This is a genomic window from Limnohabitans sp., assembly GCF_036804465.1.
Classification (GTDB): Bacteria; Pseudomonadota; Gammaproteobacteria; order Burkholderiales; family Burkholderiaceae_C; genus Limnohabitans.
Map to the genome: position 1 here is coordinate 1 of NZ_DAIRSK010000022.1, position 44107 is coordinate 44107.

Annotated in this window: 44 protein-coding genes and 1 pseudogene; 14 read left to right on the top strand and 31 right to left on the bottom strand. The window is 51.5% G+C overall.

The genetic code is table 11. The features are described from left to right. Window positions 1-127 precede the first annotated feature (127 nt). Entirely contained in the window at window positions 128-295 is a 168-nt protein-coding gene (locus tag V7Q41_RS11665; RefSeq protein WP_333846034.1) for a hypothetical protein, read from the top strand. A 13-nt stretch (window positions 296-308) separates the two neighbouring features. Here V7Q41_RS11665 and V7Q41_RS11670 read toward each other — a convergent pair whose 3' ends face one another. The 7 genes from V7Q41_RS11670 to V7Q41_RS11700 all read right to left on the bottom strand — a co-directional run bounded on the left by V7Q41_RS11670 (window position 309) and on the right by V7Q41_RS11700 (window position 8696). Next, window positions 309-2486: a choice-of-anchor I family protein gene (locus V7Q41_RS11670; RefSeq protein WP_333846036.1), complete on the bottom strand. Its 2178-nt coding sequence runs from the start codon at window positions 2484-2486 to the stop codon at window positions 309-311. Window positions 2487-3919: 1433 nt separating this feature from the next. Next, window positions 3920-4372, bottom strand: a complete 453-nt coding sequence (locus tag V7Q41_RS11675; RefSeq protein ID WP_333846037.1) for a CBS domain-containing protein — start codon at window positions 4370-4372, stop codon at window positions 3920-3922. Between the two features lie 94 nt (window positions 4373-4466). Next, a complete protein-coding gene (locus V7Q41_RS11680) occupies window positions 4467-4826 on the bottom strand; it encodes a phosphate-starvation-inducible PsiE family protein (RefSeq protein ID WP_333846038.1) in 360 nt (119 codons plus the stop codon). 118 nt (window positions 4827-4944) lie between these two features. Next, on the bottom strand, window positions 4945-6273 hold the full coding sequence (locus tag V7Q41_RS11685; RefSeq protein WP_333846039.1) for a TRAP transporter large permease: 1329 nt from the start codon (window positions 6271-6273) through the stop codon (window positions 4945-4947). Next, complete coding sequence (locus tag V7Q41_RS11690) at window positions 6270-6827, bottom strand: TRAP transporter small permease subunit (protein WP_333846040.1); 558 nt, start codon at window positions 6825-6827, stop codon at window positions 6270-6272. The genes V7Q41_RS11685 and V7Q41_RS11690 overlap by 4 nt, the downstream gene beginning before the upstream one ends. A gap of 70 nt (window positions 6828-6897) precedes the next feature. Continuing rightward, window positions 6898-7965 (bottom strand): C4-dicarboxylate TRAP transporter substrate-binding protein, encoded by a 1068-nt coding sequence (locus V7Q41_RS11695; RefSeq protein WP_333846041.1) that lies wholly within the window; start codon window positions 7963-7965, stop codon window positions 6898-6900. Continuing rightward, window positions 7962-8696, bottom strand: a complete 735-nt coding sequence (locus tag V7Q41_RS11700; RefSeq protein WP_333846042.1) for a TetR/AcrR family transcriptional regulator — start codon at window positions 8694-8696, stop codon at window positions 7962-7964. The genes V7Q41_RS11695 and V7Q41_RS11700 overlap by 4 nt, the downstream gene beginning before the upstream one ends. Before the next feature lie 145 nt (window positions 8697-8841). On the opposite strand from V7Q41_RS11700, the gene V7Q41_RS11705 reads away from it, so the two are divergent. From V7Q41_RS11705 to V7Q41_RS11745, 9 genes are all read left to right on the top strand, one after another. Then, complete coding sequence (locus V7Q41_RS11705) at window positions 8842-9477, top strand: CoxG family protein (RefSeq protein ID WP_333846043.1); 636 nt, start codon at window positions 8842-8844, stop codon at window positions 9475-9477. A gap of 28 nt (window positions 9478-9505) precedes the next feature. Next, on the top strand, window positions 9506-10363 hold the full coding sequence (locus V7Q41_RS11710) for an FAD binding domain-containing protein (RefSeq protein WP_333846044.1): 858 nt from the start codon (window positions 9506-9508) through the stop codon (window positions 10361-10363). Between the two features lie 18 nt (window positions 10364-10381). Continuing rightward, on the top strand, window positions 10382-10867 hold the full coding sequence (locus tag V7Q41_RS11715; RefSeq protein ID WP_333846045.1) for a (2Fe-2S)-binding protein: 486 nt from the start codon (window positions 10382-10384) through the stop codon (window positions 10865-10867). Next, a complete protein-coding gene (locus V7Q41_RS11720; protein WP_333846046.1) occupies window positions 10864-13281 on the top strand; it encodes a xanthine dehydrogenase family protein molybdopterin-binding subunit in 2418 nt (805 codons plus the stop codon). Before V7Q41_RS11715 ends, V7Q41_RS11720 begins: the two co-directional genes overlap by 4 nt. A gap of 64 nt (window positions 13282-13345) precedes the next feature. Then, window positions 13346-14257, top strand: coding sequence for a dioxygenase family protein (locus tag V7Q41_RS11725; RefSeq protein ID WP_333846047.1), 912 nt, complete (start codon window positions 13346-13348; stop codon window positions 14255-14257). Window positions 14258-14288: 31 nt separating this feature from the next. Next, the gene (locus V7Q41_RS11730; protein ID WP_333846048.1) at window positions 14289-15056 is read left to right on the top strand and encodes an SDR family NAD(P)-dependent oxidoreductase; all 768 of its coding nucleotides are present in this window, start codon (window positions 14289-14291) and stop codon (window positions 15054-15056) included. Between the two features lie 14 nt (window positions 15057-15070). Then, window positions 15071-15955, top strand: coding sequence for a 3-keto-5-aminohexanoate cleavage protein (locus V7Q41_RS11735; RefSeq protein WP_333846049.1), 885 nt, complete (start codon window positions 15071-15073; stop codon window positions 15953-15955). A gap of 21 nt (window positions 15956-15976) precedes the next feature. Continuing rightward, on the top strand, window positions 15977-16972 hold the full coding sequence (locus tag V7Q41_RS11740) for a quinone oxidoreductase family protein (RefSeq protein WP_333846050.1): 996 nt from the start codon (window positions 15977-15979) through the stop codon (window positions 16970-16972). A gap of 15 nt (window positions 16973-16987) precedes the next feature. Then, a complete protein-coding gene (locus tag V7Q41_RS11745; protein ID WP_333846051.1) occupies window positions 16988-17347 on the top strand; it encodes a cupin domain-containing protein in 360 nt (119 codons plus the stop codon). 118 nt (window positions 17348-17465) lie between these two features. Here the strand turns inward: V7Q41_RS11745 and V7Q41_RS11750 are convergent, their stop codons facing one another. The 10 genes from V7Q41_RS11750 to V7Q41_RS11795 form a co-directional block, all read right to left on the bottom strand. Further along, window positions 17466-18356, bottom strand: coding sequence for an ABC transporter substrate-binding protein (locus V7Q41_RS11750; RefSeq protein WP_333846052.1), 891 nt, complete (start codon window positions 18354-18356; stop codon window positions 17466-17468). Window positions 18357-18359: 3 nt separating this feature from the next. Next, window positions 18360-19343: a Bug family tripartite tricarboxylate transporter substrate binding protein gene (locus V7Q41_RS11755; RefSeq protein WP_333846053.1), complete on the bottom strand. Its 984-nt coding sequence runs from the start codon at window positions 19341-19343 to the stop codon at window positions 18360-18362. A gap of 451 nt (window positions 19344-19794) precedes the next feature. Further along, window positions 19795-21831 (bottom strand): 4-oxalomesaconate tautomerase, encoded by a 2037-nt coding sequence (locus V7Q41_RS11760; RefSeq protein ID WP_333846055.1) that lies wholly within the window; start codon window positions 21829-21831, stop codon window positions 19795-19797. A 6-nt stretch (window positions 21832-21837) separates the two neighbouring features. After that, complete coding sequence (locus V7Q41_RS11765; protein ID WP_442918859.1) at window positions 21838-22809, bottom strand: Bug family tripartite tricarboxylate transporter substrate binding protein; 972 nt, start codon at window positions 22807-22809, stop codon at window positions 21838-21840. 140 nt (window positions 22810-22949) lie between these two features. Beyond that, window positions 22950-23870, bottom strand: a complete 921-nt coding sequence (locus tag V7Q41_RS11770) for a LysR family transcriptional regulator (protein WP_333846056.1) — start codon at window positions 23868-23870, stop codon at window positions 22950-22952. 152 nt (window positions 23871-24022) lie between these two features. Beyond that, window positions 24023-25000, bottom strand: a complete 978-nt coding sequence (locus V7Q41_RS11775) for a Bug family tripartite tricarboxylate transporter substrate binding protein (RefSeq protein ID WP_333846057.1) — start codon at window positions 24998-25000, stop codon at window positions 24023-24025. 31 nt (window positions 25001-25031) lie between these two features. After that, a complete protein-coding gene (locus tag V7Q41_RS11780) occupies window positions 25032-26579 on the bottom strand; it encodes a bifunctional 3-(3-hydroxy-phenyl)propionate/3-hydroxycinnamic acid hydroxylase (RefSeq protein WP_333846058.1) in 1548 nt (515 codons plus the stop codon). A 2-nt stretch (window positions 26580-26581) separates the two neighbouring features. Then, the gene (locus V7Q41_RS11785; protein WP_333846059.1) at window positions 26582-27445 is read right to left on the bottom strand and encodes a fumarylacetoacetate hydrolase family protein; all 864 of its coding nucleotides are present in this window, start codon (window positions 27443-27445) and stop codon (window positions 26582-26584) included. A 23-nt stretch (window positions 27446-27468) separates the two neighbouring features. Further along, the gene (locus tag V7Q41_RS11790) at window positions 27469-28371 is read right to left on the bottom strand and encodes a VOC family protein (protein ID WP_333846060.1); all 903 of its coding nucleotides are present in this window, start codon (window positions 28369-28371) and stop codon (window positions 27469-27471) included. A gap of 3 nt (window positions 28372-28374) precedes the next feature. Then, window positions 28375-29427 carry an amidohydrolase family protein gene (locus tag V7Q41_RS11795; RefSeq protein ID WP_333846061.1) on the bottom strand — a complete coding sequence of 351 codons (1053 nt, stop codon included), beginning with the start codon at window positions 29425-29427 and terminating at the stop codon, window positions 28375-28377. Between the two features lie 119 nt (window positions 29428-29546). On the opposite strand from V7Q41_RS11795, the gene V7Q41_RS11800 reads away from it, so the two are divergent. Then, window positions 29547-30500, top strand: coding sequence for a LysR family transcriptional regulator (locus V7Q41_RS11800; RefSeq protein ID WP_333846062.1), 954 nt, complete (start codon window positions 29547-29549; stop codon window positions 30498-30500). A 37-nt stretch (window positions 30501-30537) separates the two neighbouring features. Here V7Q41_RS11800 and V7Q41_RS11805 read toward each other — a convergent pair whose 3' ends face one another. The 5 genes from V7Q41_RS11805 to V7Q41_RS11825 all read right to left on the bottom strand — a co-directional run bounded on the left by V7Q41_RS11805 (window position 30538) and on the right by V7Q41_RS11825 (window position 34981). Next, window positions 30538-31008, bottom strand: a complete 471-nt coding sequence (locus tag V7Q41_RS11805; RefSeq protein ID WP_333846063.1) for a CopD family protein — start codon at window positions 31006-31008, stop codon at window positions 30538-30540. A gap of 72 nt (window positions 31009-31080) precedes the next feature. After that, complete coding sequence (gene sorU / locus V7Q41_RS11810; RefSeq protein WP_333846064.1) at window positions 31081-31428, bottom strand: SorU family sulfite dehydrogenase c-type cytochrome subunit; 348 nt, start codon at window positions 31426-31428, stop codon at window positions 31081-31083. After that, a complete protein-coding gene (gene sorT, locus V7Q41_RS11815) occupies window positions 31425-32639 on the bottom strand; it encodes a SorT family sulfite dehydrogenase catalytic subunit (protein WP_333846065.1) in 1215 nt (404 codons plus the stop codon). Before sorT ends, sorU begins: the two co-directional genes overlap by 4 nt. A 210-nt stretch (window positions 32640-32849) precedes the next feature. After that, the gene (locus V7Q41_RS11820) at window positions 32850-33554 is read right to left on the bottom strand and encodes a cupin domain-containing protein (RefSeq protein ID WP_442918860.1); all 705 of its coding nucleotides are present in this window, start codon (window positions 33552-33554) and stop codon (window positions 32850-32852) included. Window positions 33555-33640: 86 nt separating this feature from the next. Next, entirely contained in the window at window positions 33641-34981 is a 1341-nt protein-coding gene (locus V7Q41_RS11825; RefSeq protein ID WP_333846066.1) for a DASH family cryptochrome, read from the bottom strand. A gap of 722 nt (window positions 34982-35703) precedes the next feature. Between V7Q41_RS11825 and V7Q41_RS11830 the strand changes: the two are divergent. Both V7Q41_RS11830 and V7Q41_RS11835 read left to right on the top strand, forming a co-directional pair. Beyond that, window positions 35704-36195 (top strand): annotated as a pseudogene (locus V7Q41_RS11830) (3'-5' exonuclease); the annotation flags it as partial. Between the two features lie 186 nt (window positions 36196-36381). Further along, window positions 36382-37125 (top strand): hypothetical protein, encoded by a 744-nt coding sequence (locus tag V7Q41_RS11835; protein WP_333846082.1) that lies wholly within the window; start codon window positions 36382-36384, stop codon window positions 37123-37125. Between the two features lie 68 nt (window positions 37126-37193). On the opposite strand, the gene V7Q41_RS11840 is transcribed toward V7Q41_RS11835, so the two are convergent. The 8 genes from V7Q41_RS11840 to msrA all read right to left on the bottom strand — a co-directional run bounded on the left by V7Q41_RS11840 (window position 37194) and on the right by msrA (window position 42268). After that, window positions 37194-38336, bottom strand: a complete 1143-nt coding sequence (locus V7Q41_RS11840) for a PQQ-dependent sugar dehydrogenase (protein WP_333846067.1) — start codon at window positions 38334-38336, stop codon at window positions 37194-37196. 33 nt (window positions 38337-38369) lie between these two features. Continuing rightward, window positions 38370-39098 (bottom strand): class I SAM-dependent methyltransferase, encoded by a 729-nt coding sequence (locus V7Q41_RS11845; RefSeq protein ID WP_333846068.1) that lies wholly within the window; start codon window positions 39096-39098, stop codon window positions 38370-38372. A 38-nt stretch (window positions 39099-39136) separates the two neighbouring features. Further along, entirely contained in the window at window positions 39137-39460 is a 324-nt protein-coding gene (locus tag V7Q41_RS11850; RefSeq protein ID WP_333846069.1) for a hypothetical protein, read from the bottom strand. Window positions 39461-39553: 93 nt separating this feature from the next. Then, on the bottom strand, window positions 39554-40033 hold the full coding sequence (locus tag V7Q41_RS11855) for a DoxX family membrane protein (RefSeq protein ID WP_333846070.1): 480 nt from the start codon (window positions 40031-40033) through the stop codon (window positions 39554-39556). A 58-nt stretch (window positions 40034-40091) separates the two neighbouring features. Beyond that, a complete protein-coding gene (locus V7Q41_RS11860) occupies window positions 40092-40469 on the bottom strand; it encodes a thiol-disulfide oxidoreductase DCC family protein (RefSeq protein WP_333846072.1) in 378 nt (125 codons plus the stop codon). Beyond that, complete coding sequence (locus tag V7Q41_RS11865) at window positions 40470-41084, bottom strand: GbsR/MarR family transcriptional regulator (RefSeq protein WP_333846074.1); 615 nt, start codon at window positions 41082-41084, stop codon at window positions 40470-40472. A gap of 93 nt (window positions 41085-41177) precedes the next feature. Next, entirely contained in the window at window positions 41178-41750 is a 573-nt protein-coding gene (locus tag V7Q41_RS11870; RefSeq protein ID WP_333846075.1) for a demethoxyubiquinone hydroxylase family protein, read from the bottom strand. Between the two features lie 23 nt (window positions 41751-41773). Then, a complete protein-coding gene (gene msrA, locus V7Q41_RS11875) occupies window positions 41774-42268 on the bottom strand; it encodes a peptide-methionine (S)-S-oxide reductase MsrA (RefSeq protein ID WP_333846076.1) in 495 nt (164 codons plus the stop codon). A 199-nt stretch (window positions 42269-42467) separates the two neighbouring features. Here msrA and V7Q41_RS11880 point away from each other — a divergent pair, with 199 nt between their 5' ends. After that, window positions 42468-43031 (top strand): pyridoxamine 5'-phosphate oxidase family protein, encoded by a 564-nt coding sequence (locus V7Q41_RS11880; RefSeq protein WP_333846077.1) that lies wholly within the window; start codon window positions 42468-42470, stop codon window positions 43029-43031. A 458-nt stretch (window positions 43032-43489) separates the two neighbouring features. On the opposite strand, the gene V7Q41_RS11885 is transcribed toward V7Q41_RS11880, so the two are convergent. Next, window positions 43490-43900 (bottom strand): DUF4149 domain-containing protein, encoded by a 411-nt coding sequence (locus V7Q41_RS11885; protein ID WP_333846078.1) that lies wholly within the window; start codon window positions 43898-43900, stop codon window positions 43490-43492. Between the last annotated feature and the right edge of the window lie 207 nt (window positions 43901-44107).

Consider the following 44107-nt stretch of genomic DNA (forward strand, 5'->3'; position numbering starts at 1 on the left):
ATTTTGCATCCACAACCACCGCCGTGCGAGAGAGAAGTCAACCGAGGTTCAGAGACATTCATGGTCATTTTTGGATGCGATAAAAAGGGATGTGCAGGAGTGAAAAAACAAAAATGACCATGCTGATATGGCATTTGCAGTCATTGTAAGCAAGCGAGTGCATCCTGCCGCATCTGCTGAGCAACCCGAATCAACCGCAGAAAATGTGCAAAAGTGTGCGGACGAAAAAAAAGCAACTTCCATGAAGCAGTTGCTTTATTTCGATGAAGGCGCGACCTGCCAACAATCTTTGTGAAGTGTTTAAGTCATCACTTGATTTGATAGACCGCCACCGACCCGGACACTTCATGACCCACTGCCAACAAAGCCACGCCAGTTGGGCTTTGAGACGCGGGTATAAATTTCATACCTTCAGGAGAGATGTCGCCGTCCAAAAGATTGGTGGTATTTCGGATGTATTGAACCAGCTTCGGCTTGGTGGGATCGGTAATCTTGTACATCATGACCGCGCTTGCACGCTCCAAAGCCACAAATGCATAGGTTTCAGCACCCACTTGTCCAACCACCACTGACTCAGGCTCTGGTCCTTTGTTGTCAAGCCTTCCTAGCAATTGATCTGCTTTGAGTAAAGCCAAGGCATTGGCAGAGTCATCGGAAGCATTGCTATACGCCGCACGTTCAATATCTTCGCCAGAGTCAAAGGCCTGAGTGCCAGTGCTTGCGTCCCAAATCGAAAACGAGCGGCCACCAAGAACATAGAGACGGTCATAGTCGCCATCACCGTCTGTGTCGCCGTAATTTCCACCAGCGTGTTTGGTCAGCAATGTAAGACGGCCTAATTCCTGATCTGTTTTGATGGAGTTAACAACATCGGCTGGGAAGGCTGTGGGGTCTAGGTTTGCGACGATGCTGCTAAAACGAGCTATGTCTGTGACTGTAGAAGTGCCACTTGCGCCTTTTAGGAAATCGTCTCGATCATCTCCTTCGTTCGCAGTCAGAAAGTAAGTCTTACCATTGACCGTGTAAGTGGCAATGCCATCTGGCAAATACACACCATAGAGGTTGTTGTAGTTTTTGAGGGTCGCTGGAACTGTCGGATTTTCGTAAGCTGTTTTGGTGGTGCTCGCATAACGATCAGAGGCGGCAATTTTGTATTTGCTGCCGTAGTCTTTGAAGCCCAGCGCAAAAATCTTGCTAATCCTGCCTGAAGCCAAGTCCACCTCAGCCACTGCATTGTTTTCTTGCAGAGTGACGTAAGCCGTTTTGCTGTCGGCTGAGATCGACACATATTCAGGCTCTAAGTCTTGAGCAACGGTTGCACCCGGGCGCCCAATGCGAACGGTGGATGGCAGTTCACTGGCGCGAGTACCGCCAACGTTGAAGTCGGTGAATTTAACTTGTACCGCTGTGTCTGCGGGTAATCCATTGCTGATGTTGATGATAGAAATTGACCCTTCAGGGTCTATACCGTCCGTCATAAAGGTAGCGCTCAACTCGCCTTCATTGGCCACCACCAAGTACTTGCCATCCGGGGAGAATGCAACGCCATCCGGCAGTGAACCCACTGTGACCTTCTTCAAAAAGGTGGGCATACCCGTGGATGACAAGCTGTAAAACGCGATGACACCCGCATCAGTTTTACGAGTGGCTTGCACAGCAATGGCCAAGAGATTGCCCGTGACGTCCAGGCTCTGTACACCGCCAGCGGTGAAAGAACTGTCATTGACATCTGTTGTGACGTTGTAGCGGGCAGAAGCTTGAAGGTTATTGGCAGTGGTGGGGTTGCTCAATGCGGTTGTGCCCAAAACTGATAGATCAACGCGTTTGAATGATGATGGCTCACTGGGCGTGTCAACAGTGATGAACAAAGATTTACTGTTGGCGTGATAGGCAACTATTTCAGCGACCAACGATGGCGCCGTTCCTCCAGAGGCATAACGACCCACCAAACTCATTTGAGGATCTTTGTTGACCCCAGCCAGTTGGCTTGATAAGTGCGAGCGCGCCAGAGATTCGGATCGCAACCCAGAAGCACCATCGGTGAGCATGGCTGCAAGTTGAACGCCGCTGACTTGAGACCAATCGGCAGGTTGCGTGATGGTGCTGGCAATTTTGGCGCGATTGACGGTAATGCCGTTGTCGGGGTTGCCATCGCTGTCGACACTTTGCAACAAGCGTGCAATCGCTAAGGCACCAGGATGGTTAGCTGAGGAAGCGCCAGTCAACTCCAATGGGCTGATTAAATCACCCGCAACAACCGATGGAAACTTAACGCTCCCCAATGAAAAAGTCACACTGTCGCCAGCCACATAATTAAAAACGCCAGCAGCATTGGTGGTGCCCGTCAAACCCGATGTGGTGACGTAGCTCAAACCCTCAACTGGTGCGTCAACGAACACCCCCTGCCTGATTGGTACATCAGAGTTGCCACAAGCAGTGAGCAGGGATACGGTTACAAGCAAAGAAAGATTGAGCAGTTTTTTCATAAGAGCAGCTTTAATGAATGAATTCCATCAAATGCTAGAAAAACTATGTTGCAGCAATATGTCAGGTCGTCATAAGCAAATGGGCAAACAGACCTCACCAATCACGTTGCGTCAATGCCTAGATTTACCCATGTCAATTCATCATTTACGTCATTATTTTGAACCGGTAATCAAACGTGTCTAAAAGTTAGACCAAGCAACGAGTTGAAGTAGAGGCCGGCTGAATCAAGAACGTCCGTAAAGATCCTCAAATCTCACAATAGATGCAGCCTTGCTGGCAAGAATTCTTTCAGCGTTTTAGTTGAAACCAACACATAGATGCCCAGGTAAAGACTTATGGAAGCCATTTGGCCGCTGCATCCAGCAAGGCTTGGCGAACCATGGACTTTCTAGAAGCGTCCGTGTCTCCACATGCGAGTCGGCACATCCAGTCAGTTGGCGCCTCAAAGTCGCAGTGTGTTGCTCCTGCAATCAGCTCATCACGCCAAAGGGCTTTGAATTCCAAACTCCATGATGCTGCCACTGCCTGCGCATTGCAACTTGATGCAGGGGCCCTCAAGATCAACACCTCTTTGGCAAGGCGCCTAGCTGCAACGATTCCTAAACGCTCTGGTTGGTTTGGCAGCAAGTGGTCGTACGCATCCAATCCAACAAACCCCACGACACCGGGTGTGTCCGCAGCGAGAAGGCTTGACAGTCCGCCAGCTGAAAACCCAACCAACATGACTCGTTGGGTGCTGGCCCCAAAAGTAGGGGTGCTGCGAAGCAAATTGACCAACTGAACAATTGCACGTGCGTTGCACCGATGATCAAACGTACACGGCATGTTAGGCGCAAGCGTCAACACGCCACGTTCCGCAAGTGCTCGTGAATGCTCTGCCATTGTTTTGCTGTTTCGAAAACCGCCGTGGGTCAAGATTGCTGCGCCGGTGTGAGGGCCTATTGGCTTGTAAACGTCAACATCAACAGTTTTGCCACCGATGTTGAGCGCAAGCGTTTGGGTACTTACTTTGAAAAAAGACTCAACTGCGAAAACTTGGCAGTGAATGAGCATAAAAAATACTGTTGCCAACCAAATTTTTCTTTTTTGCATATTGACTACTCTCTACCAGCAGGACCATGCAACCTCTTGCAACTTCCCCCTGGATCAGAATAAGTGACCAAAGAGGAAACAGCCCTGCCACATCTGCTGAGCAACCCAAACCAACCGCAGAAATTGTGCAAAAGTGTACGGACGAAAAAAAGCAACTACCCTGATCAAGAACGTCCATCAAGATTATGAAATCTCACTATTTCGTTCTCGCCTAGGTGTGAACCGGAGATGAAATACTCAGGCGGGAGCCATTTTTTTAATCTGCATCAGCCTGAGAAGGCAGCACCCAGTTTTGCCTGACATCACGTCGGATGATGACCTAGATATTTTTAAAAACCCATCAGGAGAAGTCGGCGCTGTGGCCCTTGATATAAGTCTCTAAAAATCCGATTTGCTGGCCCATTTGGCGAATGTTGTCCTTGACAACATCACCAATCGAAATCACGCCAACGACTCTTCCAGCATCTACGACCGGCAAATGCCGAAAGTTTCGAGATGCCATTAAGCCAGTGCATGCCTCAATGGGATCATCAAGCTTGACCGAAAGCGGATCTGAGGTCATCACTTCCTTGACCAGCACATGTTTAGCATCCAGCCCAGGTAAGAGCACTTTGATGGCGCAGTCACCCTGAGTAAGAATGCCCACCAACTTGTCGTCGTTGATGACAAGGGTTGCCCTCACTCGGTTGTCACGCATGAGTTGCAAAGCGGCAACTACTTTGTCATCAGGTTTAACGCTGACAATAACCACGGGTTGTGGCTTTTGCTCCAAGCATTTTTTTACGGTGCTCATAACAATCCCTACTTAGAAGTTTTGTGAATTTTTGAGATTTTTACACACGTTTTGAAATATGCACATGCAGATGCACACATCTATGGGCGAGAAATCAATCGCGGTCTTGTAAATGACTGATGACCCAGCAAGCAATGGCAATCAACAAAATAGAGCCGCTCTCATATAAAAGTATGGCGGGGTCTCCGTCCTTGCCTTGAAGAATGATCAAACGGCTTAACGCCGTCATGGCAATGATCAAAGGTATTCTGATTGGAATTCGGTGGCTGCTATAAAACGCCCCTAGCATGCCCAAAACTTCTGCATAGATGAACATCAGCAGCAAGTCCTCCAACTCAACCTTACGCTGCTCAATCAGCGCCATAACCTCTTGCACCATCGCCCCGACTGTAAAAAAAGCGATGATGACCAAAAAAGATTTTTCAGTTAGATCAATAATCCCTTTTATTGACATCGAAATCTCCTGCCTTGTTGGATGGATTGAATATAAGCCTTATTTCTCTACGATGTTCAAGAAAGATGCTTGTCGCCCCTGCACGCACGTTCAGGGGCTTTTTGTTTTCTCAAACCAATCAGATCAGTGCCAAAGACATGGACGGAAAAATGGCAATCAGCAAAAGCACCGCCAGCATCACGCCCACATATGGCATAGAGCCCGCAAAAATGCTTTCAACAGACACGTTCGGATCGTTTAGAGTGGATTTGACTGTAAAGACCGAGATGCCGAACGGCGGCGTAAGCAGTCCAACTTCGACGGCAATCACAGTAATGATGCCGAAGTGGATCAAATCGAAATTCAAAGCCATGGCAATGGGTACGGCGACAGGCGTCATGATCAACAAAATCGAACTTGAGTCCAGGATCATGCCCAACAGCAGCAAGATGCCCACGTAGAGCAACAAAAACCCATAGGGCCCCAGCCCCGCATCTTTGACCAAGTCGCTGATGGCCGCCGGCACGCCGGCCACTGAAAGCATTCTGCTGTAAAAGCCTGCAGCAACTAGCAAAATCAAAATACCCACGGATACCGCACCCGTTTCAGTCAGCACGCGCCACAAATTGCCACCGCCCAACCTGCCACGCAGTATGGCGATAACAAAGGCGCCAAATGCCCCAACGCCGCCCGCTTCAGTGGGCGTGAAGAAGCCCGAGTAAAGGCCACCAAGAACCAAGGCCACCAAGGTAGCGATCGGCACAAGTTTGGCGAACATCTCAGCGGTGGAAAGTAGACGAGCGTTCGTGCGTTGCACTGCCAACTCGGCATGGCGTTTGAGATCAAACACCAACTCAGGCTTGAAGCGTGCCAGCAACATGATCATCACTGCGAAAGCAATGGCCATCAGAAAGCCAGGGATGACGCCCGCGATGAAAAGCTTGCCGATGGATTGCTCGGCAAGCACGCCGTAAATGATGAGCAGTAAGCTGGGTGGGATCATCATGCCCAGCACAGAACTGCCTGCAACAGTGCCTGCAGCAAAGCTTGCGCGATAGCCATGAGCAACCATCTCTGGCACCGCGACACGGGTAAAAACCGCAGCCGAAGCGATGGATACGCCCGTCACAGCAGCAAACACGGTATTGGCAGCCACCGTGGCGACACCAAGACCGCCTTTGAGGCGCCTCAATAAAGTTTCGGCCACATCAAAAGTATCTTTGCCAACGTTTGAAATAGAAACCAAAAGCCCCATGAGAACAAAGAGGGGAATAGTGGCAAAAATGTAGTCGGCCACGCCGTTATAGGCTGATAGATACAACAGCCGCATGGCCATGTCGATGTTCTCTCGAATCAGCCAAATGCCAGCAAAGCCAACAGCCGTTAAAGCAACTGCAATGTGCAGCCCCATTAAAACTAAAAATACCAAAGCTCCAATGAGCAGACCACCCAGTGTTAAATCGCTCATGCTTGCGCTCCTGTGAACGGGGGCTGCCTCAGCAGCGAAGGGATACAAGTGAGGTACGACACAGCAGCAACGAGAGAACCCAGCACCAAAAGTGCGCGAAATGGCCATTCTGGAACAGTGACAACGCCTTGTACCCCAAAGTATTCTTTAGTGTTAATCGATTCGATGAGTGCTGGCCATGCAATCAGGGCAAGTGCGAAAAACAAAAGTGCGCCCACAACCACGTTGAAAACTTCAAGCGCCTTGAAGGCCCATGGCGAACGTTTGCCAATGATGCGCAAGAGAAAGTCGCTGCGAGTCATTCGCCCAGAGCAGACGGCTGCCGCCAGTTGCAGGAAAACGATGGAAGCCACAGATCGGGCGGCAAACTCGGCCACACCTGTGATGGGTGCGTCGAAGAAATTTCGGCCCAAGACATCAGCCATGATCAGCAACATCATCAGAAAAATCCAAATCGTCCCGACTGCTGCAAGTACGTTTGCAATGCCTTGCAAGGGATTATGGAGACCAACTACAGCGGGGACTTCGCTGGCGAAATCAGGCTCATGACTCATGGGTAACCTTTACGGACAACCACTCGGTGAAAAGTTTCACCGGGTGGTTAATTAAAAAACTAGGATTCGATCAACGGTTCTGCAAATCCCAGTCACGCAGAGGCTTCACACCGCGGGCGCGGAGCTCGTCAAAATAAGCTTTGAGGACTTGTTTGCCGCTGTCGCCAGTGGTCTGCAGCCAAGGTGCAACGATATTGGGAAGACCATTGACCCACTTGGCTTTTTCGGCGGCAGGCAGATCAGTGATTTGAAGACCCGCAGCCTTCATGGTGTCGAGGGCTGAATTGGCTGTCTTGGTGACATGCTTGCCATGCGCAACAGAAGTTGCCTTGCCCGCCTTGAGCATGGCTTCTTGCACTTCCTTTGGCAGACCATCAAAGACCTTCTTGTTGACTGCAACGCTGCCAAAGTACATGGCACCCACATCCACGCGCGTGAGGTTCTTGGCTACTTCATACACACGGGCCGGGCCAATGCCGCTGGCAAATGACAAGGCTCCATCTGTCACGCCGGTCTGGATGTTGGTGTAATAAGTGGTCAGCGCGCCGTCCACTGGCGTGGCACCTGTATCGCGCATCCAGTTCGCTGAGGTACCGGGCGCGTTAATGCGCTTGTTCTTCAGGCTGGCCATATCCTTCACAGGAAAGGTTGCGTAGATATCGTAGCTATCGGTAATTAGAGAGGACAGCGGCACCATATTCTGCGCAGCCCAGCTGTCGCGCAGGGCTGGAACAGTGGCGTTGAGCTTGTCAAAAATCTCAATCAGTTGCTCGTGGTTCGTGGTCGCGAAAGGAGTGAAGTAGGTGACGTTTTGCAGCGGCATTGCAGAGTTTTCCCAAACGGTGCCGACCATCCCCACATCCACGATGTTGTCACGCACTGCAGCGCGCGTGTCTGTGAATTTGTAAAGCGTGCCACCGTAATTTTCGCGCCAGCGCACCTCGTACTTAGCTCCGCCTTCCTTCAATAGGCGATCCACTTCAGGCTGGAACACCTCCTTCATGGCGTAAGCCCAGATGTTGGTTGTTGGATGACTTGAACCGATGTTGACCGTGATGCGTTGTTGCGCAACCGCAGTTCCAACGTTAAGGGCGCTGATCGCGACAAGGGATGCCATCGCTAGATTCTTGAACTTCATGTTGTCTCCTCAGTGGTGGTTGTGGCTAAGGTTTTAGCCGGGCTTGCAGGGCACTGGCGCTTTCGCACCAGTTCTTTCAAAGGGGTTTTAAGCGCGAACAATTCACGGCTTGCTAAAAGGTAAGCGTGGACACGGTCGCGTACGAGGTGCTCGCTGTAGACATCAAGGGAGCTTTCACTGTAAACATCTTGGGTGTAGATCCATCGACGCATGCTGATGTAGAAAAATCCACCGTGCAAACCCATCAGCAGCTCCGTCTCGCGCTTGCTCGCCTTTGCACGACTCATCACGCCTCGAAAGCGCCGTGTTTCACGAATCAAACGGGGAAACAACCGGGCGCGTAGCATGGAAAAAAATCGGTCAGTGATTGCATGGTCTGTCAAACCTGAGAAAACCAAGATTCGAACGAATTCTTTGGACAACGTGATGTTCACGTACTCGAGGTAAAAAGCCACTAACTTGTCTTCAATGTCTAACTGCGTGTCGTCAAGCAGTGCATCCCACTCTGCACGCCAGCGACCTTCGAATACTTCTAAGTAAACGCGGTCAAGCAAATCTTGTTTGGTGGGAAAGTAGTGGTACAGCAAAGCATGCGTCACGCCAATGCTCTTGGCCAAGTCGCGCAACTGCCCCCCAAAGCCCTGCACAGCAAAGAACTCGATCGCGCCGTCAAGGATTTGGCGCTCACGCTCGACCAAGCCCATCCGTCGGCGTGGTGTTGCGTTGGGCACATGGATTGGCGCTTGCTGGGTTACTTTTTTTGCCTTGTCAGGGTTTGTCTGAATGCGCACTCTATTTACCAGGTGGTCAATGATTAGTAAGATTATTGACAGAGTTGTAAACAAACAAACCCGTAAAAACCCGAGGATTCACGGCATGGAATTAAGTGGAGACATTCTGATCAATGCGCCGCGAGAAAAGGTGTGGGCTGGACTTAATGACCCCGCTGTCTTGACGCTTTGCATCCCAGGTTGTGAGGGCATGGAGGCCACCAGCCCGACGGAGCGGACGGCACGCGTAGCCGTCAAAGTTGGGCCCGTTCGTGCTCGCTTTGTGGGTCATGTGCGTATGGAAGACATTCGTCCCAATCAAGGCTGCGTTTTGCGCTTCCAAGGCTCAGGGGGTGCAGCGGGCATGGCCAAGGGTCATTCCAATGTTGAACTGACCGACGAGCCAGGCGGCACGCGTTTGCGCTACACCGCTCAGGCTGCAATTGGCGGAAAGCTGGGTCTGGTGGGTGGCCGCATGATCGATGCCGCTGCCAAACAAATGGCCGATCAATTTTTCAAGGCTTTCAACGAGCAAATGGTGGGCGTTGCAGCCCCAGAGTTGGTTAGTACAAGCCAAGCGGGCCCCAAGACCGAAGCAGCTTCTGCTGCCACCAACTTTCCAGCACCTGCTGCTGCCAGCTCATCGGCGTCTGGCACGGAGGCCACACGCGTTCTGTGGTTTGTTTTAGGTGCCTTATCTACAGGTTTCGGCGTTTGGCTGGGCACCTTACTTGGTTCCTGACTTATTGACTTCTTGAAAGCGCACCACGATGAAAGCAGCTTCTTTTGACTACATCAAGCCCCAAACAATCAGTCAGGTCATTGATTTGCTTCAACAACATGGCGATGACGCCCGCCTGCTCGCCGGCGGCCAAACGCTCATGGCCACCCTGAACATGCGCTTGTCTGAGCCACAGTGGGTGATTGACATCACCGGTATTGAATCACTGAGAGGGATTCGTGTTCATGGCGATGCACTGCGCATAGGCGCCTTAGCCACGCACACCGAGATTGAGTTCAGCGAATTGGTCGCGCAACACGCCCCGCTTTTGAAGGCTGCAGCGCCCCACATTGCACACCGCGCCATTCGCAACAGCGGAACTTGGGGTGGCTCCATCGCCTATGCCGACCCAGCCGCTGAATGGCCCACCTGCTTTCTGGCTTTGGGCGGTAACGTGATCGCACAAGGCCCTCAAGGCGAACGCCGAATTGCTGCTGACGATTTCTTCACTGGCCTCTACAGCACTGCCCTGCAGCCCGACGAACTGCTGATCGCTTGCGAACTCCCGTTGGCGCAGAAAGACCACTGGTTTGGCTTTAGCGAGTTGGCGCGCCGCCACGGCGATTACGCCATTGTTGGCATGGCCGCTTCAGCGCGGCGAGAAGGGGCTGCGTTACGCGGCTTACGAATTGCGCTGCTGGGTTTGGACGCTACGCCACTACGTGCAAGACAAACAGAGGCGCTGCTTGAAGGCCGCGCTCTGGACGTCAAACTGGTAGCGGATGCCGTGGCATGCCTGCGGCAGGAAGTTGATCCCTTGCCCGACCTGACCAACGCACCAGACACCAAACGTCACCTGATCGGTGTGTTGTTGCAGCGCATGCTGCCCCATTCCACTCACCTATAAGCCGACAAGGAAATAAACATGGCTGACCTCTACCCTATCAAAGTCACTGTCAATGGCAAGGCTCACCAATGCAGTGTGCAGCCGCGTACCCATCTGGTGGACTTCTTACGAGAAGACCTCGGACTCAAAGGTAGCCACTTGGGCTGCGAACACGGGGTTTGCGGCGCCTGCACGGTCGAGCTCGACGGCAAGATTGTGCGTGGTTGCCTGACTCTTGCCGTTCAAGCCGACGGCGCGCAGGTGCAAACCATTGAGGGTTTGAGTGCAACGGGGGTCATCCGCGATTTGCAAGAAGCTTTTGTCCGTCGCAACGCGTTGCAATGCGGCTTTTGTACATCGGGCATGCTGATGGCAGCCAAAGAGCTGTTGGAGACCATCCCCAACGCCACGCGCGCCGAAGTGCGTGATTGGATTTCAGGCAACTACTGCCGCTGTACCGGCTATCAAGCCATCGTAGACGCCATCTGCGACGTACTGCAGCAACGTCAGGAGGCACTGGCATGAAGCGCGATACCGTCAACCTTGAGCCCGGCGTGAACCACAATTCACCGCTCTCCCCTGTCAGTGATGACCAGCGCTACATCGGTACCTCAGTTCCCCGAGGCGGCATTGAGCGGCTGACGCAAGGCATGGGCCAGTACCTGGATGACATTGAGTTGCCGCGAATGGGGCATGTGGTGTTCTGGCGAAGCCCAGTCGCTCACATGCTGATCAAGTCTGTCAACTCTGAGTTTGCGCGTGCCATGCCCGGGGTTCTTCTGGTGGCAGATGGACAAGACTTGGCCAAGGTCTGCCAACCTTGGGTAGCAACGCTGGGCCACTTGGCCGGCATGAAGTCGGCACCACAATATCCCTTGGCGTTAGAACGCGCTTGCTGGCAAGGCGAGCCGGTGGTCGCGGTGGTGGCCGAATCCCGAGCCCAAGCCGAGGACGCTTTGGCATATGTGCAAGTCGACTGGGAAGAACTCCCGGCTGCCACAGACATGCAGCGCGCCTTGGACCCTTCTACGCCATTGATCCATCCAGAGCTTGGCGATAACCTTTGTTTCACGCGCTCGCTGGATGTAGGTCAGGTCGATGAGACATTTGCCAAGGCTGACGTCGTCGCAGCAATTGATTTTGAGTTTGGGCGCCACACGGGTGTGACGCTAGAGCCTCGCGCACAAATCGCACATTGGAGTCCAGCGGAACAGCGTTTGACGGTGTACCACTCTTGCCAAGCCCCGCACATGATGCAAGACCTCTACGGCCGTCAGTTCAATTTGCCAGCCAGCGCCATTCGCGTCGTGTGCAAGGATGTTGGCGGCTCCTTTGGCATCAAGGTACATGCTTATCCAGACGATTTTGCGACTGTGGCGCTTTCCATCATTTTGGGCCGCCCAGTCAAATTTGTAGCCGATCGCCTGGAAAGCTTTACCAGCGATATCCATGCAAGACACCACTTCATCAAGGCCCGCATTGCGGTCAACCGCGACGGTGAGATTTTGGGCTTTGACATGGCAGACCTCACAGGCATTGGGCCTTACTCCATGTTCCCGCGCACCAGCGCCATTGAAGGCAATCAAGTGGTAAATTTGGTGGGGGGACCATACAAGCACAAGCACTACCGAGCCAAGCTCGATGTCGTATTCCAAAACAAAACGCCCACCTGCCAGTACCGCGGCGTGGGGCACCCTATCGCCTGCGCGGTGACCGAGGCGCTGGTGGACTTAGCAGCTCAGAAAATCGGCATGGACCCCTTGCGGATTCGTGAACTCAATGTGATTCCTGACGATGCCTACCCAACTGCCGGCATCTCGGGTATCAAGCTAGAAATTCTTTCGCATGAGGCCAGTCTTCAAAAGCTCCGTGAGCTCATGAACTATGACGCGCTTCGGGTAGAGCAGGCCGCATTGCGCAAGCAAGGCGTGTTTAGAGGCATTGGCTTTGCCACGGTCATTGAGCTGACCAACCCGAGCGCAGCTTTTTACGGCGTGGGCGGTGCGCGCATTGCATCCCAAGACGGCGCAACGATACGCCTAGACCCAGAGGGTCACATCACAGTTCTGATTGGTGTGGGCGAGCAAGGTCAAGGCACTGAGGGCATTTATCAGCAAATCGCTGCCGACGCCGTCGGGGTCGATATCAGCAAAGTGCGCGTGGTCACGGGCGATACGGACGCCACGCCTTACGGCGGTGGGACTTGGGCCTCCCGCGGAGCTGGTGTTGGAGGCGAAGCTGTATTGCTAGCGGGGCAAGCGCTCAGAGAAAACATTGTCAAAGTGGCTGCCGTCATCCTCAAGCGCGACGGCAATACTTTGGCGGTGCGACGCGACAGGGTTGTTGACGCAAGCAGTGGACAAGATCTACTGCCCTTGGCTGAGTTGGGACGTATCGCCTATTTTCGATCCGACACCCTCCCAGCTGACTTCACACCAGAGCTCATGGTCACGCGGCATTACGCACAGCGCGACTTTCCTTTCATCTTCACGAACGGCGTGCAGGCTTCTTATGTTGAAGTGGACGTCGAGACAGGCTTTGTCAAGTTGCTCAAGCACTGGGCCGTCGAGGACTGCGGGCGCGTGCTGAACCCGATGCTGGTCGATGAACAAATGCGAGGCGCTATCGTGCAAGGCATAGGCGGCGCACTGCTCGAGGAATGTCTTTACGATGACAGCGGCTTGATGGTCAACGCCAGCATGGCGGACTATTTGGTGCCCATGTCTGCCGAGATGCCCGACATTGAGGTGGCACACATTCAGACCCCGACTGCCACATCCAAGCTAGGTGCCAAGGGCGCCGGTGAAGCGGGTACCGCTGGCGCGCCTGCGGCAGTGATGAATGCCATCAACGATGCAATGTCGCCCTTCGACGCCCATGTGTTCTCTCAGCCCATCACACCGCAAAAGGTACTGCGCGCTTTGGGTAAGCTAGGCTGAAATACATCGACGGAGATGGACGCTGGCAAACAGATCCAATTTTTTCACTGCCTAAAAATTCACCATGTCGCACGCATCCATCCCCCTGCCCACCACGCCCGAATCTGTCTTGCCTTTGGTCATTCAAGCCATGTCGCGCACACCCGATGCGCGCTTGCGCGAGCTCATGGCATCCCTCACCACCCACTTGCACGCCTTCATTTTGGAGACGCAAGTGACTGAGGAAGAGTTTGAGCGTGCCGTGAAGTTCATCATCGACATTGGGCAAGCCACGGGGCCCAAAACCAACGAGGTGATCTTGGCCGCCGATTTGCTGGGTGTGTCGTCTTTGGTGGCGGTACTCAACAACCCAGGCCGCCACAACGACCCACACGCCCAAGACGAAGCGGTTTCACATGCCGCCTTGCTCGGGCCCTTTTGGCGTGCCAATGCCCCCATCTGCCAAGCGAGCGACAACATTGCCCGCGGTAACACCCAAGGCGTGCCGCTTGAGGTGCGTGGCGTGGTGTATGACAAACACGGCAAACCGCTGGCCCATGCCATGGTCGATGTGTGGCAGGCATCGCCGATCGGCTTGTACGAAAACCAAGACGACACGCAAGACAACATGAACCTGCGCGGGCGCTTTCAAACCGATGCGCACGGCGTGTATTGCTTTCACACCGTGCGCCCTGCGGGCTACCCTGTGCCCACTGGGGGTCCGTGCGGCGATTTGTTGCGCGCGCAACTGCGTCACCCCAACCGCCCGGCGCATTTGCACTTCATGGTGTCCTCGCCGGACCACAAAGTGCTGATCACCCAAGTATTTGCCGATGGCGATGACAACCTCACCAGTGACCCCGTGTTTGGCGTCACCGCCCCTTTGGTGGGCGACTTCAAAGAGCACTTGGTGAACGGCCAACCACATGCCACGCTCACCCATGACTTTCATCTTTCCGAAGGTGAAATGACTTTTCCACACCCACCGATTCCTTGATTGATTTCGCTTCACCTAAGCCTCACCACGCATGACTTCCAGTTTTCACCCTACAGATTCATTGACAGGCCGCGTTGCGGTGATCACCGGCGGCACAGGCGCCATTGGCCTAGCATCCGCCAAGCGCTTGGCCCAACTCGGCGCGCGCTGTGTGCTGATTTACAACTCCGAAGCCCCTGACACAGCAGCCGCCAAAGCCGCCGCCTTGCCTGGCGCAGGCCACCTAACGTTCAAAGCACAAGTCACCGACAGCGCCTCACTTCAAGCCGTGGCCGACCAAGTGGCTGCGCAGTGCGGCGTGGTGCACATCCTCGTCAACAGCGCGGGCTTTACCAAGGCTGTGCCAGCCAACGACTTAAACGCGTTGACAGACGACCTGATTGACGACATCTTGAAAGTCAACTTTCGCGGTGTGATCGCCACCATTCGTGCCTTCATGCCTTTGCTTCAAAAGTCAGAAGATGGCTTGATCGTCAACATCTCCTCCATCGCCGGCTTCACCGGCACGGGCAGCAACTTGGCCTATGTGGCTGCCAAAGCCAGCATCGATGTGGTGGGCGACGCACTGGCCAAAGCTTTTGCGCCACACGTGCGCGTCATCTCCGTGTCGCCGGGCTTGGTGGACTCCAGCTTTGTGCCAGGTCGCGGTGCGGACTTCAACGACAAAATGGCCCACACCATTCCGCTGCGCCGCATTGGCACGGTCGACGACGTGGCTGCCGTGGTGCAAGCCTGTGCTACCACCATGCGCTACGTCACCGGCACACGCATCGTGGTGGACGGCGGTCGACACCTTTGAATTGAATGACACGAATGAGCCAAAAAACTTTTCTCACCTGCGCGGTCACTGGCAACATCACTACGCCAGACCAAACCCCGCACCTGCCCGTCACCCCCACGCAAATTGCCAACGCGTGTTTGGCAGCCGCCGAAGCGGGTGCAGCGGCGGTGCACATCCATGTGCGCGACCCCAAGACAGGCAAGCCATCCATGGAACTAGAGCTTTACCGCGAGGTGTTTGACCAAGTGCGTCGCGCCAACCCAGAGCTGATCATCAACCTCACCACCGGCCCAGGCGGGCGCTTTATTCCCAGCGTGGACGACCCTCGCATAGCCGCGCCTGGCTCGACCTTGGTGCAACCCGAACTCCGCGTCGAGCATGTGCGTGTGCTCAAGCCCGATGTGTGCTCACTCGACCTCAACACCATGAACTCAGGTGCTGACGTGGTCATCAACACACCGCGCAACGTGCGCATCATGGCCAAGATCATGCGAGAAGCGGGTGTCAAGCCTGAGCTTGAAATTTTTGACTCAGGTGACATGCATTTGGCGCGTGACCTGATTGCCGATGGCACGCTGGATGGCCCTGGCATGTGGACCTTTGTGACGGGCGTGAAGTATGGTTTTTCATCCTCTCCCGAAACCCTGTTGTACGCACGCAGCCTCTTGCCTGCAGGCGCTATTTGGTCGGCCTTTGGCATTGGCCGCTTTGAATTCCCCATCGTGGCACAAGCCTGGCTGGCAGGCGGCCACGTGCGCGTGGGCATGGAAGACAACATCTATTTAGAAAAAGGCGTGTTGGCCAAAAGCAATGCCGAATTGGTCACCAAAGCCAAACGCCTGATTCACGACCTAGGCGGCGAGCTGGCCAATCCGCGCGAAGCCCGCGCCATGCTCAACTTACCCAGCCGCGCTTGAGATACAAAGGAAAAACAACGCATGTCGATTCACCAAGATGATTTGCGCGCCGTGCGCGTGAATGCCAAAGCCGCCTCGCCAAAAGAACTGGCGCCCTCCGTCGAAAAACAATCGCCGCCTGCCTTGCATGCGGGTGAAGCCTTGATCCGCGTGCGCAGCGCAGGCGTGAACCCCAGCGACGTGAAAGCCGCTTTAGGCATGATGCCGCAAGCGGTGTTTCCACGTACCCCAGGCCGTGACTTTGCAGGCGTAGTGGTAGAGGGCCCCAGCGCTTGGGTAGGCAAAGAAGTGTGGGGCTCGGGCGGCGATGTGGGCATCACCCGCGATGGCTCGCATGCAGGTTGGCTGGTCTTGCCAGAAGCCGCCTTGCGCGAAAAACCAAAGAATCTGAGCTTTGAAGAAGCGGGCTCGGTGGGTGTGCCCTTCATCACCGCATATGAAGGTTTTCGTCGCAGTGGCATGCCACAACGCGGCCAAACTGTGGCCGTGATGGGAGCCAATGGCAAAGTAGGTCAGGCTGCGGTGCAATTCGCTGTACAAGCGGGCGCAAACGTGATCGCGGTGCAACGCGGCAGCGGTGCGTGGGAGGGCCCCTCGCAAGGTGTGCACGTCATAGACGCCAAAACCGAAGATGTGGCAGCACGTATTCGGGAACTCAGTGACGGCAAAGGCGCACACATCATCTTCAACACCGTGGGCAGCCCTTACTTTGAGGCCGCCAATCAAGCCATGGCCAAAGGCGCGACGCAGATTCTCATCTCCACCCTCGAGCGCCCTGTGCCCTTTGACATCTTCACCTTCTTCCGTGGCATGCACACCTATGTGGGCATCGACACCTTGGCGCTGAACTGCATCGACACCAACGAACGCATGGAAGCGATGCGTGCGGGTTTTGAAGCGAGTACCCTGCACCCTTTTGCCGTGAGCCCAGATGCCGTGTTTTCGCTCGACCATGTATTGGCCGTGTACCAAGAGGTCATCGGCGGTGCCAGCCGCCGCATGGTGTTCAACCCCTAACCCTGAAAGCCCTTCATGCATATCACCCGTTTAGACCAAGCGCCTGAATATGTGGCGCCCAACCACAATGACATGCAATGCTTGCGCCTTCAAGGGCGCGAGGCGGGGCCTGCGGTTCAACTGTGGATGGGCATGTTGATTTTGAAACCCGGCGGCCACACCGCACTCGACGGCTCGCCCATCGAAAAACACTATGTGGTATTGCAAGGCGAGCTCACCTTGGTGAGCGAACTTGACGGCATTGAATCGCGTGAGGTGCTGCGCACCTTCGACTCTTGCCGCTATGCCCCTGGCGAAAAACGCCAAATCATCAACCACAGCCAACAAGAAGCGCGAATCTTGCTGGCCATGCCTTTTGAACCACCCGCTGCTTAAACTTCCAACATTACCAGCAGACACGCCATGCACAACGCACCTTTGACCCGTCGCCAAAGTTTGCCATGTGCCGCCAACTTGGCCGCTGGCTCAGCCCTGCCTCGCTGTGCAAAGAGGATTAGGCGATGCGCGTAGGCCAAAAATAGCTGCCTGGTTGAGGCATTGGGTTTTGGCCGACTGATTCATTGCGCCAAACCAAGTCAATGACCTGAGACATGCCTTCTTCAGAAATTTGAGGCATGCCTTGACGTTGCAAGTTTTGCAATGCGTTGAGAGCAGCAGGGGCCTCAGCACCTAAATGTTTGAGCGCAATCTCGATGGCTTGTGCTTGATTGCGAGTGTCCAACAGCCAACGCCATGCGTCAGCCCAAGCGCTTTGAAATCCCTTCGCCAATAGAGGATGCGCTTCAGCCCATTCGCTTCGGGCAGCAACCACGGGGCCGGGGTAACTAGGAAAGGCTTGGCGAGTGGTCGTCAAACGGACAAAGCCATCATTGACCAAGGCTTTATCCAATGGCGGATTGATGAAACTTGCCATCAGTTCACCGCTGCGCAATGCTTGAACGCGTTGCTGACTGTCACCGACTTCCACCAATTGGTAATCGATGGATGTCCATCCCAAAGAGGACAACAACTGAACAAGCAGCAAGGCATAACCACTTCGGGCACCATCAACGGCTATTCGATGGCCTTTGAGTTGTTCAATGTTTTGAATGGCAGGCGAAGCCACAAGCGCCACATCTGGGGGGTGCGACTGAGCAGCCAGCACACAAAGGCTAGTGCCATTCAAGCCTGCACGAACCACATGATCAGGCAGTTGTAACCCAACATCAAATCGTCCCTCGCGCAAGCCTTGCATTTGTGCTGTTGAAGCGCCTGTGTGCGTGATGCTGCATTGCACACCCTGCGCTTCAAAAAAGCCTTGGCTTTCAGCAACAAACAAAGCCCAGACTGGAAAGCCACCAGAAATATAAGCAAGTCTAAGGGCCGAATTGGATGAAGGGTTCATAGCTCAGTCCAATTTAGCCCCACTCGACTTCATGACTTCGCCAAGTGTTGCTGCTTCTTCTTGGATGAATTTATCAAACGCTGCGGGATTCATTTTGAAAGGCAAGGCACCCAGTTTCTCAAATCGCTCACGCACATCAGGCAAGTCCACAATGGCATTGATTTCATCGTTCATTTTGTCCAAGATTGCTTTGGGTGTTTGTGCTGCGGCCAACATGCCAATCCAGAAATTGAATTGACCTTGTGGGTAGCCCTCTTCTGCCATGGTGGGAATATTGGGAAAAGCCACAGCACGTTTTTCCGAGCTTACAGCCAATGGCACCACCTTGCCTTCACGGATCATGGTAACGCTAGAAATAAGTGGTGCAAACACGTAATCGACGTTGTTTCCCGCAATGTCAACCAACATCTGAGGCGTACCTTTATAAGGTACATGGTTGCCTTTGAGTTTCAAACCCACAACAAATTTTTCAGCATTGACATGGGCTGCACTGCCTACACCTGCACTGGCGTAGTTCAATCCATTTGGCGCTGCTCTTACTTTTTCGACCAACTCTTTAACAGTCTTCACGCCCAAGCCTGGCGCTGCCACCAACGCACTGGGCAAGGTACCCAGCGGACTGACACCTGCCAAGTCTTTCAATTGGTAGTTGAGTTTGCTGTACAAAACCGGATTGACCACGTGACCCGTTGAAACCACCACAAACGTATAACCGTCTGGTGTCGACTTGGCAACCGCGGAAGTGCCAATGGTGCCACCTGCACCCACGCGGTTTTCGACCACCACAGTTTGACCAAGACGGGGGCCTAACTTTTCACCGATGACACGCGCCATGATGTCGGTGGCACTGCCTGCTGTAAATGGCACCACAAATGTAATTTGTTTATTTGGCCAAGCTTGCGCTTGAGCGGAAAAAGACGCACTCAAGGCGATCGCGCCGATGAGCGCTGAAACTTTAAAATTAAAGATACTGTTTGATTTTTTCATGATTGTCTCCTTGGAATGGTTGGTAAAAAACTGCTACTCAACTTGTTCATGGTAACTTTCTAACGTCACCAAAAAAGGAAAGCATTGCCACCAGCTGACTCGCTGAATTCAAGCTCTTGCACGTATCACGCCCTTTTAATCAAGATTTAGCCTTGATTCGACCACAAAAACCTCGGATACGAGGCATGTTCGTTTCTATAACCTGAAGCCTTGCTCAACATGTAGGACAGGTAAAGCACAAGACCATGAGTAACAGGAAACAAAAAAGTCCCTTGCTGGGCTAAACGGACTTGCAACGTAGATACATCCAGATTTACCTATATAAATCAATAGGTTACGCGGTTATTTTGGGGCGTGTAATAAAACGTGTAATAGCAATTCTGTTTTTATGAGCACTAAATTGTGGCTAACCGCTTACTTGAATTGTGAAGTGTTCAGAAAGCGCCAAGTCCTAGTCTGCAATCAAATCGGGACGTAACCCCGCCTGAATCACAACACGTTGCCATTTCTCACTCTCATTCATCAGCAAATCATGTAGCTCGCCGGGCGATGAGGTTTGCACGTTTGCGCCATCGGCTTGCATTCTTGCCACGATGTCAGAGTCGTTCAAAACATGATTGAGCGCAGAATTCAGATGTTTCACCACAGACGCTGGTGTTTTGGCTGGTGCAAACAAGGCATACCACTGCGTCAATTCAACACTAGGCACGCCGGCCTCAAGTAGGGTTGGAACGTTTGGCAAAGCATTCAATCGCGCTTTACCCGCCACCGCCAATGCCTTGAGTTTCCCGCTCCTCAAATAAGGTTGCGCCGTGAACAAACTTGGGAACATCACTTGAACCAAGCCGTTGGCTACTTCTCCAATGGCGGGGGAAGCGCCAGAGAAATCGACGCGTTGCATTTGTGTACCGGTTTGTAGCTTAAACAGCTCACCCGCAAAATGCGGCACGGTGCCAACACCCGCTGAAGCGTAGCTAGCACGACCCGCACTCTCTTTCAAATAACGAACCAAGTCTTGGATGCTATTGACAGGAAGCTCTGAAGGTACCACCAAGAGCGTGGGCGAGAAGCCAATCAAACCCACAGGCGAGAAATCGGCCATGGGGTCATAGCGCAGTTTCTGTAAAGCGGGATTAATTCCGTGTGTTGCAATATAGCCAAACATCAAGGTGTGACCATCGGCCTGCGATGCGGCCACATACTCGCAAGCCACAGATCCATTGGCACCCGCTCGGTTATCCACCACCACCGATTGCCCAAGAATCGGGCCTAGCTTGCGTGTGATCGTGCGCGCCATGGTGTCGTTGCCGCCGCCAGTACTCGTCGGCACGATGATCCGCACCTCACGCTGTGGATAAGTGCGAAATCCATGGCCAGAAGGTAGGCTGGAAGCCCCCGCATCTTTCAGCACGGGTGGGAAAACGTAATCAGGCAAATGCAAAATGCCCTGCATAATTTTTCTGGCAGTGCGAACCAACGCTGCACTGGTGAGTACAGCCTCATCACCCTCACCTTCAAGCTCAACCTCAACATCAATCTGCCCGGCGGGATGCAACACTACCAAGCCATGTCGACCTGGTGCCATCGCGTTTCCGCTGGCCACCGTACCCGGCAGAGAAAAAGCGGTTGCTACGCCAATGGCCCCCGTCACAGCATGAGAGGCGTGACACTTGTGCGGCGTGAAGTAACGTGAGGTGATGCTGTTGAAAGTGTCTCCCTCACTGACCAAAACAGGCTTGGGAATCACACTGTTTGATACGTCTCCTAAGCCCATCAACTGACCGGCTTGCAACCTTAATTTTTCGAGGCGATCCAAAAAATCGCGGTTGGCATCTAACTCTGCGGGACGTTCACGACCGGTCAAACCAAAGTCTTTGGCACGCAGCATCATCAACGGCATTGCGGCATCAATGCATGTCAGCTCCATGCCATCGATCACATCAATGCGATTGCCGGTTGGAAAAACCTTACCAGTTACTGCACCCCAAGCATCCAGAAAATTCAATAGCACTGGAGCCGCTGTGCCAGCCACGCCATCAATACGCGCGTCACCCTCGTAGCTCACTTTGCCATCAGGCGTGCAAACTGTGACCTCAATACGGGACTTGGTGTTCACATTGAAAACACGCACTTTGGTGGTTCCGTCTTGCGCAGGAATCAGTCCCTGATCAATTGCAAATGGCGCAACACCAGACAACATGTTTCCACAATTGGGCCGCGTGTCCACGGATTGATGGCCCACGCCCACTTGCGCAAATAAGTAATCGATGTCGCAATCAGCTTGTGTTGACTTGGACACGATGGCCACTTTGCTGTTGAGCGTGCTGCCGCCACCCAGACCATCCAGCTGCAATGGGTCGGATGCCCCGATGGCACCAATCAAAGCTTGATCGCGCGCCTCATCCGACTCGGGCAACCAATCACGCAGAAAAAATGGGCCACGCGAAGTGCCAGCTCTCATCAAAACGCAGGGGAGTGAAATAGTCATAGTGCCTTAATCTGCACTGATCTTGGCCGTGGCAACAACAGAGCGCCAACGCACCAACTCTTTTTGAACCAGTGTCTTGAGTTGCTCAGGTGTTCCCGTTTCAACCTCTGCGCCCTGATCTTCAATTTTTTTCTCATTGGCTTTGTCATTGAGCACAATATTCACTTCTTTATTCAAGCGCTGAATCACCGCTGATGGTGTTTTAGCGGGTGCAAACAAGGCATACCACTGACCTATGTCCACATTGGGAATGCCCTGCTCAGCTAATGTGGGCACATCGGGCAACAAAGGTGAACGCTTTGCACCTGCCAAACCCAAGGCTTTAATTTTCCCGCCTTTAACTTGTGGATATGCGGTAAACAAACTGGGAAACATGACTTGGGTCGTCCCGCCGATCGTGTCAACAATCGCAGGTGCAGACCCTTTGTAAGGCACGTGCTCCATATCTGAACCTGTACTCATTTTGAATAACTCGGCCGCGAAATGGGGAGCGGTTCCTTTGCCAGCAGATGCGTAATTCATGACACCTGGCTTTGACTTTGATAAGGCCACAAACTCGGTCGCATTCTTGACGGGCAATGCATTGTTTGCAACCATCAAGATTGGAGAACTCGCGACCAAGCCAATTGGTTCAAAGTCAGCTATTGGGTCGTATTTGAGTTTTTGCAGGGCTGGGTTCATGCCATGTGTAGCGATATAACCAAATAAAATCGTATGTCCATCTGCAGGCGCTCGTGCGACAAATTCAGAAGCAATCGCGCCATTGGCACCTGCTTTGTTATCCACCACAACTGGTTGACCCAGTCGCACTTGCAAACCTTGCGCAATGATGCGAGCCATCGCATCGTTGGCACCACCCGCAGCCGTGGGCACCACAATCGTGATCGTCTTAGTAGGGAAACTTTGAGCCAAGGCATCTGCGTGGATCAGCCAAGAACCCATCATGAACAACGGCACAGAAAGCGCACGCAAAACCATGCGCTTATCACATTTAAAATTTCTTTTCAAACTTTTATCCGACATTTGTATCTCCTGTTCATTAACGAATGGAGGTATGTTCCGTCTGATCAGCTAGTTTGTAAAATGCAAATTACGGGTTTATTGATGCGATTAACGCATCAAATGATGAGCCGCTTTTTCTTGCTGAGAGATTCGACTGTCACCTTCTTTAAGACATCGCAAAAAGCTGCTGCTGCAGGCGACAAGGTCGCTCCTTTTCTTTGGATCAAAACAACTTTGCGCTTAACGATGGGTTCTATCAAAGGTATACGAATCACACCGGGGCGATCGTTTTCGCCACAAGACGAGGACGGCAAGATGGAACATCCCACCCCTGCCGCCACCAAATTGATGGCCGTTGCATGGTGCTGAACTTCGTAGGCTCCTGTCAGACTGATTCCACGCTTAGCCAACTGATAATCCATGAAAACACGGGTTGCCACAAAGTTACTCACCACAATCAAATTGGCATCGCTCATGTCGGACCAACGCACAGATTTTTTCTTACTCAGCGGATGGTTTTTACGACAAAAAAACATCAACGGATCTTCAAACAACTGCGTTTCCACTAGATTGGGATGTTTTTCACCATGAATTGAAATACCAACTTCTGCTTGGTTGGAAAGCACCGCCTCCCGCACTTGGTAAGACGTAGCGTCCACCAGGCGAATTCTGTTGTTGGGAAATTTTTCTGCGTACAACCTGATGAGGTTGGGCAGAATGTAAGCCGCCATCGTGGGCACACAAGAGAGTGTGAAGTTGCCAGTGGAATACTTGGATTTATCTTTCAGCCGAGTCACAGCCGCCGACATGTCATGCACGATTGATCGCGCCTGCGGTAAAAAATCTTCGCCGACAGAAGTGAGTTTGACAAAACGAGTCGTGCGATCTAACAGCTTTAAATCCAAATAAGCCTCTAGTTTTTGTACTCGGCGCGTCAAAGCCGTTTGGCTGATATTCAAGCGTTCAGCCGCTTTGTGAAAGCCACCAAGCTCTGCAACTGTGACGAAAGCTTGTACGCCATCAAAATCAATTTTCATAAGAGTAATCCCTTGGATTTAGGCTTGGACTATTGATGCAAATAACGCATCAATGATTCAAATTTATACAACAATCTTAATCACAAATTGATTCGTAACTTTGCCACATGCTCAACATAACTAGGTCAACCATAGCTGCATCTCATCATTCGCTATTCGGGTAACACACCAATTTCTTTGGTCACCTCAGTCCAGCGTGCGAGCTCGGCTAATAAGAACTTGCGCACATCCTCTTCAGACATCGTGGCATCCGTCAACGGCCCGATGTTGGCAATACGCCCAGAGAGCTCTTTATCTGCCAACAACACATTTACCTCACGATTGAGCTTGGTGATGGCCTGCGCTGGCGTTCCCCTGGGCGCCACAATTGCAAACCAGCCAACCATGTCAAAGCTGCCGAGTTTTTCAGAGAGTGCGGGAACATTTTCCCACCCAGGCACACGCTTGGCTGCTGTTGTGGCGATGACGCGCAGCTTGCCCTGTTTAGCCAACTGCGCGGTGGAGGCCAAATCAGCCACCAGGGCATCCACATGGCCTCCCATCAAGTTCTGTGAGCCCACGCCCACGTTGGCATAGGGAACCAGATTGGCGGCTGCTTTGGACCGAGCGTTAAATAAGCGCGCGATCATGCCGCTGAAGGTCCGCGGGCCTTCGTTACCGATCGAAAACTGACCGTTGGACGCTTTGGATTTCGCAATTAAATCGTCGATGCTTTGAATGGGTGAATTGGCATCCACCAAAATGGCAAACGGGCTGCGTGCAATGAAAGCAACAGGCACAAAGTCTTTTTGCACATCGTAGGCCAACTGCTTGAAGAGCAAGGTGTTGGTGATCAGGGCGGCAGTTGTTGCAAAATAAAACGTGTAGCCGTCAGGCGCTGATCGGGCTGCAGCTTGGGCCCCAATCACGTTTTGACCGCCTGGCTTGTTGTCAATTACCACGGGCTGCCCCAATGCAGTGCCTAATCGCTCGCCTAGCAAGCGCGCCACATTGTCAGGACCAGAACCGGCGGGCTGCGACAAAATAAACTTGATAGCTTTATCGGGCCATGCGCTGTTCTGCGCCCATGCAGGGGTGCCAACAGAAATACCACCGATTGCAACCATTTCCATAAATTGTCTACGTTCCATGAATATCTCCAGTGATGAGTGATGACTTGCTTTAAACCAATTTCAACGAATCGAGTTGATGCGAAACATCTTGTGGTGTTAGACAAACACCATAGATGTAATGATCTGGACGAACAATGGCTGCCTGGACGCCATGCTTTTCAAACCACAGCTGCAAGACGCCTTCGGCCTCCGTTAAGGAGACTGTCCCCAGTTTCAAGGACAGCAGAGATGGCAAATGATGGTGTTTTGCAGCTTGTGCGAATTCATCGCTTGCAGTAGCGCTGAACACGATCTTCCAGCCCGCATGGTGGATGTCATCCATGCGCACCTTCTCTCCATTACTGAGCATCAGCAACGGTTGCGGAAAGATCGTGCCTCTCGCTGGATGGACCACCGAACCCAACGAGCCAACAGTCAAAGCGGGCTGAACATCTTGGCGTGGCATGGGTTTAACCACGCCTCCAGCATCGGCCAAAAGTTTTTCATCGCGCGCACGGGCTTTCGCCACATCGCGTTCGGTGATGATCTTGCCGATGCCCTTGATGCGTGTGGTCAACTCTGTCACATGGGCTTTGCGTTCTGTGCCGTATGAGTCAAGCAGAGTATCTGCCGCCCCCTCTTGCAACACCGACGTCAAACGCCAGCACAGGTTGACGGCATCACGCACGCCTTGACACATACCTTGCCCGAGAAACGGTGGTTGCTGATGCGCAGCATCACCAGCAACAAAAACGCGCCCTTTGCGCCAACGATCAGCGACCAAGGCATGAAAGCGGTAAGTGGCTTGACGCCAAAGTTCGCCATCCGCGGGTGTCAACCAAGGCGCTAAGAGCTTCCACGTACCTTCTGGCGTGGCCAGCACTTTGGGATCTTCACCTTCATTGATCGAGATCTCCCAGCGCCTGTGGTTTCCAGGGCCAATCACATACGTCGAAGGCCGCTCAGGGTTGCAATACTGCACGCTCGTGGTCGGCAATTTGGCCAGTCCGTGTTCGTTCACACGCACATCCACCACAAGCCAGGGCTCATCAAACCCTAAGTCTTCAAGCTGAATACCCGCCAAAGACCGAACTGCGCTGCTGGCCCCGTCACACCCGATCACGTAACGCGCCTTCACCTGGGAGGGTTGCCCTTGTTCGTTATGAAGGGTCAAGGTAGCCAGGTCCGCGTCTTGCGTCAAGTCGGTAACCGTCATACCCAGTTGGCGGGTAACTGAAGGATGAGAGCCCACGTAGTTGCGCAAAATCGCCTCGACTGGCGGCTGGGTGAACACCACGGATGGTGTATGTGAAAGCGGGTACGGAGCGGCCACCGTAGACATGCGTTTAATCACCTGCCCGTCCACCCCGTAATAAACCGAGTCGGTAAAGGGTTCAAGGAAGGGCTTTATTTTTTTAGCCACCCCCATTTGCTGAAACACACGGGAAATCTCGTGGTCTAAGGCAATCGCACGGGGTTTGTCATAGACCTCATGCGACTTGTCGCACACAAAGGTTCGAATGCCTTGCTTACCCAGCAAGCCTGCGGCGATAGCGCCAGTTGGACCAAATCCAACAATGGCAACGTCGAACAGTTCTGGACTGATCTCTGAACCCATGATCAGATGACCTCAGCCTTGATCTTGTTACGAAGTAGACCAATGTTTTCGATTTCAATTTCGATCGTGTCATCGTGCCTCATCCAAACTGGAGGCGTTCGCGCCTGACCAACACCTGCTGGCGTTCCCATGACGATCACGTCACCAGGTTCAAGCGTGACACATTCAGTCAACAACTTGATTGTTTCAGCGACACCCCAAATCATGTCGCGCGTGTTTGCGCTCTGCATCACCTGACCATTGAGACGAGTTTGAATACTTAAGCCCTCTGCACCCGCGGGCAACTCATCGGCAGTGACCAGCACAGGGCCGAAACCACCGGTCTTATCAAAGTTTTTACCAATCGTCCACTGTGGCGTTTTCTTTTGATAGTCGCGGACTGAAATATCGTTAAAGCAACTGTAGCCAAACACACAGTCCAAAGCGTTTTCAATCGTTGCATGCTTGACGGTCTTACCAATCACAACAGCTAACTCGGCTTCGTAATCCAAACGCTCTGAGACTATCGGAAGAATGGCATCTTCATTAGGTGCAAGCAAGGACGTGGCAGAGCGCAGAAAAAACCATGGATATTCAGGTTTATCACGCCCCCCCTCTTTCGCGTGATCAAAATAATTTAAGCCAAGACAAATGATTTTTCCAGGTTCTGGAATGAGGGCTGAGATATGCAAGCTCGCCATAGGTAAACGTTCAGCATTTGAACTCAGCGCATTTTTTGCAGCAGCTGCCAAATCCACACCTGACTTCAATGCCAAACGAAGATCTGCATCGACTTGAGGCTGTGCTTTGTTGAAGTCGATCACGTGAGCGCCATCGACCAATCCCAGTCGATCTTTTCCTTCTTTGTGAAATGTTGTGAATTTCATACTGAATCCTATAGGAAATATTTTTAAGAAACAAAAACAACTGCTTTTTGCGCATCTTTGAGTCGAGGACTCGGTGGCGCAGAAATGCCCCATTGATCAACGCGACCAGGGGGCCAAGTCCAATCAGTGGGCTGACCTGATTTGTAGCTGTCATCGATCTGCTGAACCTCGGCGGTGTACTCAATGACGACATCAAAGGGGCCAACAAAATAGTTGAAAGCGTTGTCGCCTGGGCCATGACGACCGGGTCCCCACTCAATACCGTAGCCCGCATCACGCATACGCCCCCCGCCTCGCATGACCGAATCCACATCAGGCATCAAAAATGCAATGTGGTTAAGTGCATCGTTGTCTGAATCACCAAGCGCAATGCTGTGATGATCACTGTTACAACGCATAAAGGCCATGATGCGTGTCCGGTCAGACAATGAAAAATCAAGCACTGACTCCATGAAAGCACGGGTGGATTCAACATCATGGCTATTCAGCACAGCATGGGCCAATCGAATGGGCCGGTCCTGCACCTCATGGGCATCTGCATGCATGGCATCCCCGTAGACCAGTTGAAACACGCGACCGTCGGGATCGATCACCGTCACGGATTGCCCTCCCCCAGGCTCAGTGACTTCTGCAATGGGCTTGAGTACTTTGCCTCCAGCAGCAACCGCTGCTTTTGCAACTTTTTCCAAAGCAGACAGATCCCGGGCACGCAAAGTGACGCATCGAATCTTCGCCGGCCCATCCGCTTGATGCAGTTCAAGCAAGTGATGATCGGCCCCTGTACCGCGGAAATAAATGGCCTGCTCGCTCTTGGCCACCACATCCAAATGCCAAATCGATGTGTAGAAATGTTCAGCAGCCACCAAATCAGGAACGGTGAGCGAAACGCTGCGCAAAGCGCTGACAAGAGAAGATGAATGCGTCATGCGTTACTCCAAATTAATTGATTCAATACCAAGAAATCTTTTGGCATTTGTAGAAGTCAATTGCTCGATGACCTGCGCGTCAAATCCAGCTTCTTTGATTCGCTCAACAGGGTGTTTGTCATGAAAGTTAAACGGATAATCGGTCCCGATCATCAACTGCGACGAGCCAAATGTGTGAACCAGATGGCGCAGGGTCTGCAAATCAAAAACCAAGGTGTCGAAATACAACGCCTTGACTTGATCTACTGGCGATAAATGCACACTCTCCCGCAGGGCAGGAAAAACGGACATGGCTTGTTGCAACCGAGGCAATAGCATGGCCAAAGTCCCGCCACCATGACTGAATGCAATTCGCAACTTAGGATAACGATGCATCAAGTTGCCAGTCAAGACAGATGCCGCCGCCAAACCCACATCGGTGGGATACGCCAATACCTGTTGCAAGGGTGCAGGCCCCACCAATCGATCCATACCAACGGGCCTCAAGGCATGCACAAACACCGGCATATCCAGAGCAACGCAAGCTTCAAAAAATGGATCAAGCTTGGGGTCTCCAATCACCACGCCATTGATGTTGCTTCCTACTTCCACACCGCAAAGACCTAAGGTGTGCTTGATGTAGTGCAATTCTTTGATGGCAAGCGTCAAATCTTGTAATGGAACGGCGCCAAGGCCCACGATCTTGCCTCCGGACTCATTGACCATGGAAGCAATTTGTTCATTCAAGAATCTAACCAACTGGGAACCATCGGCGGGAGAAAGCCAATAAGACAGCAACTCAGGCATGGGCGAAATCGCCTGCAGTTGCAAGCCCATTTCTTGAAAATCTGCCAAACGACGCGACGTGCTCCAACACTTATCAGAAACTGTTCTGTAGTTCTTCCCATCAATCATGACGTGACGATGGCAAGCATCTGCCGGAGCCATCGAAGGCCATCCAGGGGGTGTCGCACCCCCTAGGTATTTAGGAAACTCTACTGGAATGACGTGCGCATGAACGTCAACACCACAGCAACAAGGCATCACCGTGCTCTGGCCGCAATACATCTGTTGCATGACTTCGTCTCCGTTGTACTTATCAAGCTCTGAGACACTTGATTTGTTTTGTGTCAGCGAGTCTATGGATCACGCAAACATTCGTCTAGATAATTTTTTAGATACATAATATCCACCGTATGGATATTAGATCTCTGGACTTGAATCTGTTGGTCGTGTTTGACGCAATGCTCAAACACCAGAATGTCACCAAGGCAGCCGAAGCGATTAAGCTGAGTCAGCCCGCGATGAGTGCCGCCATTTCAAGACTCAGGACACTCTTTGACGACCCATTATTTGTTCGCACTGGTGCTGGCATGGCACCCACGCCCAAAGCACAAGCTTTGAGCCCAAGCATTCGAATGGTTGTCCAAACCATCCAAACCGACATCTTGCAACCCAAGAGCTTTGATCCATTCCGCAGCGATCGCACATTCACCTTGGTTACACCAGACATTGCTGAGGTAAATTTTTTGCCTCGATTGCTTTCGACGCTGGCAGAAAAATCTCCTCACATTAGCCTCAAGACCCTTGCCATGCCGAGGGAGGCCGCTGCTAACTCGCTAGAGGCCGGCAGTGCAGAGATGGCAATTGGTTACTTTCCAGATTTACACAAGGCTGGATTCTTTCAACAAAAGCTAATTAGCAGCTCGCACGTTTGTTTGGTTCGAAAAAAGCATCCAGATATCAGAGAAAAACTAACATTGGAACAGTTCGCAAAAGCTTCACATGCAGTTGTCAAGCCAGATGGCAGAGAGCATGTGTTCGAACAATTTTTGCAAAGCAAAAACATCAAAAGACGCGTTGTTGTGGAGCTCTCTCACTTCATGAGCTTATTGCCAATCATCGAAACGTCTAACTTGATCGCAACCGTCCCTAAAGATCTCGCTGATTTCTTTGTTCAACATGGTGAAGTGCGTTATGTCTCAACACCAATGAAATCACCCATCATCGATGTACATCTTTTCTGGCACCAGAGATTTCAAAAAGATTCAGCACATATTTGGCTTCGGCAGGTGATAAATCAACTTTTTAGTCAGGGCAGATTGAATAAAGAATTAAACACATCTCCCAAGCAATCCACGCCTAAATGATGTCGTACAAAGAGGGAAGCTCCACCCTCCCCTTTCATCAGCCTAACAAAGTAACCAGCGCCACAATCAGCACACCCAGACCCAAGTTCACTGCTACCCATTTGCGTATCGAGGCCAAAGCAACAGCTCCAGCCTCCCAGTCCATAGACTCTGCAGCCACACTCAAGCGTTTGAATAACGCAAAGCGGATGTGCGCAAAAATCAACATCATCAATATGCCTAAAGCAGCCATTAAGGTCCAGCTCAAGGGCATAGAAAAGCTAGAGCCGCTTTGAACCAACTGCTTGGCGACACGGCCAATCATCCACAGCCCTGTCACCAATGACACCAGCACAGCGACTGACACCGCATTAAAGAACCTTCGCAAAACCTCATGCATCAGCCGAACCCGTTCGGGCACCTCTAAGCTCATCACGGCCGGACGTAAGAAAAAGTGAGCGAACACCATGCCACCAATCCACACAATAGTGGCCAAGACGTGAGCTAGCTTGAGTAAGGCATAAACCATAATGATTCTTTCAGCAACTAAATTGACCAATCATCCCAGCAAAATACGGTTGAACAGCTAGTACTCAAGCAATTAAGGTGAGCCTCCGCTGGCTTTAGAGACATAGCGAGCCAAGGCCTCTATTTGACTGTCAGAGAGCTTAGCCCCATAGGATGGCATGTTGCCAAGGCCGTTGCGCACCGCTTTAGCCACGCGCTGCGCGTTGGGCTTGATTTCGTCTAGGACGGGCCCCACAGCGCCTTCTGACTGCGCATCATTGAGCGTGTGGCAAATGGAGCAGGCAGGCACCGCCTTAAGAAAAAGCGACTTCCCCGCTATGTAGGCGGGGTCATTGGACTGAGCGTGGGCAAAGCATGCTGCGCCAAGGATGGGGTAAAGCGTTAACTTAAGCGCCACGCGCCAGAACAACCTTAAGCTCATGCCACCGTGACTTTCACTGAATGGTCCATCCAACTGCTGTTGTTGTAACCACTGACGTTTTCGCCTCGTGTTTCGGGTTGTACATTACCAGCGGCATCTGTGGCACGACTTGCAAGCGTGTAGTTGCCAGCAGGTAGTCTTGCCGACAATACAAATTGTCTCCATGCGTATTTGCCCATGTCTGGCCCAACGAGGCGTGCCTCTCTCCAGCTTTTGCCGCCATCGATCGATACCTCGACTTTTTTAACGGCATTCATTCCACCAAAGGCAACGCCTTGGATTTGCATCAAACCAGCTGAAGGGGCATTTCCTTCGCCGTTGGGTGAGTTGATCCAAGACTTAACGCTCATCTCCAGCACAGATGGTTGAGTAGGGTCGGATTTGGCGCCTGGGGGCGTGATTCGGTAGCCATGCGACATGATCCGCGCATCGCTTTCCGCTGCAGTAAAAGCAAGTTGCTTGATGTACTTGATGTTGTTGACGCCGGTGTAACCCGGCACGATCAGGCGAAGAGGCCCGCCGTGCGCCAGAGAAATAGGAGTACCGTTCATTTCCCATGCCAATAAAGCATCGGCCATCGCAGCCACAGGAACCGAGCGCTCAACGATGACGCTTTTAGGGTCGATACCCTCCGGTAGCTTTTCACCACCGGTTCCAGTCATGAAAGGTTTCGCACCATCGAGACCGCCAAGTGCTTCGACCACAGCCCGCACGGGCACACCACTCCAAACAACGCAACCGGCTGCACCCACAGTCCAAGGAGTACCGCTGGGCTTGCTTGGGAAAAAGCCTCGGCCATTACCCGAACACTGAAGCACCATCGCAACTGTTTCCAGACCCATAGACTTGAGCTGACCTACGGTGAGCTTGCGTGGGTTTTTTACACCTTCAATGTTGACTTCCCACGAGTCACGACTAGCAAGGATAGAGGAGTCAGGCGCTGGCAGGTTATTGCGAATGTAAAGCTGCTCGGCTGGAGTTATCACGCTGGTACCAAAGGCGCTACGTTTGGTCTCAAGGGTGCTGCTGCTGTGGACGATGAGGCTAGCAGGATCCTTCCAGTTCACGTAAGTCGGAAGCGGTCTGGGTGCTGCAAGAGGGGCTGTCTGAGCGGAAGCGCCGCGCGTGAATGTTGCGAGGCCTGCCGCCGCAAGAGTACCAAGACTGGCACCCAGCAAGTGTCGACGGGGAAGTGATGTGTCGTGATTCATAGATACTCTCCAATTTTTTGTGATGGGTGTAGGCAAGAAATTCTTGAGGACAACTAAAAACAAAAAGGGTTTTACCACAACCCTAAAACACTTTTCATGGTTAAGCCTGAAACAGCACCGCAGAATCTTCACCAAATTTTTAGAAGTTTTTCAAATTAAGTTACGACGCTAAAGCAGAGCACTACTTAGAAATGGAATGCCATTACTCAGCTAGTCAAGCAGATGTCCGGTTTTAACAAAAATGGTGCAGCCCTCTTTGCTAAAAGGTTGATGCAAGCTCATGTGCGGACTTCTTATCCACGACCCAGTTGGATAACGTCCATGTTCATCTTCAAACACGCCATCCACGACAAAGATTTCCTCACCGCCATAGTGCCTATGCGGATTGAAAAAAGTTTGTGGTGCCCATCTAACCAGAGTAGAACCACTCCCCTGCTGCATCAGAGGCATGACATTCAAACCCGTCACCATACCTTGCAACCAAGGAGCTGATGTCGTGTCAATGACTTCTCGCACCACTTGGTGAGGACCCAGATGGCGCAGTTTTACAAACAAGGTGCAGCCAGATTCACTAAATGGTGCGTGTGAAGAACCTGGGGGATTCATGATGTAAGTTCCAGCAGGATAGTTACCAGTCTCATCACTGAATGTCCCATCCAAAACAAAAATCTCTTCCCCAAGCTCATGGTGATGGGCTTGAAACTTAGAACCTGGCTTGTAGCGAACGATTGAAGTAGCTTTCGCCACTTCATCGCCTTGGCGCTCCAACATACGCCTTTCCACGCCTGAATCGGGGCTAGGGATCCACGGTAAGTCATGATGATTGGTCACGACTCTTTCACTGTAATCAGCATTGATATTCATTTGTATAGAGGCAACTTTTTTAGTGAATATGTGACTTGCCTCGTGGCTCATCCATGGGTTCAGAAAGTCTTCAGCATGCAATCAAAAAAGACCAAGTCGAAATCGTCAGAACTTAATTGCAAAATTTAAAAGAGGTCTCAATTCCAAAGTCTGCGGTAAGCGCCGTCGCCGTCGTAGTCTTGAGCCTGCTTGTCGGGGTTGAAGCGCCTAGACCCTCTGGGGTCCGTACCGCGACCGCTCAGGTAGAGCCAGTTGCCTTGGTTGTTGTACACGTCAAAGTCAATCAGTTGCGATTCAAACCAAGCAGCACCGGCACGCCAGTCGCAGCGCAAATCGTGGATCAAAAAGCTTGCTAGGTTTTGTCGCATGCGGTTGGATGAATAGCCCGTGGCGTTGAGTTCGCGCATGCCCGCATCAATGAATGCTTTGCCAGTGCGGCCTGTGCGCCAGTGCTCAAAGCCACGTGTGTTGTGGGTGAGTGTGGGCAACGGCGCGTCGGACAGACCGCGCTTCCAATACATGCGCTCACCGTACTTGAGGTGGAGCCAACGGAAGTGGTCGCGCCACAGCAATTCGAAGCCTATCCAATAAGTGCTGTCGGTTGCCCCGTATTTCGCCTCGAAGCTGCGGATGGCAGTCCAGGCCTGACGTGCAGACAATGCGCCGGTAGCCAACCAAGGGGACCACTTGGTCGAGTAATTGGCACCCACCAACCCGTTGCGTGTAGCCTTGTAGGTGTGGGGTAAGTCACGGCTGCAGTACTTGACTAAATGCGCGAGGGCTGCACGTTCACCGCCGTGAAACTCGGGCTGTGACCAAGGAAACGCCGAACGTGGGTCGTCTAAGATCACGCATGGGTCTGTCGTGTGTCCAAGGGCATGTTGCAACTCGTGCACTGAACCCAAAGCGGCCTGATTCGGCAATGCAGGCATTGTCGTCACCGTGGCCACGGGTTGGGCAGGCGCAAACGTTTGGCGCTCGACCGCACGTCGGAAACTAGAAAACTCGTCGGGCACATCGTGCGGCTCAAACGGCAATTGGTCGGGCGCCATGAGCGTCGACTGCCAAACGGTTTGGACGTCGATTCCACGTTGTTGCATGGCCTGAATGTTGGCCTCTTCATAGGGAGCAGCAATGTCTTCGCAAACCAAGGTGCTGGCGCTGAAGTGCTCCATCAGCTCAGCCAACACTTCACTGGGATCACCGGTGATTTGCAACAGCTGGCTGCCCAGCTCAACCAATTGCTGCGATACATCTTGCACCGCCATAGCGGTCCACGCCAAGCGGTGAGCGCTGGTGCGCACAAAGCCCCAAGGGCTGGTCAGCTGCAATGCGGTGTCGTGCACATACACCGGCAGCAACCAAGTTTGTTGCTTCTCAGCCAGCTCAATGGCTTGATGCAAGGCGGAGTTGTCGTGCAAGCGCAGGTCGTTTCTGAACCAGTAAACAACGCCAGAGCGGGCTTTTGATAATGTCATTTTTTATGCAGTGTCTTGGAGTCGCGGGATGAGTCCATCTTCCCTTCAATCCGCACCCTCGTCATTAGTCTCGTGATGTCCAAACCTTGTACCTGAGTCAGTTGACTCCTCGCTAGACCTTTGACTTAGCGCATGACGAATAAACTGTTTTTCGTAGTGCCGGTTACGTCGATTTTTTTTAGCCATCGATCGTTGACCCAAGCGTTTGTCAACCACTATGCTGGCAAGCGAACTCAGATCATCTAGCCCTTTGATTGAGTTGGGTGAATTTCTGCGTGTCATATGGTTTGTAAGTAACCCACTGATTTTTCGTTAATGTTGCAAAGTGCTGAGCGCCAAAAATTGTTAGGCTTTTTTTATTCAACCAACACGCAGACAGTGTCGATTCACAAGAATCGATCAAAAGCAATTTTATGAGAGCTCACAACTTGATGCAGGCGCTCTCAAGAGCAACGCCTCTGTGGCAAGACGCCCAGCTGCAACGACTCCTAGACGTTCAGACTGGTTTAGCAGCAAGTGGTCATAAGCATCCAATCCAACAAATCCCACGACATCAGGTGTGTCCGCAGCAAGAAGACTTGCCAGTCCACCTGCTGAAAAACCGACGAGCATGACACGATTGGTGCTGATCCCAAAAGTATTTGTGCTACGAAGGCCTGCTGATCACGGCTCTTGGGTTGTTTATGTAGGATGAAGAAAAGTCCTAGAACCCTAACTTTTCAATGAAACTCAAAGAAACCGAATTCCCTTTCCTTGCCTTTGTCGACATCGAAACCACGGGCGGCAATGCCGATCGTGACCGGATCACCGAAATCGGAATTAAGACACTGGCCCAGGGACAAGAAAGTGCTTGGGAATGCTTGGTGGATCCACAAACCTTCATTCCTCAAAACATTCAGAGATTGACTGGAATCACGCCTGATATGGTGGCTGGCCGCCCTCCATTTGATGAACTCGCACTACAAATAAAGAATGAGCTTGAAGGAAAAATTTTTGTTGCTCACAACGCACGCTTTGACTTTGGCTTTATCAAAGCCTCTTTCAAACGCTTGGGTATGGATTTTCGGCCGAAGGTTCTCTGCACCGTCAAACTCTCGCGGCTACTGTTCCCGCAACAGGCCCGGCACAACTTGGACACCATCGTCGCTGTCCACGGGCTCAAGGTAACTGCACGGCACAGAGCCCTAGGCGATGCCGATTTGCTGGTCCAGTTTTGGCGGGTGTGTGAAAAGACATTTGGCCAAGAGCGCTTGCTTGAGGCGGTTCGCCAGTTGGTGGGCCAAGTCAGCCTGCCACCCAACATCAGCCAATCTGTCATTGACGCAATTCCAGATACGCCAGGTTGCTATATTTTTAATGGCGAACACCACGCGCCTTTGTACATTGGCAAAAGTATTTCCATGCGCACCCGTGTGATGAGTCATTTTCAAAGTGCGCTGACCGTGCGCAAAGAAATGAAGCTGTCTCAACAAGTTCATCACATCGAGTGGATCGAAACAAGCGGTGAATTGAGTGCTTTGGTTTTGGAGGCCAAGCTCATCAAGGAGCGCATGCCGAGCATGAACATCAAGCTTCGTCGTTCGAAGGACTTGTGCGCATGGCAATTGAGCCAAGACACATCAGGCTGTGACAGACCCACTCTCATTACCCACAAGCATTTGCAACCTGGCGTACAAGAGAATCTGTTTGGTCTTTTTTACAATAAAAAAGAAGCGATGGGCTACTTAGCAGCAGTCGCCAAGAAGTACCAATTGTGTGAGGCCTTGCTGGGCTTAGAAAAAGTAGACGAGGGTAAGCCTTGCTTTGGCTACCAAGTCAAACAATGCCACGGCGCATGCATTGGCAAAGTGTCTTTGGCGGCACACAACCTCAAGTTGAGAACAGCGCTTCAGCTTTACAAGGTACCAGTCTGGTCATTTGCCGGGGCGGTGGCAATCAAAGACGGGCACAGCATGCTTGTAATCAACAAATGGTGTTACTTGGGCACAGCCAATGATCACGATGAGTTGGAGGACTTTGCCCAGTCTAAAGATTTGAACTTTGATCTTGACATTTACAAGATCATAAAAAAAGCAATAACTGGTTCTCACAAAGTGAATGTTGTGAACCTGTCCTCAAGCCAAAGAGTTGACCGCTTTTCTTGATGCAACGAAGAGATCTTGATTGATATGACTAAGCCTGTTTGCTCGCGCATCAAAGCTTGCTTAAAGATTTATTTCAGCACTAACCGAATCAACTGGCCACGCGTATTGTCAGTGAGCACGTATAACCAACCATCGGGCCCCTGACGAACATCGCGAATTCGCTGACCTAGTTCCTCAAGAAGCTTATGCTCTTTGATGACTTTGCCGCCAAACGGTTGGCTGAGCTCTATCCGATTGAGGTATCCAAATTTAAGCGAACCCACAAAAAGGTTACCGACCCAAGCGCGACCGTAGCGTTCGCTGCTTAAAAAGGCCATGCCCGATGGCGCAATGGATGGAACCCAGTAATGCAAAGGCTGTTCCATGCCCTTTTGAGAGGTAAGACCCAGACCGATTTTTCCGCCGCCGTAGTTTTCTCCGTAGGTGATCACCGGCCAACCGTAGTTACGTCCGGATAAAACTAGGTTGATCTCATCACCGCCCTGCGGGCCATGTTCGTGAGTCCACAGGCTGCCATCGGGCGAAAAAACTGCACCTTGTACATTGCGGTGACCATAAGACCATATTTCCGGTAACGCACCTGAACGCTTGACGAATGGGTTGTTGTCAGGAACCTTGCCATCTTTGTAAATTCTGACAATCTTGCCTTGATGATTGTCGAGAGATTGCGCGTCGTTCATCTGGCTGTATCGGTCGCCCAAGGTCAGAAAAAGCATGCCGTCAGGTTTGCTGTTGGTCTGGCTTTCAACGATTCGACATCCAAAATGTGCACTGCTCGCCACCTTGGGCTTTTGACTGAAAATAATTTTCAGTTCTTCTAGCCGCAAACGGTCAGAGGATAAGCGGGCCCTTGCAAGCGCGGTGCTGTTGCCACCTTGGCCGGGCTCAGAAAAGCAAAAGTACAAAGTATTGTTGTTGACAAAATCAGTGTCTAGCAGCACATCTAGCAAACCGCCTTGACCTTGCGCCGCCATACTAGGTAGACCAAAAACAGGCGCACCCACATCACCATTTGGCTCAATCACTCGTAATCGCCCGGGTCGCTCGGTCACTAAAAATCGACCCTCAGGTAAAAACGCTACTGCCCAGGGATTTTGTAGATTGGAGGCCACGACTTCAGCGCGAACCGTTTGAGCCTGTGCAAGCGGCGCTGCCAAGGTGAAAATTATTGAAATAAATGCCAGAGTCAGGTGCTTAACAATACAAGCCATCTATTTCTTTCTGAATGTCGGTCTGGTGTCTGATTAGTTCCGCTTACGAAACACCACCACATGCTGCCAAGGCAAGGTTTTTACCGTGCGCTCCCATTCAAGTGCGAAAACAGCCGCCTCGCGCTTTATCTGCACCTCGCTCATCTTGTGCAGCTGTTTGATAGGAACGAGCGGGTCTTCGGCTTTGTACTCAACAAAGACAAGTCGGCCACCGGGCTTTAAGGCCTTGAGCAGGCTGGCCATGACTTCGTAGGGATAGGCTAGCTCGTGATAGACGTCAACCATAACCGCCAGGTCCAGCGATGAAGCGGGTAACTTGACGTCGTCAACTGCACTTAGCTTCACTTCAATTTGACTGAGTCCACTGCGCTTTACTCCCGCTTGAAGAAGGTTAACCATTTCTGGCTGCACATCAACAGCCCAGACCTTGCCCCCTGGCATCACCAAAGGCGCCATGCGTCGAGAAAGATAACCGGTGCCGGCTCCGATATCGGCAACCACGTCACCAGGCTTCAACATCAATGCAGCCAGCAACAGGTCTGTACGCTCTTCGCGTTCGCGCTCCTGGCGCTCAAGCCATGACGCTCCCTGCCACCCCATCACCGCTGAGATTTCGCGCCCCATGTAGCTTTTGCCGATACCGTCTGCACTGGCCGGTAATTGGCTGTAGCGCTCAACATTTGCTAAAGGCTGCGCTTGAACCGCGCTGGTTGCAATCGTGAGTGCTGCGCAGATGCAGCAAAAAAGAGTTGACGGATTCATTTCATTCTTTGAAGGTGGGCCTAATCAAAAATATATTTCTAGGTAGTTATGCCACGGCCTTTTTCTACACAAATGTTTAGCGCCTTAGATTTCAATTGTTTTAACCAATTTGGGGTTGAATTTTTGTTTTTATTAAACTGATCCAACTGATCTGGTGTAGCTTTTTCTAAGATAAATCCTGCCTCACATTTGCAGTAGCCCCTGAAATCATCTGCCTGAAATGAATTACCTTTGACACTTTTATGAGCGGTCAACTGTTCATTGGTACATGTTTTTTGTAGGTCCAAAGAAAGTTCATTTGCAAAAGTTTGCATACAGATAAGCATGAAAGATAAAACTAGTAATTTTTTAATTAAATTCATATTTTTAGCAGCAAATAGGTTCGAACAATGCAGTCCAACAGGCTTTGAAACCTGTTGAACTTACTTATCAATCGGGGCAAGCGCAATTAGATGTCAAGATTTTTTGTCAACGGCAACTGCCCAATTTCCTCTAAGTCCGAAATAGAAACCACCGGTCCAAAGAGAAAAATGCATGTAGTCTGTCAGCATGAATGTCAGTAAGCTCTCTGGCTTGAGAACAGTCCAAATGATGCCAGTGGTGACACAGCACATCACAATTCCGCTAAAGCGGGTGACCATATCTCCTAAGACGGCGAAAAACGCTACGTCTTTTACTTTTGGAATCGTGGCTAATCCACCTAATAAAAGTCCCAACCCAGCCGCGACTTCGCCGTAGCAAACAAACCACCAAACCAGAGCAGGTATGCCCATGCCTTCTCCGACAGCTGGATCAAATGGAAACTTGCTGAGTCCTTGGTTAATGAATAACAAAGAAAGTGGTATCCGTAAAAGGATGTGGCTAAAGCTGATGTCAGGCAGCTGTTGCCAATAATTTTTTAAATTGAAGATAGCAGGTGATCTTTGCAGCGCCATATCTATAGTCTTTCCATGAAGTGAGTTGAAAATTTAAGGGTGGTTGAGAGTGAAAAAATTAAGTAGTTCTTTTTTTAAATAAAGATTGCATCCGTGGTCGAATTTTCAGAAAACTTGTGTAGCCAAATTCCATTGCTTGCAAGGCTCCTGGCAGCCTAGCAACTGCAGCGAGCCGCCTCCAGCCGGGTAATTGCTGCCATACATGCACAAATGCAACTGCACCTGAAATAAATTCTCCGTTAGGCTTGATGACATGGAACCTTTGCATCAATTCCTGTTTGGTCTTTCCTATTGGAACTACAAAGTCATGAGCGGAGACATCTACCCAATCAATCTGACTGGTCGGAGTAATTAGTTTGTACTGATTTATTTCAGCAGTACATATCGGACATGAACCGTCAAACAATACTGTGGAGATGTTTTCTTTGGAAAGCATTTATTGATTTCCTCCAATTTCGATACTGGCATCTTTATTTTTAGCAGCTGTTACATCTTGAGCTTTGCCAGTAAAAACGCCTTTGACACGGTCCTTGATCTCCAAAAACTTTTGGACTTTCGATCCCATTTGCATGAGCTTGGTCAGTGTCGGGGAGTCAATTTTCATAACGTCATCCAGCCAGTTGGTCATCAGATCGATAAATCCATGCATTTGTCGCATACGCTCCTGAGCGTGAATGTCGGCCACAACGCTGGGTTGCTCCATCAATGCGTCACGAAGCATTGAAAGCGTGGGATCAATTTCTCGCTTGCGCCGTTCAGCAGCCAGCGTGCGAAAAATAACCCACATATCTTCAGGTGCCTGGAAGTACTCGCGCCTGTCATTGGGCTGATGAATAAGGCGAACCAAATTCCATGATTGAAGCTCTTTTAAGCCCATGCTGACGTTGGAGCGAGAAAAACCCAAAGCCTCACCGAGTTCATCGGCATTCAGCGGCTTAGAGGAGACATATAGCAAGGCATAGAGTTGCCCAACAGTCCGGTTGATTCCCCAACGGCTGCCCATTTCGCCAAAGTGCATGACGAAACGCTGAGTAAGTGGTGGTAAATTCATATAAGCTTCATTATTGAGATTTCAATAATATCTGAAACTTCAGGAACTCACATAACAGCCCTAGCCGAAAGGGGTATTCAAACCAAATGTCACTCAAATGTGGCGACAGACCACCACGGCATTGCGTGAGCCCCAGGAAACCATTGCGCACCAAATCCGTAAGCAAATTCCTTTATTGAAGGATCCACATGCCGATGCGGCTTCATCACGGTGCGCGACCTCATCTGCCTGGCACTCTTGCAATGTTTGAAGCAAAAGGACAAGTTCTGGGTGCGCTTTCAAATCTTGCATTTGCTCTTCGTAATGGAGGTCGACAAACGTCTCAACAGATTCGATCGTGGCGTACACCGCCCTAGGTCCAAACAATGCCGGCAGCGCGCCCGTCAGAAAACCCGCTAGCTTCCACACAGGCAGTAATCGGCTGAAATGCTCAGGCGGCAACCATTCTTTAACCCGCTTCAGGTGATTCAGTTCAGTGGCTAAATGGTGCTGAGCAAATTCACGCAGTGCCGCATCACGGGCAAACATCAACACACCTTTGTAAATACACACGGCACCAACCTCACCCGCGTGATCTGTTCGCAAATCAGCCACTACCTTTGGCGGAAGTTGCTGACCTGGAACCTTCAAGGAGGTACAAAACTCACTCGTTGCTGTTATCAACATAGTTAGGGCGCAATCTGTTCAGACTAAGTTGGCAGCACCCAGTTTTTCCTGATGAAGTGGCAGGTATAACCGTCAGGATCTTTTTCTAGGTAATCTTGATGCTCTGGCTCAGCCTCCCAAAAATCGCCCACTGGACATAACTCGGTCACAACCTTGCCAGGCCAGAGGCCGCTGGCGTTGACATCGGCAATAGTTTTAATTGCTTCCAAGCGCTGAGATTCGCCAGTGAAATAAATCGCAGAGCGATAGGACATGCCAACATCATTACCTTGGCGTTTAGGTGTCGTTGGATCATGGATTTGAAAGAAAAATTCCAGAATACGACGGTAGCTCAGCACGCTTGGATCAAAGTAAATTTCTATACCTTCTGCATGTGTACCGTGGTTGCGATACGTCGCGTTTTGAACATCACCCCCGGTGTACCCAACGCGAGTACTTTGCACACCGGGTATTTTTCGGATGAGGTCCTGCATGCCCCAAAAACAACCACCCGCCAGAACTGCTCGTTCAGTTTGCATAATAAAGTCCTTCAAATTGGCTCAAATAATCGGAGTAGCCTGAGACTGCAATTCAAACTTTTGCAGAAAAAGCGGTTAGCTTTCTTGGCTCTAACCTTTCAGATATTTTTGCATGCTCTTGATCTACCGGTAAGGTGGCTACAGCAAAGTTGAGTGCAAAGTACTGGCACTCTGGCATTCCCCAAATCATTAGACAAATATGAAAACCACATTAGAAACACCCAACGAAATACGCAGTCAGATCTGGCAAGAACTGAGTCGAGCTGCAAGGGATAGGCATCACGCGTGGCGTACTCCGGTTATCGCAACTGCTTGCAAAGACGGCTCTGTCAATGCGCGAACCGTAGTACTCAGAAACGTTGATAAGAACGCGGGCCTACTTCAAATTTTCACGGATGCTCGCAGCCCTAAGGCGACTGAATTGACGTCACAGCCCAAATCGGTTTTTGTATTTTGGAGCAGCCGACTAGGCTGGCAACTGCGCGTAAGCGTGAACGCCACGTTACTCAGCAAGGGGCCGCTGGTCGAGCGGTTGTGGAGTGAGGTTAAAGAATCGCCAGCCGCCTCGGACTACCTTAGTTCTTTTGCACCTGGAACACCGCTTGCAAAGAGCAACAATAAAACCAAGGATGAAGCTCTGAATACATCACATTTTGCGGTTTTAAATGCGCAAGTGCTTGAAATAGATTGGCTTGAATTGGCAAGAACTGGACATCGTCGTGCAAGGCTGACAGCTAACAATTGGGAATGGCTAGTTCCTTGATACAAAGCGCTTGAAAATAACCATGAAAAACCAATTGGGCTTGAACCTCACACATTTAGATGCACGTTCAAAGACAAATTAAACCTGCCCTTTCAAGCGGCTTCGTCTTGCAGGTGGATTGAATTCACAGGGTTTATCTTTGACCCAATTGATGAATTTAGCCATTTCTGGATGGTCTCTCAGCGCTTGTGGACTTGCGTATTTTTTGGCCAATTCAGTCTCAGTGAACAAGGCATGAATTTGCTTGTGACAAGCACGGTGCAGATAGACCGTCACATCACCGCCCCGTGATTTAGGAATCAAGTGGTGCGCGTCTCGCAGCGCTGGCGGAATTGGGCGATCGCAAAGTGCGCAGACTGCAAGCGCTGCTAATTTGACTTGCATCTCTTGTGCGCGAGCTTCAGACTGAAGACGCTTGATACGCCCTTTTGGCAATGTCGTAATCCAAGGACTGTAAGTTATCGACTACCCAATTGGATCAAGGCAATAGCAGCCAAAACGATATGACCCAATGTCAGGACAACGGAAAATCCGTGTAACCACAAAAAGCGTTTTTTAAAGCCCGAATCAGTCGCTTGGTTGATCGCAGGCATCAACACTTGTCGAGCTGGAATGGTGGTCAGCGCCACAACAGCCATCAATGTTGCGCTGAATGGATCAAAAAGAAATGACAACGCAGTTGCCAAGCCAGAAGAAAAAATCACAAAAAGATAAAACGGTGGGAACGCTTTTCTCAAGAGCATTCGAACTTCTGCGGGGGGCAAATACTTGAACAAGAAAGCCGCAAATCCTGCTGAAAAAAGTAGCATGCCGCCAAACAACAAAGCAACTACCAAAAGACTTGCCATTTGCAAATAAGCATCAACCATCAAACCATCCTTTAAATTTAAATAGCTTAGAACACTTGCATGACACTCATGCAGAAAAGGCTATTCATGGCTGGGATCAAAGAGACCACACATAAGGATGGGCCAACTGCCTGATCATCAAACGCGCAAAGGCGCGCAGTCACAAGTTAAACATCAGTTGACGATCAAGCGTGCGTTTTGTAACTCGCCGATGAGGCCCACAACGGC

Coding starts and splice junctions, on each gene's coding strand:
- V7Q41_RS11665 (WP_333846034.1), top strand. CDS start 128: ATGGCATTTGCAGTCATTGTAAGCAAGCGAGTGCATCCTGCCGCATCT.
- V7Q41_RS11670 (WP_333846036.1), bottom strand. CDS start 2,486: ATGAAAAAACTGCTCAATCTTTCTTTGCTTGTAACCGTATCCCTGCTC.
- V7Q41_RS11675 (WP_333846037.1), bottom strand. CDS start 4,372: ATGAGCACCGTAAAAAAATGCTTGGAGCAAAAGCCACAACCCGTGGTT.
- V7Q41_RS11680 (WP_333846038.1), bottom strand. CDS start 4,826: ATGTCAATAAAAGGGATTATTGATCTAACTGAAAAATCTTTTTTGGTC.
- V7Q41_RS11685 (WP_333846039.1), bottom strand. CDS start 6,273: ATGAGCGATTTAACACTGGGTGGTCTGCTCATTGGAGCTTTGGTATTT.
- V7Q41_RS11690 (WP_333846040.1), bottom strand. CDS start 6,827: ATGAGTCATGAGCCTGATTTCGCCAGCGAAGTCCCCGCTGTAGTTGGT.
- V7Q41_RS11695 (WP_333846041.1), bottom strand. CDS start 7,965: ATGAAGTTCAAGAATCTAGCGATGGCATCCCTTGTCGCGATCAGCGCC.
- V7Q41_RS11705 (WP_333846043.1), top strand. CDS start 8,842: ATGGAATTAAGTGGAGACATTCTGATCAATGCGCCGCGAGAAAAGGTG.
- V7Q41_RS11710 (WP_333846044.1), top strand. CDS start 9,506: ATGAAAGCAGCTTCTTTTGACTACATCAAGCCCCAAACAATCAGTCAG.
- V7Q41_RS11715 (WP_333846045.1), top strand. CDS start 10,382: ATGGCTGACCTCTACCCTATCAAAGTCACTGTCAATGGCAAGGCTCAC.
- V7Q41_RS11720 (WP_333846046.1), top strand. CDS start 10,864: ATGAAGCGCGATACCGTCAACCTTGAGCCCGGCGTGAACCACAATTCA.
- V7Q41_RS11725 (WP_333846047.1), top strand. CDS start 13,346: ATGTCGCACGCATCCATCCCCCTGCCCACCACGCCCGAATCTGTCTTG.
- V7Q41_RS11730 (WP_333846048.1), top strand. CDS start 14,289: ATGACTTCCAGTTTTCACCCTACAGATTCATTGACAGGCCGCGTTGCG.
- V7Q41_RS11735 (WP_333846049.1), top strand. CDS start 15,071: ATGAGCCAAAAAACTTTTCTCACCTGCGCGGTCACTGGCAACATCACT.
- V7Q41_RS11740 (WP_333846050.1), top strand. CDS start 15,977: ATGTCGATTCACCAAGATGATTTGCGCGCCGTGCGCGTGAATGCCAAA.
- V7Q41_RS11745 (WP_333846051.1), top strand. CDS start 16,988: ATGCATATCACCCGTTTAGACCAAGCGCCTGAATATGTGGCGCCCAAC.
- V7Q41_RS11750 (WP_333846052.1), bottom strand. CDS start 18,356: ATGAACCCTTCATCCAATTCGGCCCTTAGACTTGCTTATATTTCTGGT.
- V7Q41_RS11755 (WP_333846053.1), bottom strand. CDS start 19,343: ATGAAAAAATCAAACAGTATCTTTAATTTTAAAGTTTCAGCGCTCATC.
- V7Q41_RS11760 (WP_333846055.1), bottom strand. CDS start 21,831: ATGACTATTTCACTCCCCTGCGTTTTGATGAGAGCTGGCACTTCGCGT.
- V7Q41_RS11765 (WP_442918859.1), bottom strand. CDS start 22,809: ATGGTTTTGCGTGCGCTTTCTGTGCCGTTGTTCATGATGGGTTCTTGG.
- V7Q41_RS11770 (WP_333846056.1), bottom strand. CDS start 23,870: ATGAAAATTGATTTTGATGGCGTACAAGCTTTCGTCACAGTTGCAGAG.
- V7Q41_RS11775 (WP_333846057.1), bottom strand. CDS start 25,000: ATGGAACGTAGACAATTTATGGAAATGGTTGCAATCGGTGGTATTTCT.
- V7Q41_RS11780 (WP_333846058.1), bottom strand. CDS start 26,579: ATGGGTTCAGAGATCAGTCCAGAACTGTTCGACGTTGCCATTGTTGGA.
- V7Q41_RS11785 (WP_333846059.1), bottom strand. CDS start 27,445: ATGAAATTCACAACATTTCACAAAGAAGGAAAAGATCGACTGGGATTG.
- V7Q41_RS11790 (WP_333846060.1), bottom strand. CDS start 28,371: ATGACGCATTCATCTTCTCTTGTCAGCGCTTTGCGCAGCGTTTCGCTC.
- V7Q41_RS11795 (WP_333846061.1), bottom strand. CDS start 29,427: ATGCAACAGATGTATTGCGGCCAGAGCACGGTGATGCCTTGTTGCTGT.
- V7Q41_RS11800 (WP_333846062.1), top strand. CDS start 29,547: ATGGATATTAGATCTCTGGACTTGAATCTGTTGGTCGTGTTTGACGCA.
- V7Q41_RS11805 (WP_333846063.1), bottom strand. CDS start 31,008: ATGGTTTATGCCTTACTCAAGCTAGCTCACGTCTTGGCCACTATTGTG.
- sorU (WP_333846064.1), bottom strand. CDS start 31,428: ATGAGCTTAAGGTTGTTCTGGCGCGTGGCGCTTAAGTTAACGCTTTAC.
- sorT (WP_333846065.1), bottom strand. CDS start 32,639: ATGAATCACGACACATCACTTCCCCGTCGACACTTGCTGGGTGCCAGT.
- V7Q41_RS11820 (WP_442918860.1), bottom strand. CDS start 33,554: ATGAGCCACGAGGCAAGTCACATATTCACTAAAAAAGTTGCCTCTATA.
- V7Q41_RS11825 (WP_333846066.1), bottom strand. CDS start 34,981: ATGACATTATCAAAAGCCCGCTCTGGCGTTGTTTACTGGTTCAGAAAC.
- V7Q41_RS11835 (WP_333846082.1), top strand. CDS start 36,382: ATGCGCACCCGTGTGATGAGTCATTTTCAAAGTGCGCTGACCGTGCGC.
- V7Q41_RS11840 (WP_333846067.1), bottom strand. CDS start 38,336: ATGGCTTGTATTGTTAAGCACCTGACTCTGGCATTTATTTCAATAATT.
- V7Q41_RS11845 (WP_333846068.1), bottom strand. CDS start 39,098: ATGAATCCGTCAACTCTTTTTTGCTGCATCTGCGCAGCACTCACGATT.
- V7Q41_RS11850 (WP_333846069.1), bottom strand. CDS start 39,460: ATGAATTTAATTAAAAAATTACTAGTTTTATCTTTCATGCTTATCTGT.
- V7Q41_RS11855 (WP_333846070.1), bottom strand. CDS start 40,033: ATGGCGCTGCAAAGATCACCTGCTATCTTCAATTTAAAAAATTATTGG.
- V7Q41_RS11860 (WP_333846072.1), bottom strand. CDS start 40,469: ATGCTTTCCAAAGAAAACATCTCCACAGTATTGTTTGACGGTTCATGT.
- V7Q41_RS11865 (WP_333846074.1), bottom strand. CDS start 41,084: ATGAATTTACCACCACTTACTCAGCGTTTCGTCATGCACTTTGGCGAA.
- V7Q41_RS11870 (WP_333846075.1), bottom strand. CDS start 41,750: ATGTTGATAACAGCAACGAGTGAGTTTTGTACCTCCTTGAAGGTTCCA.
- msrA (WP_333846076.1), bottom strand. CDS start 42,268: ATGCAAACTGAACGAGCAGTTCTGGCGGGTGGTTGTTTTTGGGGCATG.
- V7Q41_RS11880 (WP_333846077.1), top strand. CDS start 42,468: ATGAAAACCACATTAGAAACACCCAACGAAATACGCAGTCAGATCTGG.
- V7Q41_RS11885 (WP_333846078.1), bottom strand. CDS start 43,900: ATGGTTGATGCTTATTTGCAAATGGCAAGTCTTTTGGTAGTTGCTTTG.